The organism is Burkholderia sp. MR1-5-21, from assembly GCF_053427715.1.
The window spans coordinates 1-44,239 of sequence record NZ_JBSAXD010000053.1; the positions used below are offsets into that span (position 1 = coordinate 1).

The 44,239-nt window shown below is 64.8% G+C and carries 40 protein-coding genes and 1 pseudogene; 19 read left to right on the forward strand and 22 right to left on the reverse strand.

Annotation, left to right across the window (positions count from 1 at the left end; genetic code table 11):
* Window positions 1-164 precede the first annotated feature (164 nt).
* The gene (locus ACV229_RS38725; protein ID WP_448088327.1) at window positions 165-428 is read left to right on the forward strand and encodes a hypothetical protein; all 264 of its coding nucleotides are present in this window, start codon (window positions 165-167) and stop codon (window positions 426-428) included.
* A gap of 56 nt (window positions 429-484) precedes the next feature.
* A complete protein-coding gene (locus ACV229_RS38730; protein ID WP_448088328.1) occupies window positions 485-1,165 on the forward strand; it encodes an epoxyqueuosine reductase QueH in 681 nt (226 codons plus the stop codon).
* Window positions 1,166-1,171: 6 nt separating this feature from the next.
* Here ACV229_RS38730 and ACV229_RS38735 read toward each other — a convergent pair whose 3' ends face one another.
* The 6 genes from ACV229_RS38735 to ACV229_RS38760 all read right to left on the reverse strand — a co-directional run bounded on the left by ACV229_RS38735 (window position 1,172) and on the right by ACV229_RS38760 (window position 7,379).
* On the reverse strand, window positions 1,172-1,300 hold the full coding sequence (locus tag ACV229_RS38735; RefSeq protein WP_448088329.1) for a hypothetical protein: 129 nt from the start codon (window positions 1,298-1,300) through the stop codon (window positions 1,172-1,174).
* 95 nt (window positions 1,301-1,395) lie between these two features.
* On the reverse strand, window positions 1,396-3,564 hold the full coding sequence (locus tag ACV229_RS38740; RefSeq protein WP_448088330.1) for a DUF4132 domain-containing protein: 2,169 nt from the start codon (window positions 3,562-3,564) through the stop codon (window positions 1,396-1,398).
* Window positions 3,565-3,640: 76 nt separating this feature from the next.
* A complete protein-coding gene (locus ACV229_RS38745) occupies window positions 3,641-4,963 on the reverse strand; it encodes a HipA domain-containing protein (protein WP_448088331.1) in 1,323 nt (440 codons plus the stop codon).
* Window positions 4,956-5,540 (reverse strand): helix-turn-helix domain-containing protein, encoded by a 585-nt coding sequence (locus ACV229_RS38750; protein WP_448088332.1) that lies wholly within the window; start codon window positions 5,538-5,540, stop codon window positions 4,956-4,958. The genes ACV229_RS38745 and ACV229_RS38750 overlap by 8 nt, the downstream gene beginning before the upstream one ends.
* Before the next feature lie 572 nt (window positions 5,541-6,112).
* Complete coding sequence (locus ACV229_RS38755) at window positions 6,113-6,343, reverse strand: GDCCVxC domain-containing (seleno)protein (RefSeq protein ID WP_448088333.1); 231 nt, start codon at window positions 6,341-6,343, stop codon at window positions 6,113-6,115.
* A gap of 61 nt (window positions 6,344-6,404) precedes the next feature.
* Window positions 6,405-7,379 (reverse strand): LysR family transcriptional regulator, encoded by a 975-nt coding sequence (locus ACV229_RS38760; RefSeq protein ID WP_448088334.1) that lies wholly within the window; start codon window positions 7,377-7,379, stop codon window positions 6,405-6,407.
* 122 nt (window positions 7,380-7,501) lie between these two features.
* Here ACV229_RS38760 and ACV229_RS38765 point away from each other — a divergent pair, with 122 nt between their 5' ends.
* Complete coding sequence (locus ACV229_RS38765; RefSeq protein WP_448088335.1) at window positions 7,502-11,038, forward strand: ABC transporter ATP-binding protein/permease; 3,537 nt, start codon at window positions 7,502-7,504, stop codon at window positions 11,036-11,038.
* Between the two features lie 117 nt (window positions 11,039-11,155).
* Here ACV229_RS38765 and ACV229_RS38770 read toward each other — a convergent pair whose 3' ends face one another.
* The 4 genes from ACV229_RS38770 to ACV229_RS38785 are packed head-to-tail and all read right to left on the reverse strand — an operon-like array spanning window position 11,156 to window position 12,989.
* The gene (locus tag ACV229_RS38770) at window positions 11,156-11,377 is read right to left on the reverse strand and encodes a hypothetical protein (RefSeq protein ID WP_448088336.1); all 222 of its coding nucleotides are present in this window, start codon (window positions 11,375-11,377) and stop codon (window positions 11,156-11,158) included.
* Window positions 11,378-11,425: 48 nt separating this feature from the next.
* Window positions 11,426-12,238: a fused MFS/spermidine synthase gene (locus tag ACV229_RS38775; protein ID WP_448088337.1), complete on the reverse strand. Its 813-nt coding sequence runs from the start codon at window positions 12,236-12,238 to the stop codon at window positions 11,426-11,428.
* Between the two features lie 5 nt (window positions 12,239-12,243).
* Window positions 12,244-12,507, reverse strand: coding sequence for an HPr family phosphocarrier protein (locus tag ACV229_RS38780; RefSeq protein WP_448088338.1), 264 nt, complete (start codon window positions 12,505-12,507; stop codon window positions 12,244-12,246).
* 17 nt (window positions 12,508-12,524) lie between these two features.
* Window positions 12,525-12,989, reverse strand: a complete 465-nt coding sequence (locus ACV229_RS38785) for a hypothetical protein (RefSeq protein WP_448088339.1) — start codon at window positions 12,987-12,989, stop codon at window positions 12,525-12,527.
* A gap of 214 nt (window positions 12,990-13,203) precedes the next feature.
* Between ACV229_RS38785 and ACV229_RS38790 the strand changes: the two genes are divergently transcribed.
* Window positions 13,204-13,548 (forward strand): zinc ribbon domain-containing protein YjdM, encoded by a 345-nt coding sequence (locus tag ACV229_RS38790; RefSeq protein ID WP_448080685.1) that lies wholly within the window; start codon window positions 13,204-13,206, stop codon window positions 13,546-13,548.
* A gap of 89 nt (window positions 13,549-13,637) precedes the next feature.
* Window positions 13,638-14,474 (forward strand): spermidine synthase, encoded by an 837-nt coding sequence (locus ACV229_RS38795; protein ID WP_448088340.1) that lies wholly within the window; start codon window positions 13,638-13,640, stop codon window positions 14,472-14,474.
* A 25-nt stretch (window positions 14,475-14,499) separates the two neighbouring features.
* Here the strand turns inward: ACV229_RS38795 and ACV229_RS38800 are convergent, their stop codons facing one another.
* Window positions 14,500-14,685, reverse strand: a complete 186-nt coding sequence (locus tag ACV229_RS38800) for a CopG family transcriptional regulator (protein ID WP_448088341.1) — start codon at window positions 14,683-14,685, stop codon at window positions 14,500-14,502.
* 103 nt (window positions 14,686-14,788) lie between these two features.
* On the reverse strand, window positions 14,789-15,583 hold the full coding sequence (locus ACV229_RS38805; protein WP_448088342.1) for a YoaK family protein: 795 nt from the start codon (window positions 15,581-15,583) through the stop codon (window positions 14,789-14,791).
* 249 nt (window positions 15,584-15,832) lie between these two features.
* On the opposite strand from ACV229_RS38805, the gene hyfB reads away from it, so the two are divergent.
* From hyfB to ACV229_RS38855, 10 genes are all read left to right on the forward strand, one after another.
* The gene (hyfB, locus tag ACV229_RS38810) at window positions 15,833-17,839 is read left to right on the forward strand and encodes a hydrogenase 4 subunit B (protein WP_448088343.1); all 2,007 of its coding nucleotides are present in this window, start codon (window positions 15,833-15,835) and stop codon (window positions 17,837-17,839) included.
* A complete protein-coding gene (locus ACV229_RS38815) occupies window positions 17,833-18,783 on the forward strand; it encodes a respiratory chain complex I subunit 1 family protein (RefSeq protein WP_448088344.1) in 951 nt (316 codons plus the stop codon). Before hyfB ends, ACV229_RS38815 begins: the two co-directional genes overlap by 7 nt.
* Window positions 18,784-19,443 (forward strand): formate hydrogenlyase, encoded by a 660-nt coding sequence (locus ACV229_RS38820; RefSeq protein WP_448088345.1) that lies wholly within the window; start codon window positions 18,784-18,786, stop codon window positions 19,441-19,443.
* Window positions 19,436-20,899: a hydrogenase 4 subunit F gene (locus ACV229_RS38825; protein WP_448088346.1), complete on the forward strand. Its 1,464-nt coding sequence runs from the start codon at window positions 19,436-19,438 to the stop codon at window positions 20,897-20,899. Before ACV229_RS38820 ends, ACV229_RS38825 begins: the two co-directional genes overlap by 8 nt.
* A gap of 3 nt (window positions 20,900-20,902) precedes the next feature.
* Window positions 20,903-22,462 carry a hydrogenase large subunit gene (locus ACV229_RS38830; protein ID WP_448088347.1) on the forward strand — a complete coding sequence of 520 codons (1,560 nt, stop codon included), beginning with the start codon at window positions 20,903-20,905 and terminating at the stop codon, window positions 22,460-22,462.
* Window positions 22,462-22,983, forward strand: coding sequence for an NADH-quinone oxidoreductase subunit B family protein (locus ACV229_RS38835; RefSeq protein ID WP_448088348.1), 522 nt, complete (start codon window positions 22,462-22,464; stop codon window positions 22,981-22,983). The genes ACV229_RS38830 and ACV229_RS38835 overlap by 1 nt, the downstream gene beginning before the upstream one ends.
* 27 nt (window positions 22,984-23,010) lie before the next feature.
* The gene (locus ACV229_RS38840; protein ID WP_448088349.1) at window positions 23,011-23,355 is read left to right on the forward strand and encodes a hypothetical protein; all 345 of its coding nucleotides are present in this window, start codon (window positions 23,011-23,013) and stop codon (window positions 23,353-23,355) included.
* Window positions 23,356-23,357: 2 nt separating this feature from the next.
* Window positions 23,358-23,570 carry a twin transmembrane helix small protein gene (locus ACV229_RS38845; protein WP_448088350.1) on the forward strand — a complete coding sequence of 71 codons (213 nt, stop codon included), beginning with the start codon at window positions 23,358-23,360 and terminating at the stop codon, window positions 23,568-23,570.
* 234 nt (window positions 23,571-23,804) lie between these two features.
* On the forward strand, window positions 23,805-25,355 hold the full coding sequence (locus ACV229_RS38850) for a phospholipase D-like domain-containing protein (protein WP_448088351.1): 1,551 nt from the start codon (window positions 23,805-23,807) through the stop codon (window positions 25,353-25,355).
* 154 nt (window positions 25,356-25,509) lie between these two features.
* Window positions 25,510-26,721 (forward strand): aminotransferase class I/II-fold pyridoxal phosphate-dependent enzyme, encoded by a 1,212-nt coding sequence (locus ACV229_RS38855; protein WP_448088352.1) that lies wholly within the window; start codon window positions 25,510-25,512, stop codon window positions 26,719-26,721.
* A gap of 135 nt (window positions 26,722-26,856) precedes the next feature.
* Here the strand turns inward: ACV229_RS38855 and ACV229_RS38860 are convergent.
* The 3 genes and pseudogenes from ACV229_RS38860 to ACV229_RS38870 form a co-directional block, all read right to left on the reverse strand.
* Window positions 26,857-27,210: pseudogene (locus tag ACV229_RS38860) on the reverse strand (bleomycin resistance protein); the annotation flags it as partial.
* Between the two features lie 106 nt (window positions 27,211-27,316).
* Window positions 27,317-27,739, reverse strand: a complete 423-nt coding sequence (locus tag ACV229_RS38865) for a hypothetical protein (protein WP_448088353.1) — start codon at window positions 27,737-27,739, stop codon at window positions 27,317-27,319.
* Between the two features lie 172 nt (window positions 27,740-27,911).
* On the reverse strand, window positions 27,912-28,865 hold the full coding sequence (locus ACV229_RS38870) for a LysR family transcriptional regulator (protein WP_448088354.1): 954 nt from the start codon (window positions 28,863-28,865) through the stop codon (window positions 27,912-27,914).
* Between the two features lie 260 nt (window positions 28,866-29,125).
* On the opposite strand from ACV229_RS38870, the gene ACV229_RS38875 reads away from it, so the two are divergent.
* Window positions 29,126-30,070: a cupin gene (locus ACV229_RS38875; RefSeq protein WP_448088355.1), complete on the forward strand. Its 945-nt coding sequence runs from the start codon at window positions 29,126-29,128 to the stop codon at window positions 30,068-30,070.
* 113 nt (window positions 30,071-30,183) lie between these two features.
* Here ACV229_RS38875 and zwf read toward each other — a convergent pair whose 3' ends face one another.
* On the reverse strand, window positions 30,184-31,659 hold the full coding sequence (gene zwf, locus ACV229_RS38880) for a glucose-6-phosphate dehydrogenase (protein WP_448088356.1): 1,476 nt from the start codon (window positions 31,657-31,659) through the stop codon (window positions 30,184-30,186).
* Between the two features lie 817 nt (window positions 31,660-32,476).
* Here zwf and ACV229_RS38885 point away from each other — a divergent pair.
* Together ACV229_RS38885 and ACV229_RS38890 are read left to right on the forward strand one after the other, a co-directional pair.
* Window positions 32,477-35,149: a type VI secretion system Vgr family protein gene (locus ACV229_RS38885; RefSeq protein ID WP_448088357.1), complete on the forward strand. Its 2,673-nt coding sequence runs from the start codon at window positions 32,477-32,479 to the stop codon at window positions 35,147-35,149.
* 5 nt (window positions 35,150-35,154) lie between these two features.
* Window positions 35,155-37,488, forward strand: a complete 2,334-nt coding sequence (locus ACV229_RS38890) for a hypothetical protein (protein WP_448088358.1) — start codon at window positions 35,155-35,157, stop codon at window positions 37,486-37,488.
* Between the two features lie 8 nt (window positions 37,489-37,496).
* Here the strand turns inward: ACV229_RS38890 and ACV229_RS38895 are convergent, their stop codons facing one another.
* From ACV229_RS38895 to ACV229_RS38915, 5 genes are all read right to left on the reverse strand, one after another.
* Window positions 37,497-38,411: a formylglycine-generating enzyme family protein gene (locus tag ACV229_RS38895; RefSeq protein WP_448088359.1), complete on the reverse strand. Its 915-nt coding sequence runs from the start codon at window positions 38,409-38,411 to the stop codon at window positions 37,497-37,499.
* Window positions 38,412-38,699: 288 nt separating this feature from the next.
* Window positions 38,700-39,887, reverse strand: coding sequence for a trans-sulfuration enzyme family protein (locus ACV229_RS38900; RefSeq protein ID WP_448088360.1), 1,188 nt, complete (start codon window positions 39,885-39,887; stop codon window positions 38,700-38,702).
* Window position 39,888: 1 nt separating this feature from the next.
* A complete protein-coding gene (locus ACV229_RS38905) occupies window positions 39,889-40,428 on the reverse strand; it encodes an isochorismatase family protein (RefSeq protein WP_448088361.1) in 540 nt (179 codons plus the stop codon).
* A gap of 21 nt (window positions 40,429-40,449) precedes the next feature.
* The gene (locus ACV229_RS38910; RefSeq protein WP_448088362.1) at window positions 40,450-41,130 is read right to left on the reverse strand and encodes a GntR family transcriptional regulator; all 681 of its coding nucleotides are present in this window, start codon (window positions 41,128-41,130) and stop codon (window positions 40,450-40,452) included.
* Between the two features lie 111 nt (window positions 41,131-41,241).
* Window positions 41,242-42,183, reverse strand: coding sequence for an EamA family transporter (locus ACV229_RS38915; RefSeq protein ID WP_448088363.1), 942 nt, complete (start codon window positions 42,181-42,183; stop codon window positions 41,242-41,244).
* A gap of 91 nt (window positions 42,184-42,274) precedes the next feature.
* Here ACV229_RS38915 and ACV229_RS38920 point away from each other — a divergent pair, with 91 nt between their 5' ends.
* Window positions 42,275-43,234 carry a LysR family transcriptional regulator gene (locus ACV229_RS38920; RefSeq protein WP_448088364.1) on the forward strand — a complete coding sequence of 320 codons (960 nt, stop codon included), beginning with the start codon at window positions 42,275-42,277 and terminating at the stop codon, window positions 43,232-43,234.
* A 61-nt stretch (window positions 43,235-43,295) separates the two neighbouring features.
* Here the strand turns inward: ACV229_RS38920 and ACV229_RS38925 are convergent, their stop codons facing one another.
* Entirely contained in the window at window positions 43,296-44,081 is a 786-nt protein-coding gene (locus tag ACV229_RS38925) for a cytochrome b (RefSeq protein ID WP_448088365.1), read from the reverse strand.
* Window positions 44,082-44,239 lie beyond the last annotated feature (158 nt).

Genomic DNA, 44,239 nt, shown 5'->3' on the forward strand with positions numbered 1-44,239 from the left:
GCAAGTGGCCGAGCTGACCAGGCGTTTCCCGGTGTATTCGTGAAATCCGCAGGTCCTGCCCCGGTGCGACGGCGCGGCCGGCCTGCGATGCCGGCCCGCCCCGTACTTTTGCTGGAGAGGAAGACAACGTGACCAAAGCGGCCGACGACGCGGTCGAGCGGGTATTGAAGGCGCTCGACGAAGGCAGCGACGATTGCTGGGCGATGTACGAAGAGATCGGCCGGGAGGCCGTGCGCCGGTTCTTGCGTACCGATCGGGAAACGCTGCGCGACATCGCGCGCGCGTGGATCGCAAGCGACGACGCGCATGGCGCGCTGGTGGACACGGAGCGGGATTCACCGGACCTCGGTGCGGCAAGAGCGCGCGCCGACCAGGCGGACGACGCGATGCACGGCGCTATCCGGAAAGCGCTCTTTGGCGCGCCGTGAATCGCGTTGCAGGCGCCGATGCCGACGTCAACCCTCTTCTCGATTCCGGAGTCAACGTGACAGCTTCCGAGGAACGCAAACCGCTACCGCTGCCCGGCGGGCATCGCAAGGTGCTTCTGCATTCGTGCTGCTCGCCATGCTCGGGCGAGGTGATGGAGGCGATGCTTGCGTCGGGGATCGATTACACGATCTTCTTCTACAACCCGAACATTCACCCCCGCAAGGAATATGACCTGCGCAAGGACGAGAACATCCGCTTTGCCGAGAAGTTCGGCATTCCATTCGTCGACGCGGACTATGACCGGGACAACTGGTTCGAGCGTGCGCGCGGCATGGAGAACGAGCCCGAGCGCGGCGTGCGCTGCACGATGTGCTTCGATATGCGATTCGAGCGCACCGCACTCCATGCTCACGAACACGGCTTTCCCGTCATCACGAGTTCCCTGGGCATTTCGCGCTGGAAGAACATGCAGCAGATCAACGACTGCGGCGCGCGTGCGGCTGCGCGCTATCCGGGGCTGGTCTATTGGGACTACAACTGGCGCAAGGGCGGCGGTTCGACGCGCATGATCGAGATCAGCAAGCGCGAGCATTTCTATCAGCAGGAATACTGCGGCTGTGCGTACTCGCTGCGCGACACCAATCGCCAACGCAAAGCAGCCGCTCGCGAGCCGATTCGGATCGGCATCAAGTACTACGGCGACGATGCGCCCGATGGCGGGGGGCGGGAAAGCTGACGCGCTTCAAAAACTCACCGACGAAAGGAAGTTGAAGTTGATCATCGTCGGGACGTCGGTCTTCGCGCGCACATTGACTTCAAGCGCATCCCGCGCGTGCGCGTATGTGAGCAGGTCGCCGCGTTGACGCGACACTGGACGTGATTCGTGTTCTGCACCAGCGAATGGACGTCGAGCGGCAGCTGTAACGGGCGGCTCCAGTAACGGCGAGGGCAAGCGCCTCCGCCCGTTTACTTCAACAAGGTCTCCACGACATCCACGATCCGCTGCAGCAGCGCCTCATCGTACGGCAGCCACGGCGCCGTACGCGTCCGGGCGGCCGCCAGATCGAGCGTCACGTCGACCGGTTCGCCGTTGCGCGTCACGCGTCCCGTCGCGCAATGCACGGCGCATTCGCCGACCCGCACATGCCGCTCGTCGATCGCGACCGCACCTTGCGCGATCCGCTCGGCCAGCACGAGCGACAGCGTATGCCGGCGTAGTTGCGCCATCACGCCGAGCGGCACCGCCGACAGCCGATACAGGCGATTATCGCGCGCCTGCCGCTCGGCAAACCGGCGATCGCGCCCGGCGGCGTCCACCTGCGCATCCGTATCCGTCGCATCGTCGTCCAGTGCAAAGCCGGCGACGCTCACGAGCAGGTCCGTCGCGCGCGCGACTTCCGAAAACACGACCGGGTCGAGTTGCCCGATCGGCGCGGGTATCCAGCGCCGACCGTCCCGGCGTTCGAAACCGATCGCGCCCGACGTGCCGTGGCCGTCCGCGCCCGGATAGAGTCTCGCGGCGATACCGAAAGCCGCCCGCACGTCGCCGAATTCGCGCACGAGGCCGTCGTCGTACGAACGGATCGCCCAGCCTTCCCGCCGTGCGAGCCCGAGCAGCGGACGAACCGCCACCACATGCCCGTCGAACATCGCTGTGCCGCTGGCCGGCTGGTCCGCAGGCGCCGGCACGTAGAACTCGCGGAGCGCCTGCCGGACAGGCTGCCGGATTCTCCGCTCGACGACGACGCGCTGCCACGCGAGCCGCTCGGCGGCACCGGCCAGCAGCGGATGCCACAAGCGCACGGTGCCATGCGCGTCGATCTCGCACGGCGCGCCGGCCGCATCGCGCAGCACGACGCCGCTCTTCGTCGCGTCCGGCATGAACGACGTGTGCGAGCCGTCCCGTGCGCGAGCCTGCCAGATCATGCGGGTCGAGAACGCGGCGCCGGCCGGCGCATCGACGAGGCGCTGCCGCCATTCGGCGACGTCGAGCGTCATCGCCTGCCAGAAACCCGCTTCCATGCACGTGGCGAGCATCGCCAGCTGCTTCTTGTCCGGTTTCGCGTCGAGCGTCATCCGCAGCGCCGTGCGCGGCCGTTCGCCGAGCGCCCGCTCCGCAGGCTTCAGGTTGCGCGCGAGCTTCTTCTGCACGCCCGCGTGCCGGACGACCGCCAACGCACCGCGCAGCGCGCGGACGCTCTCCGGCGTCGGAATCGTTTCGACCGCATGTCCGAGCGCGATCGCGAGCGACTGCGACGGCGCGGTTTTCGCGGCGGTCGGCGCGACGCACACGCCGCTCAAGAGCGGCCCGATCAGCGGCCGGAACCACGGCTCGTCGCGGTACGCGGCCACACGCGCGGCACGCGCGACGACCTGCGCGTCGTCGGTCGTGAACGCGCGATCGGCCGCGTAGGGGGCGCGTCCGTCGTGGATGTCGGCGATAAGTCGGGCGGCCTCCGTCAGCGTCTCGCGTGCGAATTCGACGTAGGCGATTTCGTCCGCGAGCGTGACGGCCGGATCGTCGAGATCGAACCACAGGCGCTTTGGCGCGAAGTAGCCGTCGTTCGTTGCCGCCAGCGCAAGCAGCGCGGCGGGCCCCAGCTCCGCGAGGGCGCCGCATTCCCGCGCGCGGAACGGCGAATCCTGGTGGGATTCGGCAACCTGGTCGCGTAGCGCGCTCTGGCCGCGGCGACCGGCAAACCATTCCAGCGCGTACAGCCCGTAGGTCATCGAGCCACCCCAGCCGCGTTCGGGCGTGTCGCGCAGGATGCGCTCCAGCTCGGCCTGCACGGCGGGGGACGGCTGCCGCGACAGGTACGGCAGTTCCTGTAACGCACGTTTCAGGTCGCCGCCGGCAATGTCGCGGAACAGTTCGACGCTCGCCGTCTCGTCGAGCAGCGGCACGAGGTCGAGCGCGTCGATCTGCTCGTGCAGCCAGCGCGCGGATTTGAAGCGGAGATCGGCGTAGTCCTGCAGGTGATCGGCGCGGCGCAGCGCCGGCCAGACCTTGCCGAGCACATGCGCATCGAGGCCGGACAGGTCGGGTGGCGTGTCGTCGAAGCGCGGATGACCGGGCGTGCCGTCGAGCATCGCGATGAGTCGATCGGCGAGGGCGGTTCGGGCGGATTCGTTCATGGTGGTTGGCAGCTCTCTTCTGCCGGGGTCGGCCGTGTTTTTGATGGAGTTTACAGGTGCAATCCTTACGGGTGCGTCAGCTGCTTCTCAGATGCGCGACCATCTCGTGAATCACGATATGGCGGATCGCCCTCAGCAGACGCATTTCGCCGCCGAGCGTCGCGGTCAGTTCGGGGCGGCTCGCCATCATCGCATCGTTCTCGCGCGCGACGTCGCGCAGCAGCGTGTCCGCTTCCGCCGGAATGCGCTGGAGCAGCGCGTCGACATGGCGCAGCGCGGTGGCGCGCGCAAGCCCGAGCGCCACGCCGGCTGCCGCGAGCACGTCGCGTGTGAAGGCTGCGTAACGCTGCACGCCGGCGACCGGCCGCGTGAATTCCGTGAGATCCGGCCAGCGGCTCTTCGCGCTGTAGGTCGCGGTTTCGTATACGCCGTCGCACAGCAGGTCGTAATGCGGCGCCAGCGTCATCCCGCTGTCGCCGACGACGAAGCTCAGGTTCTTCAGGTGCGAATCGCCGTTGCCGACCACGATGCAGAACACGAGCCAGCGGAAGATCCGCAGCCGCGCCGGCGCGGGCGCACGGCACGCGTTCGCGAGCGCCGCGAGCGCGTCGAGCGACCAGCCCGTGTATTTCATCGTCGCGGCGAGGTTGAGCACCTGGCAGCCGTCGATCGCATGCCGCCGCTCGACGCGGTCTGCCGTGATCTCGCGATCGAAACGGCGGATCACGTAGACGGGCGCCGGCACGTAGCGGCGCTCGACGTCCGGCACATCGAGACCGACGCGGCGCGCGAGCGTCATCACGAACCACTCGTTGACGACGGAATGCGGATAGTCGTGCGCGTGCGGATGATTCGGCTTCAGGATGTGCGTCGAGATCGCCTGGCCGCTCGGCTCGTACAGCCGCCCGTCGCGCAGCACGACCGGCAGCTTGTGCTGCGCGCCCGCGAGCGACATCTTCTTCGGTGCGTCGTGCGTGAGCGGGACCGTCGGCAGCGCACGGATGCGTGCGTCGAGCTCGGCGTCGTCGAGCGGCCGCAGCCGCGTGTCGTCGTCTGCACGATCGTCCGGCGCGCGCAGCGTGACCGAGCCCGCCGATTCGCGGCCGTAATGCGCGAGCAGGGCGAATGCGTCGCTGATGTCGGGCAGCCCGGCGTCGTTCGCGAGCAGCGCGCGGACCGTTTCCTCGGGCAGCAGGTTGTCGAAATACCACTGGACCGGACGCGTGGTCGCCCCGTCGCGCTGGATGTCCGCCTGAAGCGGCAGATGAGGGCTCAGCGCGAAGCGCAAGGGCGCGTCGAGCCACGACGGCGCGTATTCGAACGCCCACAGGTTCCGGTCTTCATGCAGCGTGCCGATGCGCTGCCCGTCGATGGACGCGACAAGGGAGCGCTCAGTCATGCGGCGTCTCCGTGCGTTCGCGGTTCGGCGCGCGCGCCGCTTCCGCGTCGCCCAGGATGCGGCGCGCGATAGTCAGCGCGCGGGCCGCGGCGGGCTCGTCCGGCCGATGCGGCGGACGTTCGTCGGCTGAGTCATCGGCGTGTGCGGCGGATCCGGCGGTGTCGGCATCGGCGACCAGCAGCCGGGCAGCCTTCAGCACGCGCTCGTCGGCGAGCGGCGCGGCGAGCGCGCGGTCTGCACCGGCGTGCAGCGCTCGAGCCGCTTCGACGCGCAGCAGCAACCGTTCGGCGGCCCGCCGTTCCCGGACGCTCGCGCGGTGGTTCGCCCTGGCCGACTGGCGCGCGAGCAGTTCGTCGCTCGCGTCGGGGATGTCGAACACGACGCGTACGCCGAGCCCCTGCAGGATCTGGAACAGCTTGCCCCACTGGACGGTGTCCGCGCCGCGCTCGGCCTTGACCATGAACGATTCGCTGACGCCGACGCTGCCGGCCGCATCGTCCTGGCGCAGGTTCTGGATCTTGCGGGCGGCGCGGATCACGCCGCCGATGTCAGACGCTTGCTCTATCGGGTAACGCATGTCGAGACACTCCGGCCGCGGGGGCGTCGGCGGCAGGCCGGACGGTCATGGCGCTGCCGTTTTGCCCGCCGCAGCGGCAGGAAGAGAAACTGTACGATCAAACAGTATTACATCTGCGGCGGGAAAATCAAGAGGAAACTGTGCGATCGGCGAGTTTTTTTGGCTGAACCGGCAATTCCATGAAAAAACCGTTCGATCGAACAGTTTATGCGAAATTGTACGGTCTTCGGCCCGACAAACCGTTTGATCGCACAGTATTTCGTGGTGCTTCCATTGCGGCGCGCGGATCTGGCCGAACGCTTTGGCGTAACGGTAGCCGCAGTGACACGATCACTGCAGCCTCTCGGGAAAATCGGGTTTGTCGAGCGACAGAGCGACATCTGCGGTGCGCGATTGGGATACGCGCGACTCACGACCGTCGGACGGAAGGGGTTTCGGACGCGTGTGCGACGGCCGACGCGCCTGTCAGGATACCTTCCACGCGATTCCTGCCTCGCTCTTGCCGTTGCTCAAGCATGTGGCGAGCATGGCCGGTAATCGTTAGCGGGCGATCCGTGGAAGTCAGCTGCGATTCAAGCGCAGGCGTCGCAACCAGGCGTCCCGTTTCCGGATTGCTGTTTCGACGGACAACGGACCGAGCCGTACGAACAGAACACACAGCAATCACCCGGCCTGGGCCTCAGCAGCGCCTTGCATCCGTGGCATTCGTAGAAGAACTGGCACGTATCGACCGGCATGGTTTCCTGCCGGCTGAACCCGCAGTGCGGGCAGGTCAATACGGATTCAAGCTGGAGTTCGGTCATGACGGTCTCCGGGGCCAGGCGTGAATGCCCGCCGGCCAACTTGCCGCACGCAGCGGTGCGTTCATGCCGCGTCACCGATTTCGCGGCTTGCGCGCCGCACGGCGTGACGCGTTGCCGGATCGCGCGCGTCGAGCGCATCGAGCGGGTCCGCAGACATCGTCTTCGATGCTTCGTCGCGCAAAAACGCCATCAGCGGATCCAGCAGCCGATGCCGCCGGGACGGATTGCTGCGCATCACGAAACGCCACGACGCAGCGCGCGACAAGCCCGGAATGAGCGGAACGAGCCGCCCGCTGCGCAGTTCGGGCTCGATCAGCGGCGTGCGGCCGAGCGCAATCCCCGCGCCCCCGACTGCCGCGCCGATCACCTGGCTGAAGCTGCTGTAACGGATGATCTTGGTCTCGAAGTCGTCCGGCAGCCCGAATTCGGACGCCCAGTTGCGCCAGTCGATCTCCGGGCTGTTTTCGTGCATCTCCTGCAGCAGCCGGCTGCGGCACACGGCGCCGGATGCGAACGGATGCAACTCGGGGCTGCATACCGGGAACACGGTTTCCTTCAGCAGCACGTCGTCGTCGGGTTTCAGCTTCTGCTGCGGCACGTGCACGATCGCCAGATCGATGCCATCGCGCGCGAAGTCGGGTTCGTCGTCGAGCACCACGGCATTCAACGGCGTGGTCGGATGCAGCGCCGAAAATTCGGCCAGGCGGCGGGCGAGCCACATCGACGAAAACGGCGCGTTCGCGGACACCGTGAGTCGTTTCGCGGTGCCCCGGATGTCCGCGCACGCGTCCCCGAGCAGCGACAGCGCGCTGCTGACGGCCGGCAGCAGACGTGCGCCGGCCGGCGTGACGCTTATTCCGCCGAGACCGGTGCTGCGTTCGAGCAGGCGCGCGCCCAGCACTTCCTCGAGCGCGCGAATCTGGTGGCTGACCGCGCTCGTCGACACGTTCAGCTCGGCCGCCGCGCGCGCGAACCCGCCCAGCCGGACGGCCGCTTCGAAAGCGCGCAATGCGCTCAGGGGAGGGAGGTGGGACATGCGGGGTATTGTAGGAGACTCAACACCCGTTGAAAAATCATCTTTTGCGACGCGGCACCGGCGCGCGTAGCCTCTGATCCGCTATCGACACCAACCAGAACAAGCGAATCGGAGGGCACTTCATGTATTTCGACAGGCGGCTATGGACGATGATGGCGGGCCAGCGCTGGCAGCTCGGCGGCGCGGTCGCGCTCGGCTTGCTCGCGATGGGCGTCGGCATCCTGCGCTTCGTGTTTCTCGGCCGGGTGCTGGTGCTCGGGTTCGACGGCGCGCCCGCGCGGCAGATCGCGGCGGCGGCCGCGGCGACCGCCGTGTGCGTGGTGCTGCGCGCGTGGCTCGAGCACCGCCGCACCGTGCTTGCGCAGCAGGCGGCGGGACGCGTGCAGGCCGAACTGCGCGCGCGGCTGTTCGACCGGATCGCGGCGCTCGGTCCCGCATGGTTCAGCGGCGAACGTACGGGCGGCGTGATGCTGGCCGTCGTCGACGGCGTCGAGCAACTGCGGACTTTCTTCGGCGTGTACCTGCCTCAGCTCGTGATCGCAGCCTGCGCGCCCGTGATGATCTTCGCGGTGCTCGCGTGGTGGGACGTGCCGACCGCCGCCGTGCTGCTGGGCGCGGCGCTCGTGACGCTCGCGCTGCCGCAACTGATCCACCGCGCCGATCGGCGTGCGGCGCTCGCGCGCTCGGCCGCGTTCAAGGCGTTCGGCGAGGCGTTCCTCGACGCCGTGCAGGGGCTGCCGACGCTGAAGGCGTTCGGGCAGGGCGCGGCGTTCGGCGGGAAGCTCGCGCGCCAGGCCCGCGCGCTGTCCGACAGCACGTTCTGGGTGCTCGCGCTCGGGCTGCTGACGCGGCTGTTCACCGACCTCGGCACCGGGCTAGGCGCGGCCGCCGCGATCGCGGTCGGCGCATGGCGGGTGCGTCATGGCGGCATGAGCCTCGAGGCGCTGCTGATCATCCTGATGGCGGGCACCGAGATCTTTCGGCCGCTGCGCGACCTGCGCGCGGCGCTCCACCAGGGGATGATGGGCCAATCGGCGGCGAACGCGATCCACGCGCTGCTCGATGCGCGCAGCGACGCCCCGGCCGGCGCGGCGCCACGCGTGAGCACGCTGGGTGCGGACATTGCGTTCGACGGCGTGCGTTTCGCGTACCCGGGACGGCGCGCGGATGCCCACGCGGCGCTGAGCTTCACGATCCGCGAGGGCGAGACGGTCGCGGTCGTCGGGCCGAGCGGCGCGGGCAAGTCGACGATCGTCCGCCTGCTGCTGCGGCAGCACGACGTGCAGGACGGCACGATCCGCATCGGCGGCCACGACGTCCGCGCGCTGGATCCCGATCAGGTGCGCGGGATGATCGCGGTTGTCGCGCAGGATGCGACGCTGTTCGACGGCAGCATCGCCGACAACCTGCGGCTCGGCCGGCCCGATGCGAGCGACGCGGACATGATCGCCGCAGCCTGCGCCGCCAATGCGCACGCCTTCATCGCAGCGTTGCCCGATGGCTATGCGACCTGCATCGGCGAGCGCGGGCTCATGTTGTCCGGCGGCCAGCGGCAGCGCATCGCAATCGCCCGCGCGCTGCTGCGCGATGCGCCGATTCTCGTGCTCGACGAGGCGCTGTCGTCTGTCGACGCGGAAAACGAAGCGGTGATCCAGCAGGCGCTCGATCGGCTGACGCGGGGCCGCACGACATTGATCCTTGCGCACCGGCTGTCGAGCGTGATCGGCGCCGATCGCATCCTGGTGCTCGACCAGGGGCGCGTGGTCGACGAGGGAACGCATGTCGAGCTGATCGCGCGCGACGGGCCGTATCGCCGCCTGATGGGGCCGCAGCTCGACGCGGCCGCCGACTCCGCCGTCGCCGCGCCGGCCGCCGGCCCGGCGGCGCGGGCGCCGTCCGGCCCGACGGTCCGGCCGTTGAGTGACGACGCCGATGCGATCGGCTGGGCGGAAACGCTGCAGACGCTGCTGCGCTTCGTGCGTCCGTGGAAGGGCAAGATCGCGCTGACCGTGCTGTTCGGGATCGGCAGGGTGCTCGGCTTCATCGGCGTCGGCGTGCTCAGTGCGCTGGTCGTCGGCGCCGTGTCGGCCGGCCGCCCGTTCGCCGCGCTGCTGGCGGCGCTGCTGTGCGCGGCGCCGCTCGCCGCGGTGCTGCATTGGCTCGAATCGTGGCTCGCGCACGATGTCGCGTACCGGCTGCTTGCGGAAATGCGCATCGCGCTGTTCGACACGCTCGAACGTCTCGCGCCCGCGGGCCTGCAGCGCAGGCGCTCCGGCGATCTGGTCGCGCTCGCGACGCAGGACGTCGAAACCGTCGAGTATTTCTACGCGCATACGCTCGCGCCGGCGTTTGTCGCGCTGCTCGTGCCGGCCGGCGTGCTTGCGTTGCTGGCATGGGTCGCGTGGCCGCTCGCGCTCGTGCTGCTGCCGTTCCTGATGTGGGCCGGGCTCGCCCCCGTTCTCGCGCGTCTCGGGATCGACCAGCTCGGCAGCGATGCGCGCGACGCGCTCGGCCGGCTCGGCGCGCACCTGACGGAAACCATCCAGGGGCTCGCGGAGCTGACCGCGCTGCAGGCGCTGGCGCGCCGGCGGGCGGCGTTCGTCGACGACGTCGAAGCGTGCCAGAGGCAGCGTGCGAAACTGCTCGACGATCTGTCGCGGCAGGGCGCCGCGCTCGAAACGGCGAGCGGGCTGGGCGGCCTTGCGGTCGCGTCGCTCGGTGCGCTGCTGTGCGCGCATGGCTGGTTCGCGCACGAATCGCTGCCGTTGCTGGTGCTCGTCGCGGTCGCGGCCTTCATGCCGGTCGCGGAAATCGGCCAGGTCGCGCGCGAGCTGGCCGACACGATCGGCTCGACGCGGCGGCTGCGCGCCGTGGAAAAGGAGCCCGTGCCGGTCACCGACGGTGCGGGCGCGGTGCCCGCGAATCCTGCGGTGCGCTTCGAGAATGCGAGCTTCACCTACCCCGGCCGCAGCGTGCCTGCGATCGACCGCGTGAGCTTCGACGTTCCGGCCGGCAGCACGATCGCGCTGGTGGGCGCATCGGGGGCCGGCAAGTCGACCGTCGCGAGCCTGCTGCTGCGCTTCCGGGATCCGCAGCACGGGCGCATCACGCTCGGCGGCGTCGATCTGCGGAACCTGCGGCTCGACGACCTGCGGCAGCACATCGCGCTGGTTGCGCAGGATACCTACCTGTTCAACGACACGCTGGAAGCGAACATCCGCCTTGCCGCGCCCGACGCGTCGGAGGCGGACGTCCGGCGCGCGATCGAGCGCGCCGCGCTCGCGGAGTTCGTCGCGCGGCTGCCGGACGGGCTCGCGACGCGCGTCGGCGAGCGCGGCGTGCAGCTGTCGGGCGGCCAGCGCCAGCGGATCGCGATTGCGCGCGCATTCCTGAAGAACGCGCCGATCCTGATTCTCGACGAGGCGACGTCCCATCTCGACACGATCAGCGAGCAGCAGATCCGCGATGCGCTGACCGACCTGATGGGCCGGCGCACGTCGATCGTCATCGCGCACCGGCTCTCGACGATCCGGGACGCGGACGCGATCCTCGTCTTCGAGCACGGCAAGGTGATCGAGGCGGGGCCGCATGCCGAACTGCTGGCGCGGCAGGGCGCGTATGCGCGTCTCGTCGCGCACCAGTCCGGCGTGCCGGCTTGACTGCCGCGTGAGCCGATGGTGCGCGAGCCATGGTCGGCCGGAGGGGCCGGCAACGGATAGCCAGTCTTGAGTGGCTGACCAATCGGCTCGCCTGATGTCAGGCGCGGTCAGCGGGGTCTATTTCCGATTCTTCAGGAATGTCCGGCCGGCCGTGGTAATTGAAATGCTTGGGCGGCGGTTCATCGGATAGTCGACAAATCCCGCGCTGATGAGCTCCCGCGTGACCGACCAGCCCAGTGCGGGCACCTCTCGCCCATAGCGGACCTCGGCAAGACGTTCCAGTGCCCAGATTGCGGATGCCGAAATGGTTTGGGCGTTTGACGTATCGTTGTCGTTCATCGGATCTCCAGAAATTGATAATGGCCGTGGGCGCCGGGTATTGCGGGATCAGGTGGCCACGCACGCGCCCAAGCGCGTCCAGTCGTAGCTGGCGCCGACCTCGAGGCGTACGGCTGCTTCGACGAGATCGACGCGGTACGGTCCGGTGTGTTGACCTGCGCGCTCCATCAGTGCCTCGAGCGACGGTAACGGCGCATCGTTCTTCCACGCGAAAGCAATCAGATTTGCCGCACTGCTTTCGGCCGGGGCAAGTGCGACCGATGGACCGAACGTCTCGCGAAGCCTTGCCAGACAGTCGCCAAGACGCGGGTCGTCTCTCAACAGGTTGGTAACCAGCACGCCATCGTCGTTCAGTTGCGCGTGGCAGGCCTGGTAGAAGGCCGTGCTGACGAGTTCGGCGGGAGCGCCGCCCGCATTGAAGCCGTCCAGCAACAGCGTGTCGAAAGTTTGCGAGGTCGTCGACATGTACTGCGCGGCGTCCGCACAAACGACCGACAGACGCTCGTCGTCGGGCGGGATGCAGAATCGGTCGCGCAGCGCGATGACTTCCGAATTGACTTCGATTGCGGTGACGCGTGCCTCCGGCAGCTGCCGATAGCAATACTTCGTCAGCGAGCCGCCGCCGAGCCCAATCATGCAGATGCGCTTGGGAGCGGGTTGCAGCAGCAGGAATCCCATCATCGTGCGCGTGTATCCCATTGCAAGCGCATCGGGGACTGCGCGCAGCATCGTGCTTTGCATGCCGCGGCCGTCAAAGCACAGCGACACGAGGTGCTCGGATTCCACGATGACCGGTATGTCCGCGGCAGCGTCAGGATACAAGGCGCGAGTGCCCAGGAATGGCAGGTCGACGGGCGGCATGCGGGTCAGCCTTCCTGCAACAACGGCAAAAGCGCGCGAAGCGCAGCCTCTTCATCCGGGCCGGCGGCCAGCACTTGAGCCGACGTGCCGCCACGCAACTGCAACGATGCGATCGCCATGCCATCCTTCGCATTGCCGCGGCGCCCGTTTGCGATCAGCAGGATGTCGCTTTCGAAGCGACGTGCCGTGTCGGCAAGCGCATCCTGGGCAGCGCACGCGCGATTCCGGTTCCAGCTTGAACCGATTTGAAAGTACACGACGGTTGCCACGTTCTTTGCGAAAGCCTCTAGATAGGTCGTTGGGGGCAGTGCGCCGTGTCGATCTGGCAGCACGTCAGAAACGCCCGCAACCCGATCTCCCACGTCGTGCTCTGCAAATCGATGTCGATGGCGGCGAGCCGTTTCATTTCGCCATTCAGGAACACCGCGCACAGCGATCGAGGCGGCACGCCCTGTCTGAAACAACGGTCGTCGGCGTCCAGCAGCAGGCACGGATGGCGCCTGAACCGCGCACTGGCGACCGAGATCGGGTCCATCACATGCCGGGCCGACTCCCTCGGATAGACGAAGGCCAGATGGATCCCTGCCGCTGCGAGCTGTTCTGCCGCGTCATGGAAGTGGTGAACCATCTGGAAGCCGCGTTCGCCGCCACGCCCGACACCCACGACGACAAGCCCCCGGCTTCCCGCCGCTTCCCGCAACGTTACGGGGCGCCGATCTGGCAACAGCAGCACATCATCCAGCTCGAACATGTCGACATCCTCAGCGAAACCACCCGCAAGTCCGCTGAAAGGCGGCGCACGGCAGATTATAATCGAGCGGTCAGATTATGTGTATTGCATTATAATGTCTGCGTGTCGCCATGTGCCCGCCGACAAGTTGGCGGGCACGGCGGCCAGCTTCGGCGAGGCAGGTTGCTCGCCCTTTTTTCACTGACTGATCGAAACTGCCCTGATGGAAGCCGCAATGAACGCCGTCCCCTCATGCCCGCAATGCGCGATGGAAAACACGTACCAGGACGGCACGCTTTACGTGTGCGCGGACTGCGGACACGAATGGTCGGCGAGTGCTGGCGCCGACGCGGGCGACGAACCTGCTGGCGACGTCGTCAAGGATGCGAACGGCAACGTGCTGTCGGATGGGGATTCGGTCGTGCTGATCAAGGACTTGCGCGTCAAGGGCTCGTCGATCACGTTGAAGATGGGCACCAAGGTGAAAAGCATCCGGATCGTCGGCGGCGATCACGAGATCGACTGCAAGACGGACGCCGGCAGCTTCATGCTCAAGGCGTGCTTCCTGAAGAAGGTCTGACCGGCTGCTCGCAATGGGCGCCGCCGCTGTCCCGCGCGGCTCGTCGCGGATGATTCAATCGACTGCTGGATACCCGGGGCACACCGAGAATGGATGAGGATCGAACCTCCTACGACGCGTTCGTCAAATTCCTGGCGACACCCATGCGTGATGGGCAGCCCGTCGTGCTGGAGACGCGGCACGCCGTGTCGCTGCACTTCGATCACTTCGCCACTCAGAGCTTCATGTCCGTCAGGAATCCGGAGAAACTCGCGCTGGGCTATACGCGCGTGATGATGGGATTTCTGCTGCTGCAGCCGGCTCCCGGGCGCATCTGCATGATCGGGCTCGGCGGGGGATCGCTGGCGAAGTACTGCTATCGGCATCTGCCCGAAGTTGCGATCGACGCCGTCGAGATCAGTCCCGAAGTGATCGCGCTGCGTGACGTGTTCAGGATTCCGGCTGACGACGCGCGGTTCATGGTGATTTGCGCCGATGGTGCGGACTACGTGACGAAGGCGGGCGTCCGCACGGACGTGATCCTGCTCGATGCGTTCGTCGCGGATGGCATGCCGGGCCGGTGTGCGGACATCGCATTCTTCGCCGCCTGTCGCGAACGTTTGTCCGACGCGGGGGTCCTTGTGATCAACTTCACGGACGACGATCCGGCGCTGCCGATGCATGTCGAGCGGCTGCAATCGGTGTTCGGCTCATCCTTTGCGATCGTGCGGTGCGGCGACGACAGCAATTTTGTCGCGTTTGCGTGGAAAAGTGACCGTCGATTGCCGTCGACGCGAGTTCTGCTCGACCGCGCCCGCTCATATGCCTTTGCCGGCGAGCTCGAGCTGTCCTCTACCGCCAGGCGCCTGAAAGAAGGGGCGTGCCTCGATCCGAAGCGGTTGAAGTGGCACGCGCAAGGGCACGCACACTGGGAAATCGGCGCTTGACCGGCGTGCGGGTTCGACCGGCGCTTTACTTCACCCGCTTGCCGAGCGGGCTCTTCGTCTTGTAAGTCACGCCGTGACGGTCGAGATACTCGCGGATCAGTTGCCGTACGACTTGCGACGGCGTCAGATCTTGCGCCGAGCAGAGCATTTCGAATGCTTCCTTCTTGGCGGGGTCGATCAGGACGGTCAGGCGTGCGGTTTTCGTTTCCATTGCGAGCGCGAGTCGGCAAATATGTTAATCGAATTATAATGCATTCGCTTTCGGCATCACGCGCGCCAATGCCTGATCCGCCTGAAATCACCGGCATTTCGGGTCAGAGCTCGTCCCGCCTCGCGCCAGGTCTACGCCCGAGATCGAGCCGATAGAGGCAGGTCAGCACGTCATCCGCTACGGGCACGATCGCGAGTGCGACAAGTGCGCCGGCGAGCGGCACGGTCGACACGTAGCCGACATGCTTGAAGCCGATTGCGCCGGTCAGGCCGCCGACGAAGAACGACGCGAGCATCGTGCCATGGATCCTCAGCTTCGCGCGGTTTGCGATGACTGCGTGCGCGTCCGCGGCGACTGCCGATCTGTTCCAGTAAAACAGCTTGCCCAGTTCGATGCCGAAGTCGGTCACGATGCCGGTCATGTGCGTCGTGCGGATCTCCGCGCCCGACAGCTTCGTGATCATCGCGTTCTGCAGGCCCATGATAAAGCACAGCAGGATGACGGTCACGGGAACGAAAAACGCTTCCCATAGCGCGAGGTGGCTGCCGAGCAGGCCGAACAGCAGGAGCAGCGCAGCCTCGACCAGCAACGGCAGCACATACTGGCTTTGCAGGCTGCGCCGCCGCCCCCAGTTGACGAGCACCGCCGAGCACCCCGCTCCTGCGAGAAACGACGCCAGCGAACCGATGCCGGCGAACGCGAGACGGATGTCCCCGAGCGCTGCCTGATCCGCGATTGCGGACACGATGCCGCTCATATGCGACGTGTATTGCTTGACCGCAAGGAACCCGCCGGCGTTGGTTGCGCCGGCGACGAAGGCGAGCGAAAACCCGAGTTGACGGTTCGCGGTCGCGGTGCGGTGTTTTCCCGTCAGGTTTCGAAAGTACTGCGCAGGCATAGGATCTTCACTCAATCGCTCGGAACAGCGGCAAGGACGCGGCGGATGAGGCCTTCGGGCAGCGCCAGCCGGCGATCTGCACGGAGGGGTACCCAATTTCGTCGAACATGTTGCTCACATGATAACGTGATTATCATGTCCTGTTATCCGGATTGGCCTTTCGATGTCATAATGCGGACGGAACGAGCCCGGGATTCCGGGCTCGTTCCATGCTCCTCGTCCAATTCGAGCGTACTGGAGACATTCCGGATGGCACCCGTGCCGGTCGTCCATTTCGTCCTGCTGGTCGCAGCCGCGTGGCTCGCGATCGGCGCGCTGGGTCTCGGGGTTTTGCATCGCACGCGGTTCGTTGCGCACGGGCTGTTTCCGCTCGGTGCGCTGGGCGGGCTGCTGTTGGGCGCGGCGGGACTCGTGGGCGTCTTCGCCGATCCGTCCACCGCGGTGTTGCCGATCGGGCTGCCCGGGTTGCCGTTCCATCTGCGCGTCGATGGGCTGTCCGGCTATTTCCTGTTCGTGCTGGGCGTCGTCAGCTCAGGGATCGGCGCCTTTTCCGCCGGCTATTTCCGCAAGGGCGAGGGGGCGGCGCCGGGCCTCATCTGTTTCGAATACCACGTTTGCATCGCGAGCATCGCACTCGTGCTCATCGCGGACGATGCCTACGTGTTCATGGTCGCCTGGGAAACGCTGACGCTGTCCGCGACATTCCTCGTGATGACCAACCACCGGATCGGGGAGATCCGCCGCGCAGGCTACATGTATTTCCTGATCTCGCACGTCGGTGCACTTGCGCTGCTGCTTTGCTTCGGCATTCTGCAGGCGCGCACCGGCGACTATACGTTCGCCAACATGCGCGCGCAGTCGCCCGACGCATTCCGGGCGTCGCTCGCTTTCCTGTTCGCGTTGGTCGGATTCGGCGCGAAGGCCGGCGTGTTCCCGCTGCACGTGTGGTTACCTGACGCCCATCCGGCGGCGCCGTCGCCCGTATCGGCGCTGCTCAGCGGGTTCGTGCTGAAAGTCGGCCTGTACGGCCTGCTGCGCACCGTGTTCGACCTGCTGCACGTGCAGATCGCATGGTGGGGCGTGCTGCTGCTCGTGCTCGGCCTCGGCACCGCGCTGCTCGGCGTCGTGTTCAGCACGATCCAGGTCGACATGAAGCGCCTGCTCGCGTATTCGTCGATCGACAACATCGGCCTGATGATCGTCGCGCTCGGCGTCGCGGTGCTGTTCCGCGCATACGGGATGACGAGCCTGTCTGCGCTCGCGCTGACTGCGATGCTTTACCAGATCGTCGCGCATGCGGCGTTCAAGAGTCTGCTGTTCCTCGGCACGGGCGCCGTGCTGCACGCGACAGGCGAGCGCAACCTTGGCAAGCTCGGCGGCCTGATCCGCTTCATGCCGTGGACCGCGTGGGCCGTGCTCGCCGGCGTCGGCGCCAGCGCAGGCTTGCCGCCTCTGAGCGGTTTCGTCGCCGAGTGGCTCCTGCTGCAGGGTTTCCTGTTCACGCCGGGCTTGCCGAATTCGGTGCTCGCGATGACCGTGCCGATCGCGGCCGCGCTGATCGCGATGTCGGCCGCGCTCGCCGGCTACACGATGGTCAAGTTCTTCGGCATCGTGTTCCTCGGACAACCGAGGGAAACGAAACTCGCGCGCGCACGCGATGCGAACACATGGGAACGGCTCGCGTTCTGCTGGTTCGCGGCGGCCGGTGTGCTGCTGGGGTTGATGCCCGCGCAGTTCGTCAAGGTGCTCGATCGGGTCACGCACGCGCTTGTCGGCGCGGGTATCGGCGCGGACAACCACGGCTGGCTGCTGTTCGTGCCCGTGTCGACCGCGCGGGCGAGTTACATGCCCGCCGTGTTCATGCTGTTTTTCGTCGCCTGCTGCGGATTCGCGTGGGTGCTGGTGCGGCGCTTCTACCACGGCCGGCTGCGTCGGGCCGCGCCTTGGAGCTGCGGATTCCCGTTCACGACCGCGCGCATGCAGGACACGGCCGAAGGGTTCGGGCAGCCGATCCGGGAGATTTTCGCGCCGCTCCTGCACATCGAGCGGCGATTGCCATCGCCGTTCGATGTGCAGCCGGTGTATCGGGTCTCGGTCACCGACCGCACGTGGTCCGCGCTTTACGACCGCGTCGCGGCGCTGACGCAACGCATGGCGGAATGGGCCGGCCGCCTGCAGACGGGCAAGATTGCCGTATACCTGACCTACAGCTTCGCCGTGCTGATCCTGCTCCTGATGCTGGTGAGACGATGGTAACCGTATCCGGCGTGTTGTCGCAAACCCTCGAGATCGTCGTGGCGCTGGCCGCCGCGCCGCTGCTCACCGGCTGGGTCAACCAGTGCCGCGCGTGGCTGCAGAACCGGCGTGCACCCAGCATCTGGCAGCCGTACCGGATGCTCCACAAGCTGTTCAACAAGGAGTCGGTCGTCGCATACGGCGCGAGTCCGGTGTTTCGCGGCGCGCCCTATGTCGTGTGGGCGGCAATGACGCTTGCCTGTGCGATCGTGCCGACGCTGTCGACCGAGTTGCCCATGTCGCCCGCCGCGGATGCAATCGCGCTCGTCGGCCTGTTCGCGCTCGCGCGCGTCGCGCTGTCGCTCGCCGCGATGGACGTCGGCACGGCGTTCGGCACGCTCGGCGCACGCCGCGAGATGCTGATCGGTTTCCTCGCGGAGCCGGCATTGCTGATGGTGCTGCTGTCGGCCTCGCTGATCACGCAGTCGACACTGCTGACGAGCATCGTCGCGACGCTCGGCCGCGGCGAGCTCACGATCTATCCGAGCCTCGCTTTCGCGGGCATTGCATTCACGCTCGTATCGCTCGCCGAAAACGGGCGGCTGCCCGTCGACAACCCGGCCACCCACCTCGAACTGACGATGATCCACGAGGCGCTGATCCTCGAATATTCGGGGCGGCACCTCGCGCTGATGGAATGGGCGGCCAGCCTCAAGCTGTTTGCCTACTCGTGCATCGGCCTTGCGCTCTTCATGCCGTGGGGAATCGCCGAGGCGGGCAGTCCGCTCGCGCTGCTGCTCGCGGTGCCGGCGCTGTTCGTCAAGCTGATGGCGGGCGGCGCCGCGCTCGCCGTGGTCGAAACCGCCAACGCGAAGATGCGGATTTTCCGCGCCCCGGAGTTCCTGGCGACCGCGTTCCTGCTTGCGGTGATCGGCATGCTCGTCCATCTGCTGCTGGGGGCGTGAATGCACGGCTACGCGACGCAACTGATCAATTTCCTCGCGGCGGTGCTGCTGATGCTGTCGTTCGCGATGCTGAGCCAGCGCCGGATCCTGTCGCTGATCCACCTCTATACGCTGCAGGGCGTCGCGCTCGTGTCTGCGAACCTGATCCTCGGTTTCGTGACGGGTGATGCGCACCTGTACGTGTCCGCCGCGATGACGCTCGTGCTGAAGGTCGGCCTGATTCCATGGATCCTGTATCGGCTCGTGCGCAGGCTCGACGTCCAGGCCGACGTCGAGTCGCTCATCAACGTGCCGACGACACTGCTGATCGGCATCGTGCTCGTGATCATCGCCTTCAACGTGGCGGCGCCGATCAGCCAGCTCGCGACGTCGGTCGCGCGCGGCGCGCTCGGGATCGCGCTCGCATGCGTGCTGCTGTCGTTCATGGCGATGATCACCCGCGCGAAGGCGATTCCGCAGGTGATCGGCTTCCTGTCGATGGAGAACGGGCTGTTCTTCGCTGCAACGGCCGCGACCAACGGCATGCCGATGATCGTCGAGCTCGGCATCGGGCTCGACGTGCTGGTGGGGATCCTGATTCTGGGTGTGTTCATGTTCCAGATCCGCGAGCAGTTCGACAGCCTCGACATCCATCACCTCGAGAAACTCAAAGATGAATGACGCCCACGTCGTGCTCGCCGTGCTCGGCATTCCGCTCGTGGCCGCCGCATGTCTTGCGCTCGTGCGGCCCAGCCATGTCGCGCGCAACCTGAATGCCGGTTTCAGCTTCATGACGTTCGCGGCGACGCTCGTACTCGCTGCCCGCACCGTCGAACACGGGCCGTCGTTCGCGTTCGGAAGGGCGTTTTTCGTCGATCCCCTGAACGTCTACCTGGTCTCGCTGACCGCATTCATCGGCTGGACGACGTCGCTGTTTTCGCAACCGTACATGCAGGTCGAGGAGGCCCGCGGCCGGATGACGGCCACGCGAATGCGGCTCTATCACAGCATGTACCAGCTCTTCATGTTCGCGATGCTCCTGGCGCTGCTGACCGACAACCTCGGCGTGCTGTGGGTCGCAATGGAGGCCGCCACGCTCGCGACCGTGCTGCTCGTCAGCGTCTATCGGACAGCCGCGAGCCTCGAGGCCGCCTGGAAGTACTTCATCCTGTGCGGCGTCGGCATCGCGCAGGCCTTGTTCGGCACGATCCTGCTGTATCTCGCCGCGAGCCGCCAGCTGACCGACGGCGATGCGCTGCTGTGGACGAGCCTTGCCGCGGTCAGGACGCACCTCGATCCGACCATCGTATCGATCGCCTTCGTGTTCCTGCTCGTCGGCTATGGCACGAAGGTCGGACTCGTGCCAATGCACAGCTGGCTGCCGGATGCGCACGCCGAAGGCCCGACGCCGATATCGGCGGTGCTGTCCGGGCTGCTGCTGAACGTCGCGTTGTATGCGGTGCTGCGCTGCAAGGTGCTCGCCGACGGCGCACTCGGCAATGGCCTGCCGGGCCGGTTGCTGGTCGGGTTCGGGCTCGTGTCGGTGCTGGTTGCCTCGTTCTCGCTGTTCCGGCAGAAGGACGTCAAGCGGCTGTTCTCGTATTCGTCGATCGAGCACATGGGGCTGATGACGTTCGCATTCGGGCTCGGCGGCCCGGTCGCGACGTTTGCCGGGCTGCTGCACATGACCGTTCATTCCGTCGTCAAGTCGGCGATCTTCTTCGCGGTCGGCCACGCCGCACAGAAGGCCGGCACGCAAGCGATCGACGGCATACGCGGGCTGCTGCAGGTCAGTCCGGCGGTCGGCTGGGGAATGATGGTCGGCACGATCGCGATTCTTGGCCTGCCGCCGTTCGGCGTGTTTGCGAGCGAGTTCCTGATCTTGACGACCGCGATGAACACGATGCCGTGGACGGCGCCCTTGCTGCTGCTCGGTCTCGCCGTCGCATTCGCGGCGATCTTCGCGCGCGTGCAGCGAATGGTGTTCGGGGGAACGACGACGGCGAAACCGCTCGAGCATCGCCCCGCGCTGCTGCCGGTATTCATGCACCTGGGGGTGGGGCTGATGCTCGGGCTCTACGTCCCGCCGTACCTGGCGATGTGGTATCGCCAGGCCGCGGCGATGCTGGCGGGGTGACGAATGCGACTCGAATCGATGCAGATTGCCGCCACCCGCATCATGCGCGGCGTGGGCCAGATTTCCGCGGGAATCGTTGACGCCGATGAATCGGGGTGGCTCGAGATTGCGCGGACGGCGCAATCGGAGCAGTGCCGGCTCGTCGCGATGTGGGGCAGCGAAGCAGTCGAGCGCGCGTTTTCGGTGAATGCGGCGTACGAATGCGACGACGGCATACTGTGGGTGCGCCTCGCGACCGGGTGCAGTCAGGACGGCCGTGGGGACTATCCCGATCTCGCTCCCGTTTTCGCGTACGCGACCCGCATGCAACGGGCGATTTTCGACCTGACCGGCTTGCGGGCCCGGGGCGCCGAGGATACGCGGCCGTGGCTCAATCACGGCAACTGGCCCGACGATTATTTCCCGCTGCAAAAGCAGGCGACGGGCGTCGAAGCGTTCGAGTCGAGCGAGGCCGACTACCCGTTCGTGCAGGTCGCGGGCGACGGCGTGCACGAGATCGCGGTCGGGCCGATCCACGCGGGCATCATCGAGCCCGGGCATTTCCGCTTCTCGGTCGTCGGCGAGAAGGTGCTGCGCCTCGAACAGCGTTTCGGCTACGTCCACCGTGGCGTCGAGCGGCTGTTCGAGCGAACCCCGGCGTCATGCGGTCATCGGGTTGCCGCGAGGATTGCGGGTGACTCGACCGTCGCGTTCTCGTGGGCCTATTGCATGGCGCTCGAACAGGCCTGTGGCACGGCGCTGTCGAAGCGCGCGCTCCATATGCGCGCGATTATGCTGGAACGCGAGCGCATCGCCAATCATCTCGGCGATCTTGGCGCGCTCGGAAACGATGCCGGGTTCGGGTTCGGACTCGCCCAGTTCTCGCGACTCAAGGAAGACTGTATACGGGCGAATGCGCGCATATTCGGCCATCGATACCTGATGGACCGGATCGTGCCCGGCGGCGTGGCGGTCGATGTTCGCGCCGAGGACGCGGCGGCACTGGCGGAGCAAGGCGAACGCATCGAACGCGAAGTCCATGTCATGCGGAAAATCTATGAAGATCAATCCGGACTGCAGGATCGATTCCTCGGCACGGGTCAATTGACCGCCGCGGTGGCCGGACATTTCGGCGTGCGCGGCCTGGCAGCCCGCGCCAGCGGTCGAATGTTCGATGTGCGCGCGAACTTGCGACCCGCTCCGTATGACCACATCGCGATCAAGGCGGCCGGCGACGCGCGTGGCGACGTCGCCGCACGGGTCGCGGTGCGCTTCGCCGAAATCGACGAATCCCTGCGCGTGATCCGCGCGCTGCTGGCCGAACTGCCGGATGGCCCCATCGCCGTCGACGTGACGCCCGCAACGACGCCCTCGCAAGGAGTGGGCTGGGTGGAGGGCTGGCGGGGGGACGTGTTCGTCGCGCTCGATATCGCACCAGGCGAGGTCATCGCCCGATGCCATTGCCACGACCCTTCGTGGCAGAATTGGCCGGCGCTCGAGCATGCGATCATCGGCAACATCGTTGCCGACTTCCCGCTGATCAACAAGTCGTTCAACCTGAACTACGCGGGGCATGATCTCTGATGTGGCAACTCATCCGACAATTCTGGCACACCGATTTCCCAGCCGAATTTCCCACCGAAGCGGCGCCGATGGTAGAAGAGGCCTGGCGTCACGAGGAGCGGCAGATTCGCCAGGACATTCTCGATCTGCTCGGGCGCGCGCTGTGCATCCGGCAGATCGATGCGGGTTCATGCAATGGATGCGAACTGGAGATCCATGCACTGAACAACCCGTACTACAACATCGAAGGGCTTGGCATCAAGTTCGTTGCGAGCCCTCGCCACGCCGACCTGCTGCTCGTCACCGGGCCCGTGACGCTGAACATGCGTGCCGCCATGCTCGCCGCTTACGACGCGACACCCAGCCCGAAACTCGTTGTCGCCGCAGGCGAATGCGCGTGCACGGGTGGTATCTTCGTCGACAGTTACGCCGTGTGTGGCCCGGTCTCGTCGATCTTGCCGGTCGACGTAACGATTCCCGGATGTCCGCCGCCGCCGGTCGACCTGCTGCGAGGCATCCTGACCGCTTGCCGGTCGCGCTGAGTTCGCAATGACACAAGTTACCGCTTCATGACCCCGATCAAATTCATTCTGCGCTACACCGCCATCCCGTTCACCGCAATCGTGGCTGTCGTCATCTGGGCCGCCATGCCGTCCTCGAAGGAAATCGATGCAAGGCAGTATGCGGCGCTATCACATGCATACGCGAGCTTTCCTTCTGCATTCCGACACGAAATCGCGAACGCAATGGAGCATGGCCGGATCAGCGATTGGGACTATCAGACGCTCGTTCGCGATTCGCTCTCCAACGGCGTCGCGTTGGACTGGCCGGCGACGGGTGTTGACGATGTCGCGGCCGAGCGGCGAAAGCTCGCCGCAGTGATTCAAGCTGATTCTGATCTCGCAAGGTATTGAACATGAAGACCCTACTGGTTGCTGTCGCATTCGTTCTGATTATCGGCAGCCTGATTTCCGCGCTGTACTTCATGAATCACGACCGGGGGACGACCAAGCGCATGGCGTGGTCGCTCGCGGCGCGCGTCGGGTTGTCGATCACGCTGTTCCTGGCGCTCCTTCTCGCTTACTGGCTTGGCTGGATCGAGCCGACCGGGCTTCCGATCGGGCGTTGAGCGGCGGGTTGAAGGCCGCGAACGTGGCGTACTTCTTGCCGTGATCGCGTGAGGAAATCAGCGACAGGCGGCGTGCCCGCACGCGATGTCCTGGTTTGAACAGCGCGCTCGGGTTACACGATGAGCTTCCGGTGATTTTCGTCAGCGCGTGCACAGGCAGGTATGCTGTGCGTCGTTCGACACGTACGGTCGATGGAAAAGAACACGCATTGCCCGGGAGAGGGGACGGCAAACATGGTCACGCTGCGTTCGTTGAGTGCGATGCTTTCGCTGCTGGCGCTGGTCGCGTGCGCGAGCCTTCCGCCGCTGACCGACCGCGCACCGACGCACGCGATCACCGACACCGCCGACACGCGCCTCGGCACCGCATTCCGGCCGCAGGCCGACGCCCACCCGGGCGAGGACGCGTTTCATGTGCTGCGGGATCCGGTCGACGCGCTGGACGCGCGCGTGCTGCTGGCCGACCGTGCGGACCGTTCGCTCGATCTCCAGTACTACATCTGGCACGACGACCTGACCGGGCATGAGCTGGCCGACGCAGTCATGCGCGCGGCAGATCGCGGCGTGCGCGTACGCGTGCTGCTCGACGATCTCGGCACGAACGCGGATGACCGGAAACTGCTCGAGATCAGCGCGCATCCGAACATCGAGATCCGGCTCTTCAATCCGGTCGCCACCCGCACGTTCAAGAAGATCGGCGCGGCGCTCGAATTCGCGCGCGTCAATCGGCGCATGCACAACAAGGCGATGATCGCCGACAACCAGGCCGCGATCGTCGGCGGCCGCAACATCGGCGACGAGTATTTCGGCGCGTCGTCGATGCTCGAATTCGGGGATCTCGACGTCGTCGTGCACGGTCCCGTCGTGACCGACATCTCGGCCGAATTCGATACGTTCTGGAATTCCCCGTATGCGTACCCGATCAACACGCTCGTCGGCCACGACGCGGCGCCGGGCGGGCTGGAGGAGGAGCGCGAACGGTTGCGCGACTACCTGCGGGCCATGGAGGACAATCCGTACGTGCTGCAGGCCAGGCGGCGGCTCGACGAGATCATTCATGGCAAGGGCACCGAACTGTCCTGGGGGCATGCGACCGTGCTGTACGACGATCCGTCGAAGATCGCGCATGCGCCGAACGACAGCGAAGGGCACCTGATGCCGAAGCTGCGCGCGCTCGCGCTGCAGCCCGAGCACGAACTGCTGATCGTGTCGCCGTATTTCGTGCCGGGCAAGGACGGCGTCGAGCGGCTTCGCGCGCTCACCGCGCGCGGCGTGCGCGTGACGGTGCTCACCAACTCGCTCGCGTCGACCGACGTGGCGGCCGTGCATGCCGGCTACCGGCGCTATCGGCGCGATCTCGTCGACGCGGGCGTGCGGCTGTACGAGCGGCGGCCGTCCGGGGACCTGAGCATTTCGAAGCAGGTCATCTTCGGGACGTCGCGGGCGTCGCTGCACGCGAAGACGTACGTGTTCGACCGCACGAGCATCTTCATCGGTTCGATGAACCTCGATCCGCGTTCGCTGAAGCTCAACACGGAAATCGGCGTGTATTGCGAGAGTCCGGCGATCGCGTCCGACGTCGCGGGGGACCTGGCATCGCGGCTCGACCAGATCGCGTGGCGCGTCGAACCGAGGACCGATCCGGCGGGAAACGGGCGGCTCAAGTGGATTCAGACCGCCGCGGACGGGGCGACGACCGAACTGGATACGGAACCCGAAGTGTCGGCGGCGCGCCGGATGGAAATCTGGTTTCTCGGGCTGTTGCCGATCGAGTCGCAGTTGTGAGCATCACGCGGTGAGCGAAGGCGGCGGTTACGCTCGACGGCATCAGAAAATCTGATCGAAGCATTCAAAACAACGCGTTTGTCCGATCGCCGAACGGCTTGCATACTGGCTGCATTCATTCACGCGGCCGCAAGCGCGGCGGGAGACCGACGTCATGCCGAACACCTACGACGAATTCCGGCAACTGGGCATGCGCCTCGACATGTCGCGCGGCAAGCCCGCGCCCGAGCAGCTCGATCTGGTGAGCGCGCTGTTCGCGGCGGCCGGCGACGCGGGACATGTGTCGCACGACGGCTTCGATTGCCGCAATTACGGGCATGTGCTCGGGTTGCCGGAAGCACGCGCGTTCGGCGCGGCGCTGCTCGACGTCGACGCGGCGCAGGTCGTCGCCGCGGACAATGCGAGTCTCGCGCTGATGCACGACGCGCTCGCGTTCGCGATGCTGTTCGGGTTGCCCGATGCGCCCTCGTGGCGCACGCAGCACGATGTCGCGTTCCTGTGCCCGGTGCCCGGCTACGACCGGCACTTCGCGATCTGCGAGGCGCTCGGCATCCGGATGATCCCGGTGCCGATGCGCGACGACGGTCCCGACATGGACGTCGTCGAGGCGCAGGTGCGCGACGATCCGTCGATCAAGGGCATCTGGTGCGTGCCGCTGTACAGCAACCCGAGCGGCGCGATCTATTCGGCCGATACGGTGCGGCGGCTCGCGTCGATGCCGACCGCGGCCCCCGATTTCCGGCTGTTCTGGGACGACGCGTACCGATTCCATCACCTGACCGACGTGCCGCACGCGACGCCGAACGTCGTCGACGCGTGCGCGGCATCCGGGCATCCGGATCGCGCGCTGGTGTTCGCGTCGCTGTCGAAGGTGACGTTCGGCGGCGCCGGCGTCGCGTTCCTCGCGTCGTCGCGACGTAACGTCGACTGGTGGCAGCGGCATCTGTCGGTCCGCACGATCGGCCCGGACAAGCTGAACCAGTTGCGCCACGTCCATGCGTTGCGCGATCGCGCGGGGCTCGACGCGTTGATGGCGCGCCATCGCACGCTGCTGCAGCCGAAGTTCGAAGCGGTGCATCACGCGTTCGGTGCGCGCTTCGCCGATCTGCCCGACGTGTCGTGGACACGGCCGGACGGTGGTTACTTCATCAGCCTGCACGTTCCGCCGGGGCACGCGAAGCGCACGGTCGCGCTCGCGGCCGAAGCCGGGCTCGTGCTGACGCCGGCCGGCGCAGCGTTTCCGTACGGCAATGATCCGGACGACCGGCATTTGCGGATTGCGCCGTCGTTTCCGTCGCTCGACGAGGTGCGGCGCGCGGCCGACGGGATCGCGCTGTCGGTGCGGCGCGCGCTCGGCGTGGACTGAGCGCGCGGCGGCTTTCGAGCCGGCATCGGTGGCGGTTGTTCAGCGCAGTACGCTGTCGTTGCTCGAGCGGCATCGACCTGCGGGCCAACCGCCGGATGCGGCGCGCAAGGCGGACGGCGGCATGCAGGCGGCGGTCTGTATGAGCCGGATCAGCGTGCCGTCCGGATCGATCAGCGCGCCGACCGTTCCCCCCCATGTCTCTTGCCGCGGGCGGTGTGCCCGGGGAAAACCGCGCGTCGTCTCCGGCACGCCGGCCTCAAGGACGATCTCGAAGAACGCATCGACATCGTCCAGCCTGAAGCAGCAGCTGAACCAGCTCGAGGCCGGATCGAGATCGGGATGTGGGAAAAATTCCAGTAGCAGGTCGCCGCGTTTGAGAATCATCCAGCCTTCATCCCGCCACGTTTCCACGAAGCCGAGCTTTCCGTAGAAAAGCGACGTCGCGCCGAAATCGCGCGAAGGAAGGTTGGGGCTCGCGAAGTCGGTCAAAGCCGTTTCTCCGTTCAATGATGGGTGGGGCGGCTGTCGAGCCGAATGCAGCGCCTGCATCCGGTTCGACGTGCTTTCGATGCGCGGCGGTCGTGCGCAGCGGTCCTCACAGGAACGGATTGCGTCCGTCGTAGATCACGTTGATGCTGCGAAACGGGATGTTGCCGGGATAGATCACCTCGTCCACCGTGCTCCCTTGGCTGACGGGTTGCGATGACAGGAAGGGATCGGCGTTGAACGTGAAGATGAAGCAATGCGTTGCGCTGAGACGATACCGGTCCGCTCCGAGAAACAGCGTCTGATGCGCGCGCTCGCCGTTCATCGCGTCTTTCGCCAGGGCGAGATAGACGCCCGGCTGCGCACGCGCGCCCCGGCGCGCCGCATTGGGCGTTCCCATGATGCAGCGCTGCATCGCGATCGCGGTGTGTCCGGCTTGCGACGTGTAATGGATGTAGATCGGACGTCCATTGAACATGCCGTTGTTCAGATGCATGTCGAGGCGCGGATCCTTGCTGATGCCGAAGGTCATGACGAATCCTTGTCGGTAGGTTGACGACACGGGGTGAACGACGTGCGAAGCAGGTCTTTCGCGTCGTGCAATGCACTATAGTGGATTTCGTCATACAAATGGGGCAGCCGCAGACCGGCCATACCCGGCCCCTTTTTTCGGTTGGTCAGACGACGCAGCGAACCGCCAACTGTCAGTCCAGCCAGTCCCGCTCGTCGGCAAAGACAGCCGCATAGAAATCGATGAACGCACGCACTTTCGACGACACGGTCTTCTTCGGCGCATAGACGGCCCAGATCGCCGGCGCCGTGCGTGACGGCTGCACGGCCCAGTCCGGCAGCAAATGCAGGAGCCGGCCGTCGCGTATCGCGTCCGCAACGGCCCACGTCGGCAGCAGCGCGATGCCTTGCCCGGCGATCGCGAGATCGAGCAGCGCGTCGGTGTCGTCGATCCGCACGCGACCGTGCAGCCTGACCGCCGATTCGATCGGTGCACCGGGTGTGCCGTGCAAGTCGTGCGTGCCGTGCGTGTTGCGGCGGACGAAATACCACTTGTCGTCCGATGCGAGGGAAAAGCGCAGCGTCGCATGCTGCGCGAGATCATCCGGCGTGGCCGGTGAGCCGTGCTGTTCGACGTAAGCGGGGCTCGCGACGACGACACGGCAATGGACGGCGAGCTGGCGCGCCATCAACTGCGAATCGTGCAATACGCCGATCCGGATCGCGACGTCGATGCCGGCGTCGATGACATTGAGCACGTCGTCGGTGACGACCACGTCGACGTCGATCTCCGGATAGCGCGCGAGGAAGGCCGGCAGATGGCGCACCACGTGCCGGCGGCCGAACGACGCGGGCACGGTCACCCGCAACAGCCCTTTCGGCGACGCATTCAGCGACGCGGCCGCTTCGCGCGCGTCGTCGAGTGTCTGCACCGCGGCGAGCGCGCGCTCGCGAAAGACGCGGCCGCCTTCCGTCAGCACGAGCCCGCGTGTCGACCGGTTGAACAGTGCAATGCCGAGATCGCGCTCGAGCTCGGTGATATAGCGCGACACGGTCGACGTCTTCACGTCGATCCGTTCGGCGGCCTGGCTGAAGCTGCCGAGGTCGGCAGCGTGAAGAAAGGCGCGGATGGCGGCGAAATAGTCCATGCGGGTCGGACGGGCCGTGCGCACATGCGGCGGCGCCGTCGGCGTAAGCGGTCGGATGGCTGGATTCTACGCTGCCGTCCGCGCGCGACCGCAACGGCGCCGGCTATCCCTTTTCGGCAAAGCTGATTTCCGGCGAGCGCGGTTCCGCCCGGCGGGCGGCACGCCTACAGTCACTCCGACGCCGCCGCAATCCCGATGTGCACCGACGTGCAGCAACGTGCGGCAGGTGGTTCCCGCAACCCTTTCTTCCGGAGGCTCCCATGCTCGACGAAACCCTTGATCCCACGCTGCGCGTGACCGATGCCGAGACCCGCGACGCGGAATATTTCGAATACACGTCGTCCGCGAACCCGATCGGCGCCCGGCTGATTTCCCGCGTTCCGTACCATTCGTTCGGCGCGTCGCTCTACGACAGCGGTCCCACGCGCATCGTCCCGCTCGACCTGTCCGCCGAACTGCGCTGCGCGTCGCCCGCCACCGGGCCGGGGCTGCTTGCCCAGTTCGTCCGCGTCGTCGCAGGCGAGTCGGTGTCGGTGAATCCGAACGCGACGTCGCAAGTGTTCTACGCGATCGATGGCCGCGGCGCGGTCGAGCAAGGAGACTTCGCGTTCTCGTTCACGAAGGGCGACTTCTTTACGCTGCCGGGCGGCCAGCGGGCAACGCTGTCGGCAGACACGACCGCACGGCTCTACTACGTCACCGATGCGCCGCTGCTCGCCTACCTCGGCGTGACGTCGACGACGCAGCGCTTCACGCCGACGCTGTATCCGGCGTCCCGCGCACAGGCGGAATTGATGCGCGTCGCCGAAGCGCCGGGGGCAGGGCAGCGCAACCGCATCAGCATCCTGCTCGGCAATGCGAACTTCCCGCAAACGCGCACGGTTACGCATACGCTGTGGGCGATGTTCGGTGTCGTCGGCCCGAAGACGATGCAGAAGCCGCATCGCCATCAATCGATCGCGCTCGACTTCATTTCCGACTGCAAGCCGGGCTGCTACACGCTCGTCGGCACCGAACTCGACGCGCACGGCGACATCGTCGACCCGGTGCGCGTCGATTGGGAGCCGGGCATGGCGTTCGTCACGCCGCCGGGGTACTGGCACGCGCACTTCAACGAGTCGGGTGAAAACGGTTACGTGATCCCGATCCAGGATGCGGGCCTGCAGACGTATCTGCGAGCGCTCGACATTCGCTTCGCGCGCTGAACGCCCGCATGCCGGGCGCGGGCGTTCCGCGTCCGGTCTTGCAGATGCGATGGAATCGCTTGCGCGAGGACAGCGGGCCAGGCATCGGCCGTACGGGCCGATGCCTGTTCAGGTCAGGCTTCCTCGGCCCACGACATGTTGTCCCGCGCGAGGAGCGCGGACGACGCGGCCGGACCGAACGTGCCGGCCGTATAGGGCCGCGGGCGGTCGCCGAGCTGCTTCCAGCCGTCGAGAATCGGCTCGACCCACGCCCATGCCGCTTCGAGTTCGTCGCGGCGCATGAAGTGCGTGAGGCGTCCGCGAATCACGTCGATCAGCAATCGCTCGTAGGCTTCCGCGCGGCGCTCCGGAATGGCCTGCTGCAGATCGAGGTTCAGATTCACGGGCACCATGTTCATGCCGCTGCCCGGCTCTTTCGCGAGCATCTGCAACTGGATCGATTCCTCCGGCTGAAGCTGGATCACGAGGCGGTTGCCGTAGTGACGCGGGCCGCTCGGGATGATCGAGAACGGCATGTCCGCGAACTCGATCACGATTTCCGACTGGCGTTGTTGCATCCGCTTGCCGGTGCGCAGGAAGAACGGCACGTTCGCCCAGCGCCAGTTGTTGATATGCGCGCGCAGCGCGACGAAAGTTTCGGCGCGGCTGTCCGGCGGCACGTTGTCTTCTTCGAGGTAGCCCTTGACCGGCTTGCCGTCGACCGCGCCCGCCACATACTGGCCACGCACCGTGTCGCGCGCAACGTCGGACACCGTCATCGGCCGCAGCGAGCGCAGCACCTTCAGCTTCTCGTCGCGGACCGCGTCCGGATCCAGCGACACGGGTGGCTCCATCGCCACGATGCACAGCAGCTGCAGCAGGTGGTTCTGCACCATGTCGCGCAGCGCGCCCGTATGGTCGTAGAAACCTGCGCGGCTGCCGACGCCGACCGTCTCCGCGACCGTGATCTGCACGCTGCGGATGCTGGGCGCTTGCCACAGCGGCCCGAAGATCGGATTGCCGAAGCGCAGCACCATCAGGTTCTGCACGGTTTCCTTGCCCAGATAGTGGTCGATCCGGTAGATCTGCGATTCCTCGAAATGCTTGCCGACCGAATCGTTGATCGCTTTCGCGGACGCCAGATCGTGTCCGAGCGGCTTTTCGAGCACGACGCGCGCGTGCGCGTCGACGAGGTGCGCGGCCGACAGGTTGTCGCAGATCGTCGTGAACAGCTCAGGCGACGTCGACAGGTAGAACACGCGGATCGCCCCGTCGCGCGACGCTTCGGCGAGCCGCGCGTAGTCGCCGGGCGCGCCCACGTCGATCAGCACGTACTGGAACAGGTCGAGGAAGCGGCTCCACGCTTCGGCGTCGAAGGCCTTCTCGTCGATGAACGGACGCGACTGCTCGTCCATGAACTTGCGATAGCCGTCGATGCCCCAGTCGCGGCGTCCGACGGCGATGATGCGGGTTTCCGGCGGAAGGTTGCAGTGCAGGTGCGCCATGTACAGCGCAGGCAGCAGCTTGCGGGCGGCCAGGTCGCCGCCGCCGCCGAAGATGATCATGTCGACGGGCTGGTCGGTTGCGGTCCGGGTAGGTTGATTCGTCATGGATCGTTCGCGGTCTGGAATGGTGAGCGTGGAACGTGCTGCGGGCCGTCGGCACGACGGCAAACGTCAATAATGCACGGTTTTTGCGGATCGTGTGCGGGTCCGCGCAGTTGCAAAACCCGCCAGCAGGCGCACCGGCCAGTCTCTCGGGACGACGGTAAATTGTCGCGAGAGACGGAAATTCAATCGCGTAAAGCACTCGTTCTCTACGCGCACTTCGCATTAAGCTGAAGCGTAAAAGGTCAAGGCAAGAAATATTGGCGCCATCTTCATCGACTTCTCGATATCGTGATTATTGGCACTTCAGTGATGCCTGAATCGTGTCTGTCTTCTTATAACCGCATCCAGATAGCGCCTGTCGCTACGGCACCGGATACCGACTCGTCGCCCGGTTGCACAGGTCGTGATCGAATCCGGGTGCTCGTACTCGCTGCGAGGCGTGTGCAGCGCGTACTTTGGAGTCGTCCCGCTTTTCCGCCCCTCGCGATCGACGCCCTTAAGCTTGCCTTGCGCGCCCGAGCCGGCTTGCGATCGCGCGAATCGGATCGCCAGCAACCACCGGGCATGAGATACCTTGGCTGCACGGCAACGGTCAGCGACAACCTTACATATCCCTGTTGTTTCATTACATTTATAAAAATACATTCGGCCATATATATATCAAGCCGTATTTACAATCATTGATTATCTCCCTGTTGACGTTGCATATCTGCCAAATCTAGAATCCACGCGTTGGACTGGGGCATCCACGCAATCGGGGCCGATCCGTTGAGAGTGCGGGCTATTGGCCCGCAGCGCACAAGAAGATGGAAAACGCATGAACCCAACCGAACTGGGCCGGATGATCCGTGGCGGCCTGATCCAACAGGACCGCCTGATCAAGACAGATATTCCATCTTTACCGAATAACGCGCTTGTACCACGCCGAGCGGTAATTTGTTCCGAACTGGGTCGTGACTTCAGCGTCGCGCTCGACATGGTGTCCGCCGCCGGCGACATCGAACTCAAGACGCTGATTGCCCAGCCGATGACGCTGTGGCTCCAGCAGGCGGACAAATCTTACCTCCCGGTCAACGGCTATATCCACACCGCCCGCCGACTTGGCGGAGACGGCAGCTTCAGCAGTTACCAGCTGACATTCGCTTCCTGGTTGCACTTCCTCAAATTCCGCACCGACATGCGGTACTGGCAGGACAAGACTGCCGACGCCATCATCACGGACGTATTCAACCTGCATCCGCAGGCCGGCGGTCAGTTCCAGTTCGCTTTGCGCAATCCGCTGCCCCAACGCTCGTATTGCCGCCAGAGCGAAACCGACTGGAATTTCGTCCATCGGCTGATGGAGGAGGAAGGTCTGTTCGGCTTCTGGCGGCAAGGCAAGGATGGCAAGTCGCATACGCTTGTCGTGACCGACGACATTCACGCGCTCGATGAGGTGTCGCCCAATCCGGTCAGGTTCTACAGGTCGGGCACGGGCAGTGAAACGGATGCTTTCACGCAGTGGGCGGGTTCGCGAACATTGCAGAGCACCACGCATACGACGCGCACATTCGACTACAAGGCGCCATCGTCCTCAGTCAATCCCAAGGGCACAACGCTGCCGACGATGTCGGGCCAGGGGGATTTGCCGGAGCAGGCTGAAGTGTACGAATACACCGGCGCCTACACATACTTGAACCAGGATCGCGGCGAGCAGCTTTCAAGGATTCATCTGGAAGAGTGGGAGTCGCGGGCCAAGAGGTTCTTTGCGGCCGGTGGCGTTCGGGGTATCGATGCGGGCCTGCGTTTCGAGCTGACTGGTCATCCGGAGCACGATCGTGACCAGTCCGGACAGCGGGAATTCGCGGCGATCAAGGTTCGGCGCCACATCGAGAACAACCTGCCGCTGTCGGATCATGATGCGAGCTTTCCTCACGGCCTGCAGAACGAACTGGCGCGGGCAAAGGCCGGGCACACGGGGGAAGTCGTCACCCATGACGATGGTTCGGCGGGCTTTTACCGTGTCGAAGTCGAGGCGCAGCGCGTAACGGTTCCGTACCGCAGTCCGTTCGAGCACAAGAAGCCGGCGATGCATCTGGAGACGGCGATCGTTGTCGGGCCGCAGGGCGAAGAGGTGTACACGGACAAGCTGAACCGGATCAAGGTCATGTTCGTCTGGGACCGGCAGAACCCGGGAGATGCCGGCGCCTCGTGCTGGGTAAGAGTCGCACAGTCGGATACGGGAGGCGGCTACGGGAGCGTTCACGTCCCCAGAGTCGGCGAAGAAGTACTGATCGGCTACGTGGGCGGAGACTGCGACCGGCCCGTCGTCCTGCACCGCGTGTACAACGGGGATGTCCAGCCGCAGTGGCACAGTAACGGCATCCTGTCGGGCTATCGGTCGAAGGAGTATTCGGGTTCCGGCTATAACGAAATGGTCCTCGACGATGCGACGGGGCAGAATCGGGTCAGACTGTTCAGCAGCACCGGGAACAGCATGCTTCACCTCGGGTACCTGATCGACCAGAGCGGCAACACGCGCGGTTCATATCTTGGGTCCGGCTTCGACCTGAAGACGGATTCATACGGTGCCGTGCGAGCGTCACAGGGGCTGTACGTCACGACGCATCCCAAGCAGGCGAGCAGCCAGCAGCTTGACGTGCGCGACGCGCAGCAGCAGCTCGTCAATGCCGAGAGCGTGGTCGAGGCGATGTCGCAGGCGAGCCTGTCGCATCAGGCGGAAAGTCTCGGGGAGGCACACGACGCGCTGAAGACATTCACCGACGCGACACAAGGCAGCGAACAGGGCTCACAGTCGGGGGGGCGCACAGCGGGGGGTGGAACAGGTAGTGCCAACGCGTTCCAGTCACCCGTCATGCTGTTTGCGAGTCCGTCCGGGCTTGCCCTGTCGACGAACGAGTCGGCGCACCTGTCGGCCGCGCAGCACATCAACCTCGTAACCGGTCAAAGCACGCATATTGCGGTCGGCAAATCGCTTGTCGCGAGCGCCGCGAACAAACTGAGCCTGTTCGTGCAGAACGCGGGGATGAAGCTGTTTGCTGCGAAGGGCAAGGTCGAAGTCCAGGCGCAAACCGACAATGTCGAAGTAACGGCCCAGAAGACGGTCAGGATCCTGTCCGCGACCCAAACCGTCGAAGCGGTCGCGAAGCGGGAAGTGTTGCTCACCTCCGGCGGTGCCTATATCCGCATCAAGGACGGCAGCATCGAAATCCACGCGCCGGGCAAGATCGACATCAAGGGCGCGTCGCATGCGTTCAGCGGGCCGACGAGCCTGTCGGAACCGCTGCCGCAGATGCCGTCGGGCGAAGGCGCGTACAACGAGCAATTCCGCATTCACGATCGCCACAGCGGCGAGGCGGCGCCGTATGTGCGTTACCGCATCGAGACGGCGGAAGGCAAGGTATTCGAGGGCATGACGGACGAGAAGGGCCTCACGTCGCGCATCATGACCGCGAGTCCGCAGAGCCTGAAGGTGTTCCTCGATAGCTGAGACCGTTGCGCTTCACGCAACCGGCCCACGACCCAAACCAGTCCATTCGACCTCACGCCATGCCCAAACCGACTACCCCTCATACACCGGATGGCACCGGCACGACCAATACGACCCCGGAGAGTCTCGTGCATATTCCGCACGATCCGGCGCCCATGCTGTATTTCAGGCCCGAGACCGGAGAGTTCATTCTGGTGCCGTCCGAGGACGTGAGCGCGTTGCAGAGCGAATGCAATCTGCTGCACGACCGCGTCGACAAATATCATCAGGCCAACGCGAAAGTCGACGAAGCATTGAAGGCGCTGGCCGAGGACGTGCAGAAGAACCTGCCCGACAGCCGCGAGACGGATGCGCACAAGGCCGGCGTCGACAAGGCGCTCGACGAGCGCGATGCTGCACACAAGGCACTGAAGAAGGAGCTGGAGCCGCTCAGCAAGCTCGACAGCAAAGACCTCACGATGGTGGAGCTGATTCCGATCTATACGGAAGATCACGGCAAGGGCAAGAGCAAGGTCAAGTTCGCGAAGTACAAGCTGCACTACGTGCGCTCGAACAAGATCAAGGCAAGCTGGCACACGTTCGGCCCGTTGGCGTTCGAGGACATGAAGGGGCGCAAGTCCGAGAAGGAAACGGGCGACAAGAGTTTCATCAAGAAGGACGCGTCGGGCCGCCGGAAGATCGATGTGGACAAACTGAAGGAAGGTATCCTGATCAGCCGCGACGACAAGATCCGCTCGCAGCTGTACGAGAAGACCAAGATGTCGTCCGAAATCGTCGAGAAGCATGTAACAGGCACGCTGTTCGGGTGGGCGGAGGAGTGGAACAAGCATTTGAGCTATAGCGGCGGCGCCAAGGATCCGTCCGAGGAGTCGGAAGGCGGCGCGGAGCATGCCGCGCAGAATGGTTCGAGCGAGAAGAAGGAGCCTCAGACCGCGTTCAGCAACAACGTAAGCGTCGAAGCCAAGGCGCAACTGATGCGGTATCTGGCGGGGGCGGGGCTCGACACCGAATGGTCGCCGCACAAGGGGCGGGTCGCGATCAAGGCCTCGGCGCAGGCCGAATTTGCAATTGCGGAGGGCAAGGTTTCCGGCGCGTTCTACTATCCCGATATCGCGGGATGGATCTGGAAGTTCGACGGCGACGACGGCAAGCCGTATCCGCTCGGTGCGATTCGTTTCAAGTGCGAGCTGGGACTCTCGGGCATGGTAGGGGCAAGTGTGGTTGCGCAGCTTGGTGTCGTCATCGACTACAAGGACGAAAAGCGCAAGGACTTGGGCCTGTACGGTGCTGCGGTCGACAATCCCGTCGCAAAGCAGCGGCAGATCAACGTCGGCGGCAATCCGGTCGATCCGAGCGCGAATGCGGATCTCGACGTGTTTGCGGGTGCACGTGCGGACCTGTCGCTGGAAGGCGCGCTCGAGTGGATGAAACCGACGCCGAAAGGGCCGAGCGGGAAGTACAAGCCCTTCGCGAAGGTGGGGGATACGGTTACGGCGATGGCCGGTGTGGGGTTGACCTGCCTGCTTGACATCAGCTATGCCGCGGGGCGGTTCCGCTTGAAGATGAAGGCCGGGCTGTGCCTGGGCGTCGGCGCGAAAGGGGACATCGAGCTGTCGGTGGACGTGCTTCGCATTGCAGAATTTTTCGAATGGATCTTTTATCAGCTGTACCATGCCAACTTCGTGCGGCTGAAATTCATCGCGCCTCAGGCTTTCCAGCTCGTCACGCAGATTCAGGTGATGGTCGTTCAGGGCATGATGAATCTCGAAAGCACCGTCGATCGCGCAGCCGTCGAGATCGGCCGTCAATGGGTGGCGTTGCAGGCGGAATTCGAAAAGGAGCAGGCGCGCGTACAGTTGATGAATCGCGTGATGGGGAGCCCGGTGATGCTGCAGCATGCCACTCCGGAAGCGAAGGGCATCATGATTTACCAGTTGACCCGCCACTGGAAGCTCTCGGATGGCATCGACCCGGCAAACCATGCGTTCGGACGTTACTACGGCCCCCGGAAGGATGCTGTCAAATGCATCCTCCAGTGGTCCCATACGAAGCACGACCTCGACAATGTCGTGCAGCATATTTCTCCGGACGGAACCAAGGGAACGCTGGAAGACAACCGCGCAGCGCTGCGGCAATTCCTGGAGATGTCGATTTCCGGAGCGCCGACCGAGGATGATCGGCAAATGCGCGACTACTACAACAATCTCCAGGCGATGCTGAAGCTCGAGCCGACGCCGGGCTACGCGGTCGCCCCGGCCGATTCGGCTGCCTATTCCTATCAGGCGGCCGCGGGCCCGCACCCGCTATACGAAAACATGCCGGAGGTCAGGCTCGGTTAGTGACGGCTTCATTGCGCACCGGATGACTGAATCGCGCATCGGAAGGTCAGGGTCGGAAAACCGCCCAGGCCATCTTTCCCGGCTGCGGGTTCGATCCCTTCCCGATAGACCGTCATCGCACTCTCGTCGTATCCGCCCTGGAATCCACGGATGACTTTTTTCGTCGCGGCGGCCGGACCTTGCGGGTTCTTTTCAGGCGAATGCTCGTAGTACTGCGGATCGAACCAGTCGTTCACCCAGTCCTGACCGTTGAAGCCCATGTCATAGAGTCCAAGCGGATTGGGCGGGTATTTGCCGACCGGGTACAGGTAGATCTGGGACATGCCGAGATTCGGCGCAAGCTTTGCGTCGATCGTATCCGCCGAAGGGAAGTTCCGGTCGGGCTCCGATTTGCCGTTGTCGGTCGCGAATATCAGCGGCTTGCCGCCCGATCGGGCCGCATACTCCCACTGCGCTTCGCTTGGCAGGTCGATCGGTAATCCGCTTTGCTTGCCAAGCCATTGGCAATAGTCTTTGGCCGCCTTCCAGGGCACGCCCACCGGGTGAGTCGGAACCCTGTACAGCTTCGATAACCGGTCGTCGGGGTACGACAGATTGCCGACCGCTTTCATGTAGACATCGAAGTCGGCGTAAGTGACCTTGTATCGGCCGATCGAAAAGCTGTCGAGTGTGACCTGATGTGCGGGCTTGTCTTCGTGTTGTGCGGTGTACGGCAATTTCTCCGGCGAGACCGATGGTCCGAAATCACCCATCATGAAGGTGCCGCCTTTCACGACTGCCATATCCGCCAAGGATTTTTTGACCAGCGCCTTGATTTCAGGAGATTGGCTGTCCTGCTGGCTGCAGGCGGGCAAGCAGAAGGTCAGAAGCACGACGGCTGACGTCGTTGCAGCGAGTTGGCGACTGATCGGGAAGCGCATCATGAAGTCATTTTTTCACAGCCTGAGGTGCGAAACATTATAAGCGCGCGACGCGTGATTTCACGCTTGCCTGCTTCATGTTCCTATTCATGGTCCATGCGCTCAGTTCGTGACTGGCCGAATTGATGGTGAGTGCGGGGAGGTATGGAAGCCGCACCAATGAATTGACATTAATGCGGATAGGGCTCGCTGCGTCATCTGTCATGAGCGCAACTGCTTCGGCACGGTATTGGATCCGCTGACCGACGGCCGGCATCGCTCTGGCGAATCGCACTCGGTCGAACTGAATACTCAATCAGCGGCCGACGACGACTTCCCCGAATCGATCACCGGCAATGACGCCAACGCGGCATCGAGATCGGCCAGCAGATCGTCCGGATCTTCGATTCCGACATGCAATCGCACTACCCAGCGCACGTTCGGTGCCGTGTTGTCCGATGAAGGGGCAATGGCTACCAGGCTATGTACACCGCCCCAGCTATTGCCGAGCGTGAACAGTTTCAAGTGCGACACGAAGCGCTCGACGATTTCCAGCCCGCTAGCCTTGAACGAGAACGACAGCAAGCCGCAGCCAAGCGTGTAATCGCGCTTCCACAACGCGTGGCCGGGATCGGAAGGGAGGGGGGGATAGCTGACGCGGTCGACCACCGGGTGCTGTGCCAGACGCCGGGCGACACGCAGTGCAGAGGCGAAGTGGCGTTCAAGCCGCAAGGCCATGGTCGGCAGGCCGCGCAGCGCGAGAAAGCACTCGTCGCTCGACACGTAGTATCCGAGCTGTTCGCCGACGATCCGTAACGACGCATGACTCGCCTCGTCGCGCGTCGTCACCGCGCCCATCAGGATATCGGAGTGCCCGCCCGCATATTTCGTGAGCGCCTGGATTGAATAGTCGACACCTGCGTCCAGCGGCTTGAAGCCGAGCGGCGTGGCCCACGTATTGTCCATGGCCACCCGAATGCCGCGTGTGTGCGCCGCTTGCACGATGGCGTGCACGTCCTGCATTTGCAGGGTATTGGATGTCGGGCTTTCGAGCCAGACCAGCTTGGTGGAGGGCTCGAAGAGGCCCGCGATGCCGGCGCCAATATCGTTCGGATACACGGTGCTCCGCACGCCCCATTTGCCGAACAGTGTGCGTACCGTGTCGAGGTTCGGACCGTACACGGAATCCGGCAGCAGGACATGATCACCTGCCGACAGCAGCGCCGCGTTGACCAGTACCGCGGCCGCCAGGCCGGACGGCACCAGCACGGCCTGTCCGCCCCCTTCCAGTTCCGCGATTTTCTCCGCGAGCGCGTAATACGTGGGCGTGCCGTTCTGGCCGTAACTGTAGCCGCCGCAGATCTCGTTCTGTCGTTTCAGGAATGACGCGACATCGGGAAACACGATGGTCGACGCATGGAATACGCCTTGCGACAACGACGCAAAGCCATCCGGGACACGCTGCGCAGGCTCGACGAGGCGGGTGGCATCGGACTTCATGTCAGGCTCCGGAATACTGCACGGATTGAGAAGCGCAAAGCTTGATCGGATTGCCCGGATTCGAGAATCCACCCCAGATCCAGTTGTGGTGCTCGATGATTTTCCGGGCATCGAGATGGGGGCGGTCGCGCGTGGTGTGCGCGTCCTCCACCACGACGGTTTCGACGCCGAGGCTCGCCGCCCGCCGCACGTTGGTGTCGATGCAGAATTCGGTCGCATAGCCGCACACGAAAACCCGGCCGATTTCCTGTTCCGCCAGATGCCGGGCGAGGTCGCCGTGACGGAACGCGTCACAAGCGCTCTTGGGACTGACGTAGTCGCCCGCCTGTGGCGCAATCTCATCCGGGAATGCCCAACCGTTGCTGCCTGACTCCCACGCTGATCCGACCTCGTCGTGCTGCACGTAGATGACCGGCGCGGCGGCCGCGCGCGCTTTCGCGATCAAGCCCTGGATGCGTCGCAAGACGGCATTTGCTTCAAAAGCGGGGGGATCGACGAAGACTGCATTCTGAAAATCGATGACCAGCAACGCGGATTTCATATGGGGGTTCCGGTGGGGCGATTATGCAGGATCGCCAGATGGCGACATGGTCCAGTTCTTCTTCATCGTATCGGCGGCCAGCTGCCCGTCGCCGTTGCTCAGCGCAACGACGATCGCCTCGTGTTCGCCCAGTGATTGCCGGGCAATCAGCCGGTCGCCGAAATACGCGAGTTCGATGCGCCGGATACGCGGCAGCAGCAAGTCCAGCAATCTGGCGATTTCGGCATTGCCGCTTTTCTCGACGATGAGTGCGTGAAACTCCGCATCCAGCGCAACTGCCCGCCCCGCATCCCGTGCGTCGATCGCAGCCGACAGCGCATGGTTGAGCCTGGCAAGGCGCTTCAGGTCGGCTGCGGAAAGATGCGGTTGCGCCAGTTCCGTTGCAGTCGCTTCGAGTGCCGCAACGATCGGATAGAGGTGTTCCGCCTCGGCGATATCGGACGGCGCAACCTTGGTCCACTTGTGGGCGTGGGTCACGATCAAGCCTTCGTCTTCGAGACGCCGCAATGCCTCGCGCACAGGGGTGCGAGAAACCCCCAGGCTGGCAGCCAGTTCCTGATCGCGAATCAGTTCGCCTGGCGCGAGCTGCAGATCGACGATCCATTGCTTGATGATTCGATAGACGTCGTCGCGAGCAAGGGCGCGGACGAGCGTCTGGGCGGTCGCAGGAACGGGCATGGGTACAAGTGCGTAATGCAACATGCAATATATTACACTGATTCCGGATAGTCGTTCCACTGGCTGCCGCATTCCGCCGCTCAAGCTCACCGGCTACCTCGAGATCCGATTCATGCCCGAACCGGCGAAGACTGTTTACTTCTGCAGCACGGCGACTGCGCTGGCACCGATCACAAGCAGCGTGCCGAGACTTTGCAGCAGTGTCATCGGCTGCCCCAGTACGGCAAATCCGATCGCTGCGGCAATCGCAGGCTCGACACTCATCAGGATGCCAAACGCGGACGCCGTCATACGCCGTAACGCAATCATCTCCAGAACATAGGGCAAGAGCGGCACGAGCACGGCGAGACCGGCGGCGTCGATCAATTGCCCGACCGGCAGGTGTCCGCCGCTTTGTGCGAGGCCGAACGGTGCCGTCGCGAGTGCCGCGACGATCAGCGACGTGGACAAACCTTGCAGACCATCGAACAGCGAACCCACTCGTTTCATCATCAGGATGTAGGCAGCCCACCCGAGCGCCGAGCCAAGCGGGAAAACAAGCGCCGCAGCGGGCGCGATCCATAGGTCGTCGCGGCGCGCGAGCAGTACGATCCCCGCCAACGCGAGCGCAGGCCACGCGAGCATCCGGAGTTTGCGCACACCGATTGTCGCGACGCACAGCGGCCCGAGAAAATTGATTGCGACAGCGAGTCCGAGCGGCACGCGCTTGACCGCCTCGAAGAAGCACAGCGTCATGCAGGCCATTGCGCAGCCAAGCGCAATGGCGGCGATCCAGCGTTGCCGAGAATAGCGCCGGAAAGGGGGGCGCACGATCACGGCCAGCGCGACGGCGGCGAAGCACAGGCGCAGCCAGGTCGTGCTGAACGTTCCGTACTCGATCATTGCCGGCCGCGACAGCGCAGCACCGAGTTGCACGCTGCACATCGACACCACGGCGAGCGCGGGCGCCAAAGCCGTCCGGAAGAGCCGCGTCCACGACGCTTCCGACGAGGCATTCGCCGTGAACGCGCTGTGCACAACCGGTGTGGAATCGGTCGTATGCCGGCCGGCCAGGATGCTTCCCGGTTCTTCGTTCATGCAGCGCTCCATGATTGCGATGCGGCGATGTTAACCACGCAGGTTCGTTTGGTATAAGCTCGAATTTTTTATGAGCGCTTCAAGATTATTTATGGCTCGAGATCTCGATAGCGGCTTGTTGCGTACCTTTCTGATCGTGGTCGAAACCGGTAGCGTGAGCGAAGCGGCGCAGGTATTGCATCGGACGCAGGCTGCCGTCAGCATGGCATTGCGTCGGCTCGAGGAATCGGTCGGGCAGCGCCTCCTCGAACGTTCGCCGCGCGGCATCAAGCCGACAGCGGCGGGCAGCGTGCTGCTGCCCTACGCGCAGCGCATGCTCGACATCGGTGTCGCCGCGCGCGCTGCGCTGAATGCAGGCGAGATTTCGGGGAAGGTCCGGCTCGGCCTCCTCGAGGACATCGCAGTCGGTCACCTGCCGCACACGCTGCGTGAATTTGGCGCGTCGTTCCCGAATGTCGCCGTGGAAATCGTCGTTGATTCGAGCAAGGCGCTGTCACAGGATTTCATGAACGGCTCGCTCGATTTCGCGATCGTCGACCCGACGTTCATCAATGCAGAACCGCTCGCGCGGTGGCAGCATCCGCTATTCTGGGCGGCTGGCCTCACGTATGACGGAGATGTGCGCCACGATCCGTTGCCGTTCGTCGCATTCGGCGGTGCGTGCCCGTGGCAGGACAGGCTGTATGCGTCATTGCGCGATGCGCGGATCGCGTGGAAAGTCATGTGTACGAGCACGAGTCTGGCCGCCATTCAATCCGCAATCGAAGCAGGGCTGGGGGTCACGGTCCTGCTCGAATGGAATATCCGGCGCGATTCGATGCGCGTGCTCGATCCGAATGCCACGGGATTGCCGCGCGCGCCATCGGCAGAATTCGGCCTGTTCAGCCATGCAGATGGCAGCGATCGCATGTCGGCAGGACAGGCCCTGCAGCGCTTTCTCCTTCGCGAGTTGCGGCGAGGTGTGTCGCAGGAGCCGGCGGAAGCGGAGGTGAATCGTGTCGAGACCGTGGATGATGCAAAGCAGAACGAATTGATGCGCCAACCGGCGTAGGCGGATCGCTTGCTGTGGATACTACGCGGCACGCGTCGTCTGCGAGAGCAGGGGACCTCACTCAAAGCATCCTTCGCAACACATCAGCACGCTTCACCAATTGGTGCTTGATCACTGCGAGCACGTGCAGCATGACCAATCCTGCCAGCAGTGCGCAGCTTGCTCGATGCACTACGAACAATTCGTCGGTGAGCGGACCTTTCTTGAACGGCGTGTGAACATCGACCAGGCCGAAAAACGAATAGCCGTTCGGGACCATCAAGTAGCCGCTTGCCAGCACAGCAAAGATCGTCACGTAAATGACGCCATGTACGATACGCGCCACGGATTGCTGCCGCGCGGACACACCGGGCAATGCGCGAGGTTCGATTCGAACCAGCTTCCAACCCACCCGAAATGGAAAGATTACGGTGAGCACCGTCCCGATCGACATATTCAGCTGCGACAGGAATTCACGCACAGGTCCGCCGCCAAGCCGGGCGAGCGTGTAGCCGGCGATGCTGGCGTAAATGATGCCGGCGGCAAACGTCCAATGGAAAAATCGCGCAAGGCCGTCGTAACGGTCCAGGGCGCGCACGCTCGTCGGCCGGCGCACGTTGCACCGGCCAGGGGGACCCTCTTGCGTGGTCACGGTGTACGGCTCGCCTCGATGAGTGTCGCCTGGCATAGTCGCTTGCGACATTCGGTTCACACGCATGTTCAGGTCCAAACTCGTTAAACCGTATCCGGTTGGGCGCCTGAAGCGTGAGTGATTAGCGTCAGTTCGCCGCTGCCCGTCGATCAGCAGCGCATCGTACGGACTCGATCCATCCTCGTCAACAACAATGCAAATACAATCGATTTGCATTTACATTTCCCTGGTTTTTTTGACATCGAGCTTACGTAAACATCCTTTGCGCCATGTCCGGCGATTCGGGCGGAATGGATGAACGCCCGTACAGGAGCCCCTGTCAGCCATCCGAGGCGATTATGGGAAGATCGGCACGGGGCGAGTCGGCACGTTGG

Excerpts from the sequence above, each read along its gene's own strand:
- ACV229_RS38740 (WP_448088330.1), bottom strand. The coding sequence starts at position 3,564 with ATGAACGAATCCGCCCGAACCGCCCTCGCCGATCGACTCATCGCGATG.
- ACV229_RS38745 (WP_448088331.1), bottom strand. The coding sequence starts at position 4,963 with ATGACTGAGCGCTCCCTTGTCGCGTCCATCGACGGGCAGCGCATCGGC.
- ACV229_RS38750 (WP_448088332.1), bottom strand. The coding sequence starts at position 5,540 with ATGCGTTACCCGATAGAGCAAGCGTCTGACATCGGCGGCGTGATCCGC.
- ACV229_RS38755 (WP_448088333.1), bottom strand. The coding sequence starts at position 6,343 with ATGACCGAACTCCAGCTTGAATCCGTATTGACCTGCCCGCACTGCGGG.
- ACV229_RS38760 (WP_448088334.1), bottom strand. The coding sequence starts at position 7,379 with ATGTCCCACCTCCCTCCCCTGAGCGCATTGCGCGCTTTCGAAGCGGCC.
- ACV229_RS38765 (WP_448088335.1), top strand. The coding sequence starts at position 7,502 with ATGTATTTCGACAGGCGGCTATGGACGATGATGGCGGGCCAGCGCTGG.
- ACV229_RS38770 (WP_448088336.1), bottom strand. The coding sequence starts at position 11,377 with ATGAACGACAACGATACGTCAAACGCCCAAACCATTTCGGCATCCGCA.
- ACV229_RS38775 (WP_448088337.1), bottom strand. The coding sequence starts at position 12,238 with ATGCCGCCCGTCGACCTGCCATTCCTGGGCACTCGCGCCTTGTATCCT.
- ACV229_RS38785 (WP_448088339.1), bottom strand. The coding sequence starts at position 12,989 with ATGTTCGAGCTGGATGATGTGCTGCTGTTGCCAGATCGGCGCCCCGTA.
- ACV229_RS38790 (WP_448080685.1), top strand. The coding sequence starts at position 13,204 with ATGAACGCCGTCCCCTCATGCCCGCAATGCGCGATGGAAAACACGTAC.
- ACV229_RS38795 (WP_448088340.1), top strand. The coding sequence starts at position 13,638 with ATGGATGAGGATCGAACCTCCTACGACGCGTTCGTCAAATTCCTGGCG.
- ACV229_RS38800 (WP_448088341.1), bottom strand. The coding sequence starts at position 14,685 with ATGGAAACGAAAACCGCACGCCTGACCGTCCTGATCGACCCCGCCAAG.
- ACV229_RS38805 (WP_448088342.1), bottom strand. The coding sequence starts at position 15,583 with ATGCCTGCGCAGTACTTTCGAAACCTGACGGGAAAACACCGCACCGCG.
- hyfB (WP_448088343.1), top strand. The coding sequence starts at position 15,833 with ATGGCACCCGTGCCGGTCGTCCATTTCGTCCTGCTGGTCGCAGCCGCG.
- ACV229_RS38815 (WP_448088344.1), top strand. The coding sequence starts at position 17,833 with ATGGTAACCGTATCCGGCGTGTTGTCGCAAACCCTCGAGATCGTCGTG.
- ACV229_RS38820 (WP_448088345.1), top strand. The coding sequence starts at position 18,784 with ATGCACGGCTACGCGACGCAACTGATCAATTTCCTCGCGGCGGTGCTG.
- ACV229_RS38825 (WP_448088346.1), top strand. The coding sequence starts at position 19,436 with ATGAATGACGCCCACGTCGTGCTCGCCGTGCTCGGCATTCCGCTCGTG.
- ACV229_RS38830 (WP_448088347.1), top strand. The coding sequence starts at position 20,903 with ATGCGACTCGAATCGATGCAGATTGCCGCCACCCGCATCATGCGCGGC.
- ACV229_RS38835 (WP_448088348.1), top strand. The coding sequence starts at position 22,462 with ATGTGGCAACTCATCCGACAATTCTGGCACACCGATTTCCCAGCCGAA.
- ACV229_RS38840 (WP_448088349.1), top strand. The coding sequence starts at position 23,011 with ATGACCCCGATCAAATTCATTCTGCGCTACACCGCCATCCCGTTCACC.
- ACV229_RS38845 (WP_448088350.1), top strand. The coding sequence starts at position 23,358 with ATGAAGACCCTACTGGTTGCTGTCGCATTCGTTCTGATTATCGGCAGC.
- ACV229_RS38850 (WP_448088351.1), top strand. The coding sequence starts at position 23,805 with ATGGTCACGCTGCGTTCGTTGAGTGCGATGCTTTCGCTGCTGGCGCTG.
- ACV229_RS38855 (WP_448088352.1), top strand. The coding sequence starts at position 25,510 with ATGCCGAACACCTACGACGAATTCCGGCAACTGGGCATGCGCCTCGAC.
- ACV229_RS38865 (WP_448088353.1), bottom strand. The coding sequence starts at position 27,739 with ATGACCTTCGGCATCAGCAAGGATCCGCGCCTCGACATGCATCTGAAC.
- ACV229_RS38870 (WP_448088354.1), bottom strand. The coding sequence starts at position 28,865 with ATGGACTATTTCGCCGCCATCCGCGCCTTTCTTCACGCTGCCGACCTC.
- ACV229_RS38875 (WP_448088355.1), top strand. The coding sequence starts at position 29,126 with ATGCTCGACGAAACCCTTGATCCCACGCTGCGCGTGACCGATGCCGAG.
- zwf (WP_448088356.1), bottom strand. The coding sequence starts at position 31,659 with ATGACGAATCAACCTACCCGGACCGCAACCGACCAGCCCGTCGACATG.
- ACV229_RS38885 (WP_448088357.1), top strand. The coding sequence starts at position 32,477 with ATGAACCCAACCGAACTGGGCCGGATGATCCGTGGCGGCCTGATCCAA.
- ACV229_RS38895 (WP_448088359.1), bottom strand. The coding sequence starts at position 38,411 with ATGATGCGCTTCCCGATCAGTCGCCAACTCGCTGCAACGACGTCAGCC.
- ACV229_RS38900 (WP_448088360.1), bottom strand. The coding sequence starts at position 39,887 with ATGAAGTCCGATGCCACCCGCCTCGTCGAGCCTGCGCAGCGTGTCCCG.
- ACV229_RS38905 (WP_448088361.1), bottom strand. The coding sequence starts at position 40,428 with ATGAAATCCGCGTTGCTGGTCATCGATTTTCAGAATGCAGTCTTCGTC.
- ACV229_RS38910 (WP_448088362.1), bottom strand. The coding sequence starts at position 41,130 with ATGTTGCATTACGCACTTGTACCCATGCCCGTTCCTGCGACCGCCCAG.
- ACV229_RS38915 (WP_448088363.1), bottom strand. The coding sequence starts at position 42,183 with ATGAACGAAGAACCGGGAAGCATCCTGGCCGGCCGGCATACGACCGAT.
- ACV229_RS38920 (WP_448088364.1), top strand. The coding sequence starts at position 42,275 with ATGGCTCGAGATCTCGATAGCGGCTTGTTGCGTACCTTTCTGATCGTG.
- ACV229_RS38925 (WP_448088365.1), bottom strand. The coding sequence starts at position 44,081 with ATGCAAATCGATTGTATTTGCATTGTTGTTGACGAGGATGGATCGAGT.